Consider the following 57671-nt stretch of genomic DNA (forward strand, 5'->3'; position numbering starts at 1 on the left):
TTTGTCAAAAAAATTGAACTAGCTTGAGTTCAAAAATGATCGTCTTCTTCAGCCACCGAAGTAGCCTCCGAAAACACAACCACCTTCGTTCTCAAACAGAGGTCACTACCAAATTGTCAAAGATCAAATTGATGCTCTCGCACCTTCAAAAGCAATTTGCTTTTGTCCCTGTGAGCGATGTTTCCCTCTCAGGAAGAGACAAATAGTACCAGAAAGGATTCGGCTGTAAAGGGGCTACGCGTCTTACGGCGAAGAATTTTGTAAACAACGCGTTTTACTCGGGAAAACACAGGGTATTCGCGTTTCACATTTTTCCCATTTAGCCCATCGGCTAAGTAATTCGGACCTCGATTTACACGCTGTGAGATCGAAATTGGCGGCCAGAATCTGACATTTGAATGTCGCCCGTCCCGTGGTTGAGGTGTAACGATCTTGCGGGTTCGTTCGGATGCGGTAGGTCTGCTTCCGATTTGATATTCATTTCTGGGGGAACGCACCGGAATCTTCCCCCCGGTGAGCTTTATTGAAGATAGAGGCTGGATAAAAGATTGGCTGGAGACGATCAAACGGGGAAGTGATTTCAATGCAGAAAGTAATCGTTGCCTGCGTGGCACTCATTTGTTTTGCCGCACCGGTGCTGCTGACACTAGCCAGTTACACCAACGAACGCGTCCTGGAAGAAGACAACGTTCGCCCGCGTGATCTGCCAGGCAAAGTGTTGTTCTTTTCTGCCAACTGGTGCCCGGCTTGCCGTCACGCTGATCCGACCTATCAAGAACTACGAAATGCCGGATACCCTATCCGCAAAGTGGATGTCGATTCGAATCCGACACTTGCCCAAAAGTACGGTATCAGTTCCATCCCGCAGTTCGTTTACGTTGTCGACGGCCACGAGAAGAGTCGCATCTCGGGCGGAGCTTCCGCTAGTCGGCTGAAACGACTATATCGCGGCGGCTGGTAACCTGCTGAAAATCTTCTTCGTTCTCTGAAAATGCGTGAGGCGTCCCAAAGTGGGCCGCTGTATAATTATGCTCGTTGTTTCTAAGTCCTTGGCTGGACGCGAGTATGGGCGACGTAACACGAATTCTTTCGCAGATTGAAACCGGCGATCGGGCTGCTTCGGAAGACCTGTTGCCGCTGGTTTATGACGAACTTCGAAAACTGGCAGCGGCAAAACTCGCGCAAGAGCGACCTGGACAAACGCTGCAAGCAACTGCGCTGGTCCACGAAGCGTACGTACGGCTAACCAACGACCCAAGTCCCTCGTGGGACAACAAAGGGCACTTCTTCGCAGCCGCCGCCGAAGCTATGCGCCGGATTCTAGTTGAGCAAGCCCGTCGAAAAAGCCGTCTTAAACATGGCGGAAACTTGCATCGGGTTGAAATGCCTGAGGTCGCTGCCCCCGAAGGAGATTCATCGGAGCGGATTTTGGCGGTCGACTTGGCGTTAACTCGCTTGGATGCTGAAGACCCTCAAGCGGCTGAGATTGTCAAACTGCATTATTTCGCCGGGCTTTCCCTGGAAGAAGTCGGCAAAGTCCTGGGCATGTCGCGTGCAACCGCCTATCGACAATGGACTTATGCTCGGAGCTGGTTGAAATCCGAAGTCGAGTCGGACTCTTGACGGTATGGGGCTCCGGCTAATGCACCAATATCTTGGAGTTTTTTTCGATCGACGTGAGACGATTCAACCTTGGCGTCGCATGGATAGGTAGACCACCTAACGGGAAACCCAACCATGTCCAATCCGACTGCTGATGCCAAAGAACTGTTTCTTCAAGCCATCGAGCTTCCGACGGCGCAGGATCGAGCGTTCTACTTAGATGAAGCGTGTCAGGGGAATGCAGAGCTTCGTGCCCGCGTCGAGCGGCTCCTTCGTTCGCACGATGATCCTCGATCGTTTATGGCCCAACCCGCGATGGCCGATCTGGCAACTCAAACCGCCGATCAATCCGGCTGGGACAAGGACTCAGGGCTACACCTTCCGAGCGATTCGGAACTGATCGACCTCTTACAACCGTGTACCACACCTGAACGGATGGGACGGCTTGGCGTTTACGAAATCATCGAAGTGATTGGTCGCGGTGGTTTTGGTGTCGTGCTCAAAGCCTATGACACGAAGCTTCAACGCGTTGTCGCGATCAAACTGCTCTCCCCATCGCTTGCACACAATGCGAATGCAGTGAAACGCTTCCTGCGAGAAGCCCGCGCGGCAGCGGCCGTGAGTCACGAACATGTCGTCACCGTGTTCGCGGTCGAAGAAGCCAGCTCGCCTCCTTACCTCGTGATGGAGTGTATTGTCGGCAAATCGCTGCAACAGAAAATCGATCAGACCGGGCCGCTCGATCCTGCCGAGATCTTGCGGATCGGAATGCAGATCGCTGAGGGCCTTGCCGCGGCACATCGCCAAGGCTTAGTTCATCGCGACATCAAACCATCAAATATCTTGCTTGAGAACGGCGTAGAACGTGTCACCATCACGGATTTTGGATTAGCCCGGGCGATTGATGACGTCACGATGACCCAAACCGGACACGTGGCAGGCACGCCTGAGTACATGTCGCCCGAGCAGGCCATGGGAGGACGTCTCGATCATCGTAGCGATTTGTTTAGCCTCGGCAGTGTCCTTTACACGATGTGTACCGGCAGAACGGCATTTCGAGCCGACAGCACGATGGCCGTGCTCCGCCGAGTATGCGACGATACGCCGCGACCGATTGCGGATCTTTCCCCTTCAATACCCAAAGTTTTGGTCGCAACCATTGAAAAACTGATGGCTAAGCGTCCACAAGATCGATTCCAGTCGGCGACTGAGGTTTCCGAGTTATTGAGCGCCACGCTGACTTGGCTACAACAACCCGACGCCCATAAGCCTCCAAGCGTGCCAGCCACACCACCAGCGCCGAAGCGGACGTCCATTCCCTTGGTCGTCAGCTTGATCATCTGCGTAGCGTTGGCGATTCCCATCGCAGCGATCTTAATCTGGCAATGGCCGACACTTCAGCTGATCGCCAACAACCAGGCAGTCGTGGAGTTCTATCATGGAGACCCCGATACCGTGGTCGACATTTACCTTGAAGATCGATACCTCCATTCACAAGTGGGTGATGGCAATGTCTTTCTGGCACCCGGCAACTATCGTCTTGTGGTACAGCCAAAGCCCTATCAAGAGTTATCGGTCATCTGGCTACAAGATCGAACGTGGAGCCAAAGCCCCCCTCCCATTCATTTAGAAGGCCCATCGGAATCCCTGTTCGTTCGTAGCGGCCAACAGTGGCGGGCAACGATTCTCTTTGGCAATAAAGAAATTCCATTAACACCTTCGCCACCATCCACGCCAATCGCGGCGGCTCCATTCGACGCCGAAGAGGCGATTGAATTCCAGAAGACCTGGAGCGATCAACTACAGGTCCCTATCGATTACGAGAATCCGCAAGGGATCACGTTCCGCTTGATCCCACCTGGCTCATTTCTCATGGGAACAGATAGCGGAGAATCAAATGCAATGGTTCGCGAACTTGAAGTGGCCACAGCGGGCGAGTTCGAGAAATTTGCCGTACGTTCGAGCACACCTCAGCATGAGGTCGAGCTGAGTAAAGCGTTCTACCTGGCAACGCACGAGGTCACTTTGGCCCAGTTCAAAGCCTTTGTCGAAGAAACAGGCTACCAAAGCACCTCGGAAGGACGCACACCCAATCGCTTTACTTGGAAAGAAATGGATATCGGCCCAGAGTCGCAGGATCGTCCAGTCATCGGCGTCAGCTGGGAAGATGCCAAAGCTTACTGCCGCTGGCTGAGCAGCAAGCATCAAGGGACCTACGATCTTCCGACCGAGGCGCAATGGGAATTTGCCTGCCGTGCGGGAAGCGTTGGACGATGGTCCTTTGGAGACGATACGATTCTCATCAACGAGTACGCCGTTTGTGATCAACAAACCGACACACCGCCTGCAGTTGTCGGAACGAAGAAGGCAAACCCATTTGGTTTATTCGATATGCATGGCAACGCGGACGAGTGGTGCCTCGACTGGCACAGTTCAATCTTCTACGCGATGTCGCCGAAACTCGATCCAGTTCGACTAACAGCTGGTGAGGATCCCGCTTCCGGCCGCGTTGTCCGCGGAGGCAATTGGCTCGACCTACCGCTCTGGACCCGCTCGGCGACACGCAGCTACGACTTTCCAGGCCTTCCTGCACGACATCACGGCTTTCGTGTGGCGATCGTGGGAGACTTGTCGTTCACCCAAGGGAAGTCTGGTGCAGAAACAGCTAACGACCAGCCGAAGCAGGAGCCAGCGACCGAATCAGGCGAAACAGATTCCTAGTCGAGGTAAAAAACAAAACTGCTCCCGAACAATCCATACAAGAATCTTTAATTTTTCATGACACAGGTCTCACGCTGGCTGTTTTCGGCGGGTTAAGATGAATCGCGACGCAAACCATTCATTGCACCTCTTCGCGTGAGTACTCCCGCCATGCATGCTTTTCGGTATTGTTCGCTCGTCTGCGTTTTGTTGCTAATTACCACGACAATTCAGGGCGAAGAAGTAAAATCGACTCATCCGAACGTCTTGTTCATCGCAGTCGACGATTTGAACCACTGGGTCGGACATCTTCATCGAAACCCGCAAACGAAGACGCCCAACATCGACCGGCTGGCTGGCATGGGTGTTACGTTCACCAATGCTAATTGTGCGGCCCCGGCATGCAATCCTTCACGGGCGGCATTGATGTCTGGACTGCGTCCCAGCACGAGCGGCTGTTACGACAACGGCCAAGCGTGGAGCCCAGTCATTCCGAAAAAGCTGACGTTAACAACTCAGTTCCTCAACGCAGGATACAACGTTTACGGCGCTGGCAAGATCTATCACGCCAAGCAGCATCGCGATGGGGAGTGGACCGAGTACTTCCAAGAGCAACCAACCAAGTTAACCCTTGACCCATCGGCGAAGAATAACGGCGTCGGCGGAATCAAGTTTGGCCCGCTGTCGAACACCGAGAGCGACATGCCGGACTACAAAGTCGTGGATTACGCACTCGAGAAACTCGACGAAAAGCACGACAAACCTTTCTTCCTAGCGGTCGGTTTCGTTAAGCCACACATGCCGTGGAGTGTGCCGAAGAGTTACTTCGATCGCGTTCCACTCGATTCGATTCAATTGCCCCCGCATACGAAGAACGATTTGCAAGACGTTCCAGAAGCAGGCATTAAGATGGCCAAGCCCAACGGCGACCATGCATTGATGCTCAAGTCAGGTCGCTGGGACGAAGCCGTCCAAGCTTATCTGGCGACTATCCAATTCACCGATGATCAGATCGGTCGCTTGCTCGATGGCTTGCAACAGAGTGACTACCGAGACAACACGATCATCGTTCTCTGGGGCGATCATGGATGGCACCTAGGTGAAAAAGAACATTGGCGAAAATTCGCTCTATGGGAGGAAGCATGCCGTGCCCCATTGATCTGGGTTGCCCCTGGTGTTACCTCCGCGAACTCGGTTTGTGATCAACCAGTCGATTTCATGTCGATCTATCCGACACTGTGTGACTTGAGCGGGATTTCGATTCCGGACCACGTGGAAGGGCCAAGCATCGTTCCGCTATTGAAGGACAGCCAAGCGGCTTGGGAACCGCCTGCGCTGACGACGTTTCATCGCAATAACCACAGTTTCCGCAGTGAACAGTTTCGCTACATCCGTTACGCGGACGGTAGTGAAGAACTGTACGACCATGTCGAAGATCCTTACGAATGGACAAATCTAGCGAAGGATACGAAGTACGACGAGGTAAAGGCCAACTTTCAAAAGTACCTTCCGAAAAAGAACGTTCCCGAGCTTCCTAAAGGAACGGGTAACAAAAAAAGGCAGAAAAAGGCTGCGTAATTTTAGACAAGTACGCAATTGCCTCGCGCGGCCATGGCTTTTATGCTGAGTCTCACCAGATGACCTTCTTGAACTGCCTTTTTGCTTAGGAATGACTCGAATGCGTGGCGCGCTGGTCTTGTTCTCACTCTTTCTGTTCGCGACAACCGCCTCAGCAGAGCCGAATACGTTGGTCACCGAGGGCTATGACCAGAAGAAAATGGACGAGGCGATCGCCAAGGCCAAGAAATCGGTCGACAAGTTCATCAAAATCTTGGAAAGCGGCGAAGGTGAAGACTTCGCTGTTAAGGCTCCGATCAAGGATGGCGAGAAGGTCGAGCACTTTTGGATTACCAATATTAAATTCAAAGATGGCAAGTTCATCGGCCGAATTGGGAACGATCCTGGCATCGTCGAAAACGTAACCATCAATCAAAAATGGACGGTGGGCAAAGAGGACATCTCGGACTGGATGTTCATGCGTGACGACAAGATCCACGGCAATTTCACGATGCGACCGTTGCTAAAGACTTTGCCCGAAGCTCAGGCGAAGCAACTACGTGCCTTGCTGGCCGACCCATAATCCAGTCTTGCGAACGGCCCATCATGCTCCCTTGGACTTCCCTTCGCATTCCGCTAACCCAAGTTCGACAACATGAAATCAACTTCTTCCCATAGTCCGTTTTCCTCCCGCCGTGGCTTTCTGTCCGCCGCCGCTGCCTCGCTGATCCCGCTCAGCCAAGCTTGTGCCGCGGACGACACCAAGACAGATTTGCCAAGCGGAGCGCGTAAGACTTCGCCGATCGTTCTTTCCACTTATTCGCTATGGCGTTTCCACAACGACGATTTACGTGACTTCCATAAGTGCATCGACATTGCTGATGAGTATGGTTTTGATGGGGTGGAGCTACTGCTTTACCAAATCGAACAAAACGACATGCTCAGTCGTTCGCGGATGATGGGCTACAAGCGGCACTGCCTGAAGCTAGGTTTGCCATTGGTTGGCCTGTCGACGCACCAGGGTTTTGTCACGCCCGACAAAGAAAAACGACAAGCGAACATTGACCGAACGATTGGCCAAATCGAAATCGCCTACGAACTCGGCATCCCTGTGATGCGCGTTAACAGCGGCACCTGGGGAACGTCAGGCAGCTTCGACGAATTAATGGCCAACCGAGGCATTGAGAAGCCGCTGGAAGGGTACACCGATGAAGATGCCTTTCCATGGGTCATCGAAGCGTTGGAGAAGTGCCTACCCACCGCCGAGAAATGCGGCGTGGTGATGGCTCTTGAGAATCACTGGGGGTTAGGCCTCACGCCAGAAGGGCTACTGCGAATCGTCAACGCAGTCGATTCACCGTGGCTGCAAATTTGCACCGATACGGGGAATTTCCTCGAAGACCCATACGATCGCCTGGAGAAGATCGCGCCACAAACGATCTTCGTACAAGCGAAAACCTACTACGGTGGCGGCCAGTGGTACTCGCTCGATCTCGATTATCCGCGTATCGGCAAGATCTTGGCCGAGCACAACTATCGAGGCTACATTTCGCTCGAATTCGAGGGAATGGAAGACTACACGAAAGCTATTCCAGAGAGCTTGGCCCTGCTTCGCAATGCGTTTCCAAGATCGTACTCATAACGACTGCTTACTATCGTATTGAATGAAAAAAGGCCCAAAGCGAGATCGCTTTGGGCCTTTTTTAGTTTTCTCAGTTTCGGTAACCTCTGCCTCACTTAGCTATCCGTCTGTCTCGCAGACATTCGATATTCGTTGGGCGTCTGTCCTACCTCACGGCGGAAGAAGTTGACGAAGTTTGCTGGTTCGGGAAAGCCACAGAGCTCAGCCACCTTGGTTACGCTATGATCGGAGTTCACCAGCATCTGCTTCGCCTGGTGGACCCGCATCGCCCGAATCTTCTTTCCTGGCGTGATACCGTACTCTTGTTGGAAACGGCGATTAAGCGTGTTTCGCGAGACGCCCAAACGGCGAGCCAACTCGTCGACGTTGATTCCCTTGCATGCTTCTCGCTCGATGATCCGGTTCACCTGAGCAACGACAGTATCTTTCACGAGTTCGAAGCGGAACGATTCGCGTTCAATGAATTCTAGTCGCACATGCTCAACCAACGAGTGTTGATTTTCCGGCGACTCTAAACGCTGCAGAACCATCTGAAACGCCCGACGTCCGATCATCGCACCATGAATCTCAATGGTCGAGATCGAAGGAGACGAAACGCGCGAGACGGTGAAATTACCGAATCCCATCAGCGCCAAGTCTTGCGGAATGCGACTGCCCAAATCCCGTGCGACACGTGATAGCAGTGCTGCCAGATAGTCGTCGTCGCAGAACATGGCCGTCGGTTGCGGAAGGTTCTCGAGGAACGTGATCAGCTCCGCTTCTCGTGCGGGCTTGAACATACGTTGCCGCTCTTCACTCGGGAGCCCCGGAGCGATGAAGAACTGTGTTGACATGCCCGAACTGTTGAGGCGTTCGATCAAGGTATCGAGCCAGGCAACTTTGAACGGGTCGTTACCCAAGTTGTGAGAAACGATTGCCGCGTTCGGACGTCCCAATGAAAGAAACTTGTCAACGAGGTCGTCCTGTAACGCTTCCCAATCGAATGCCACGGAGGGAACTCCTTCGGCAATCCAATTGCTGCCACAGTTGATGACGGGAATCCCCATCTTCAAAAGTCGACGCACCCAGGGCGACCCGTTGTAGGCCCAAACAATCGCGGCATCAAACTCGAGCTCGCTGAAATCGAGATCGAAATCTGGCTGCGCATCATCGTACGGCCACTCCAAAAGGGTTATGTGCGGATAATCCGCGGCACCCATCGCAGCACCCGACGTAATCCGCGCGGATTGCTCATGCCCCCGGGGGAGAAATAAGGCGATCGTTTTAGTTACTAAGTTCGTGTGATCAATCATCCACAAGTGACCTGGAGTCACGCTGCCAGGAGTGAAACAAATTGAAAATCACAAAAAACGGAATTAGCAATGCTTTGTTCGACACCAAATAACAGAATGTCTTACGTGAAGCCATTCCATCATGCACCGTGGCAACACATTGCTAAAGCACGATTCCCGACGCTGGGGGGCGTTGTGAACGATGTCGCGCAATGTGGGGCCAAACATCATTCATATATCACAATCATGGAGTGGCACTTAAATGTCAATGACGAGAATGAGGGGATTTACCCTTGTAGAGCTATTGGTGGTGATCGCCATCATAGGCGTACTGATTGCGCTGCTTTTACCGGCAGTGCAGCAAGCACGGGAGGCCGCAAGACGAACACAATGTTCGAATAATTTGAAACAATTAGGCTTGGCGCTCCACAATTACCACGACACACACGATGCATTTCCTTCCCGATCGGCGGGTGCTGGCGCCTGTGATGCCTGGTGGAGCGGCGTGAGTGGCTCGATTCCATTGCTCCCCTTTATGGAACAACCCGCCCTCGCAGACCAATGGCAAGAACGTCTGGTCAGTGGCCAATACTGCTCGATCGATGCAGTGTTTCCAGCAACGCAAACCCAAGTCGAAGGGCTGCTTTGCCCATCGGACCCAGAATTCCGAAATGGTCGTAACCAAGCGATGACCAACTATGGTTTGTGCGTCGGTGACAACTGGCGTCAAACCTCCGGCGGCGATGCCAATGACATCCACCCCCGTGGGATGTTCGGCTACCGTTCGTGGTACAAGATGCGTGACGTTGTCGACGGTACGACCAATACAGTTGCTTTCGCGGAAATCATTCGCCCAACCGGCGATCGCAAGCGTGGTGATACTGCCATGGGCGTTGGCCCATCTTCGCCATCCGACTGCAACAACAGTTCGATTTGGCTGGGCAATCGTTACGCTAACGGTATCTCTGTGGCAGGTGGCGTCGACAAGCACGGTTCGAGCTACCACCCAGGTGGCGCGATCTGGACTTCCGTGACGACGATCATCGCTCCGAATGGTCCTTCGTGCAGCATGGAAAACAATTACTGGACCGAAGCGATCATGACCTCGAACAGCCGTCACCCTGGTGGTGTGGAAGTGCTGTTGGTCGATGGTTCGGTAAAGTTCATCAACGAAACTATCGACACCGGCGATCAAACTTCGTCGCCTACCGACAGCGGTCCTTCGCCTTATGGCGTCTGGGGTGCGATGGGTACTCGCGACGAAGGGGAGGTGATCAGTGGCGTTTAAGCAGAACAACTTGACGAGCGATTCGCGGTTTCGCCGAATGCTGGGCGTTGGAATGCTGCTGCTGACCAGCCTTGTTGCTGTCGGTTGTGGCCAGCAGCAGATCGACTCGGAAGTTCCGCTTCCACCAGATGGGGTCGAGATGCTTCGCAACTTCCTGACCCAGGTGGCCGATCCCGACAAACCGATGCCGCAGATGTTTGGTATCGAACCTGCTTTCGCGGACGCAATGCGACATGCCCCAGACCAAGTGGCACCGCTGAAGCCGATGTGCAGCCGCCTAAAATCGGCTGGTAGCGATAAGCAACGTCGTAAGATCGCCAGCGAGATGTTAGAGAAACTCCCTAAGACCTAACATCTTTTTACTGACAACAACCGGAATACCTCGCCCCGAAGTTAATGACGGGCGAGGTTTTTCACTTTCCCATAACCAGCTTCTATCCAAATACCAGTAACTCCGGAACACAAGCATGCAAGCCTACCCTGCCACTCGACGCGGCTTCACCCTTGTTGAACTGCTCGTCGTTATCGCCATCATCGGTGTGTTAATCGCCTTGCTGCTCCCCGCGGTTCAGCAAGCTCGCGAAGCGGCTCGACGAATCCAGTGCACCAACAACCTGAAGCAACTCGGGATTGCGATGCACAACTATCACGATACTTACGGAAATTTCCCCGCCGGACAGTTCAGCCAACAACAATTGGACGATCCAACGCACCAGCCGAATCGAATGACTTGGTTCACGTCGATTCTTCCCTTCGTCGAACAAAAGGCGATGTACGACTTGGTGAAGCCAAACATGGCAAGCTCCCCGGCGAATACCTGGAACGAAACCGTTCGCAAGACGGTCGTCGATGGATTCGTTTGCCCTTCCGATCCCAACGGCGGCAAGGTCGGTAACGACGGCTTCCAAGGCAATTACCTGGCCAACTCCGGCCACGTGATCATGGTACAAGCTTACGCCGACAAACCAGCAACCGATGGCTCGGGCATGAGCGGTCTGTTCTTTGTCAAATCGCACATCGGCCTGAAAGACATTACTGACGGCACGTCCAACACCTTGATGTTCGGCGAAATCCGTCAAAGTCCTCAGGTCAACTGCACCATTGGCAACTACTGGAACGGATGGGGCATGGAATCGATGTTCACCACCCTGTTCTGGATCAATACACCAGCTCCGGACTTTGTTCCTACCGGTGCCGATGCCAATAACCTGTGGCGAAACACCCAGGTTATTCCGCCATCCGGACCTGGCTCGCAAACGGCTTACTCCCTGCGAAGTGCTCACCCAGGCGGGGTGATGGTCACGCGAGCGGACGGGTCGGTTTCGTTCCTGCCAGAAACGATGAGTAATCAAACCTTGAAGGATTTGTCCAACCGCGGTGACGGTGCCGTGATTGCTCCTTTCTAAGGTTTTGCTTTGATCGTTAAATCGGATAATAAGGAAACGACCCCAATGGCACTTACCCAAATACGTCGGCTCGCAACCATTTCGTTGGCCTTGGCCGTCCTGGCAACCATCGGTTGCTCGCGCGGTCCCGAAGTATTCCCGATCAACGGGAAAGTAACGCTCGATGGTGCTCCGATCCAAGACGGGACCATCATGTTCCTCAGCTCGGAAGGAGCGAACGAAATGGCCAAAGGGAAGATCATTGAGGGAGCCTACTCCCTCGATTGCACCCCGGGAAATAAGACGGTCCAAATCGGCGGCTACACGTCGGAGAACAAAATCGTTCCTTGGCAATATCTCAGCCAAGATTCGAGTCTCTCGGCCAATGTTACCCAAGAAGCCGAACTGGACTTTGAATTAACCTCGAAACAGAAGCGACGTCGATAGTCGTTTTTGCATTCCCTTCAAGACAGCAATTACAATCCAACGCAAAGACGATGCTATGTCGACGTTGAACCTGATTCTCGGATGCTTATTCGGCTTGGCTGCGGTGCTTGGTGGTCCGGTCGGTGAATCATACGTGGAAGCGAAGTTTCAATCCGAACTTCGCGAGAAAGCGAAAATGACACCTGGCCGCATCAACCCAGACGGCAGCCAAGAGCAGGACAGTATGGAAATCAGCGCGATCGATCGTCAAGAGAGCGCAAAACGTTGGGAACGGTATCAAAAAGGGATTCAATCTGTTGCGATTTACTCCTTAGCCATGGTCGGGCTCGGCCTGATTCGCACGCCTGGCAAAGGACAACTACTAGGAGGAATCGGCTTTGGCCTGGGTACGCTTCTGTATGGAGGTGGACTCGCCTTAGGCGCCTACTTCAACATGCCAACGATCGGTGTGCTCGCACCTATTGGTGCGATGATCTTATTGGCTGGATGGGGTGGCTTGCTTTTGGCAGTACTACAAGGCCAAGGGGAAAAGTCGATACCAGCGGGAGCTACGGAATAGAGATGAGGCACGTGATCTGCCGAAGCTCCTAGAAAAAACGCCGCGTTTACCAGCGCGGCGTTTTTTCGTTCGAAGCAGCGGTTTGCTTGACAAACTATTCGAGTCCCATTTCAGACTCAGGGAACTGATAATCGCTTGGAAACTCGGGGAACATCTCCTGAACGGTCTGCTCATTGACACGTCGGCCTTCGATATACTTCCACTTCGTTTCTGATTTTTTCTTTTCACCAAACTGATAGCCGATGGCGCCAACTCGATTTCCGTCGATGGTCATAATCGTGAGAGTCGGAACTACGACAAAGTGGCTTTGAGCCGATTCCAGGAAGTGAGGCTCCTCCGTAAAGTCAAATTCTTCTAACTTCACGCCTGATTTTTGTAGCTTGGCCATCACTCCTTCCATTGCCTCGCGAATTAATTCCGGATCATCGACGATGCCCAAAACGTGGTCATGCGTAAAACTAACAATAGTGTCGACGTCTCCCTCGAAAGTAGCCGTCATGATCTGCCGCACATCTTGTTGAACTTGCTTCGCGTCTTTCCAATCGGCAGTCGTTTGCGTTTCACGTGTGGTAGACGCCGGTTTCGGGCTATCGAGGGTTTCAATTGGCTCACAGCCTACTCCTACGAACACCATCCCGAGCAACAACACGCTCAACTGAAAACGCATAGCAAATGCCTTCTCTTGAAACTCTTGATTAAGAACGAGACACCCAAAATGCAACGTCGGGCGTTGGGTTACATGATGAAAGAGACTTCGCGAACGACAATCTCCATACAATTGACTCATTTGCGATGGACCAATTCGCTTCGTCAATCGCTTATGTTAATCAGCAAATGTGGGCGAGGCCAGAAAAACGGAATTGGAATGCCTAACCGAAAGTGCACCCGTTACTAGAAATGGGCGTCCATGTAAAAAACGCCGCGTTTGGTGTCGATCCAAACTTGAATAAAGCCGCTGCGGAAGCACTCTCCCTCTTCGATTTCACCAGGATTGAACCAATGCTCTTGGTGCCGGCGAGAATTGCCCCACGGGGGAACGAATGTGAATCGCGACGAAGCACTTGGTTTCTCGATGGGAATGCCCGGTCCAAAACGAACTCGGTAGATGCGTTCCACTTTTGCCAGAGTTGCGTAGCAGTCTGTTACCGATGCATGGAAAGTCACGCGTGTATCGGCTCCCGTAAAGCCGTTTATCCTGTCGGACGCTTGGAGTCGTGTTGCGGAAGACGGCAGCTCGAACGGGCAACTGAGACGATTGAATACGGTTGGTAAGACGACGCCAAACACGATCGCCAAAAACACCCAAGCTATCAGTAGGTATCGCAAGACGCGTTCGTGCCTTTGGTCGGAAATCAGCAAATAGCCAAGTAATGCGGCAGGAACCCCCAAGACAACCGATAGCAAAGGGCTGTACGTATCTAGTTGGTAAACGGACCCCAGTAGGGCGATGAATACCCAGACGACCGCGCAGAATTTCCGAAGTGGGAATAGGCGTTTTCTTTTGTCCGTTTGGGCAACCGTTTCGTTCATCGCCGAAAAGTCTTTGGCTCAAAACATGCAATACATGTAGAAGACACCTCGATTGGTATCAAGCCACACAAAATCACTATCGCCACGGAAATATTCCCCATCCTCGATCTTCTGTGGATCAAACCACGGCGGCGCGTTTCCAATGTCGAAATCTGTACTCCATGGTCCCCTCATTGGATCACATCGAATTTCGCTCGAGTGGAACGCGATCGGTGGATCAAAATTTCGCTGGCACTTGCTCTTAAGGAAGTCAACGTAAGCCCGACATTTGTCAGCCGAGGCATGAAACTTCATGAATGTCTCATCGGCGAAGGTTTCATTCTGCACCTGTAGATACCAAGCAGAAGAAGTAACAGGAAAAGGACTATTAAGCCAGGGCCATGCAAATGTGGAAAACGATCCATACGCCAAGATTAGGACAATGCCACAATTAAGATTCCAGCCGCAGCTTTGACGTGCGATCAACTGATATCCGACGATCGCCCCAGGAATTCCGAATAGGAGACACGGAAAGGGATTGCCAGGCTCGCAAAAATTATAGGTGCCGAGTAGTGCACCAACTACCCAAATACAAGCTAATACTTTCGTTACGGTGAATTGCAACGGTATTGGCGTGATCAGCTTTGTCTCGTTATTCATGGCGAAAATCACCTTCGAGATGAAATTGGGCACGCCCGAATATCCTACTCCACCGTCACGCTCTTTGCCAAATTTCGCGGCTTGTCGACATCGCAGCCGCGTAAGAGTGCGATGTGATAGGCAATGAACTGCAGCGGTATTACCGAGACGATTGGCTGCAGGAACTCTTCCACCTTCGGAATCCGAATGACGTCGTCGGCGTACTTTTCGATTTCGTGATCGTCTTCATTTGCGATCGCAATCACAGGGCCACCACGAGCTTTGATCTCCTGCAGATTGCTCATCACTTTGTCGTAGACAACACCCTGAGGCATGATGAAAACGCTGGGCGTATTCTCGTCCACCAAGGCAATGGGACCATGCTTTAATTCGGCGGCTGGGTAACCCTCGGCGTGAATGTAGCTAATTTCCTTTAGCTTCAAGGCACCTTCCAAAGCGACCGGGAAGTTGAAATAACGTCCAAGGTACAGGAAGTTGTTGACCGCCTGATATTTCTCGGCAACCTTCTTGGCTTGTTCCCGTGTGTTAAGAGCCTGGCGAACGGCATCCGGTAATGCCTGCAGGGCTTGGATCATTCGATAACCTTGATCGAAACTCAAATGATTCAAGCGACCAAAGTACAGCCCCAGCATTGCCATGATGGCCAATTGAGATGTGAATGCCTTAGTCGATGCCACACCCACTTCCGGTCCCGCGTGTAAGTAGATGCCACCATCGGCCTCTTGCGCGATACTACTTCCCACGACATTGCAAATCGCCAGCGTTGGATGCCCCTTCCGCTTCATTTCACGCAAAGCTGCCAGGGTATCGGCTGTTTCACCACTTTGAGTAATACCGAACACCAACGTTCGTTGAGGAACAGGTGGATTGCGATATCGAAGTTCGGATGCGTACTCGACTTCCACTGGAATCCGAGCCATCTCCTCGATCATGTACTCGCCGACCATGGCCGCGTGCCAGCTCGTTCCACATGCGGTGAGTAAGATTCGATCGACACTCCTCAGCTCTTGGGGACTCAAATTTAAGCCACCAAATACGGCCGTGGCATTATCGAGGCTCAAACGTCCCCGCATTGCGTTTTCCAGCGATTGCGGCTGCTCGAAGATTTCCTTCAGCATGTAATGTTCGAATTCACCGAGCTCGACATCTCCCGAAGCAATCTCGAGCTTCTCGACACTGTGCGCGACCTCTCCCAAGTCACGATGAGCAATTTGCAGCGAGTCCGCCTTCAGCAAAGCAATCTGGTGGTCGGTCAGATAGACAATCTTCTCGGTGTAGCCGACCAGGGGCGATGCATCACTGGCCAGATAATGAGCATCCTCGGAGACACCGATTACCAAGGGACTTCCCAGCCTGGCTGCGATAATCAAATCGGGACGACTTCGGAATAGAATGCCAACGCCATAGGTTCCCTGAAGCTTGGCTAACACGGTCTGCACGAGCGCGACCAGTTCCTCGTCGGAAGGAGCTTGACATGAACCGATGGGCAATTGCTTTAGCGCATCTTCCAGCATATAGGCGATCACTTCCGTATCCGTATCCGACCGGAAGATATAGCCTTTCTGTTGCAGCCGCGTCTTAAGGGCGGCGTAATTCTCGATCACGCCGTTATGTACAACGACAACTTCGCCGCTGGGGCCGGCATGTGGGTGAGCATTGGCTTGCGTGGCAGGACCATGCGTTGCCCAACGCGTGTGACCAATTCCTGTGGAGCCGATTGGCATTTCAAGTGCCAGTTGATCGGCCAAAGCCGCAATCCGACCGGCTGACTTGACGATGTGGATATCGTCGTAGTTATCCATCGCCGCGATGCCGGCACTGTCGTATCCGCGATATTCAAGCCGCCGCAAACCTTCCAGCAAGAAGTCCGCTGCGCGCGAGTTACCAACGTATCCGACAATTCCACACATGGCTCGTTTCCTCAATCGATCGTCCGTCAGCCGAAAGTTCCGGGCGAAAGCGTAGCAAAACGCCGACGGGACACGAATATCGATTAACGCGCACGGCCTAAATTGGTCTTCTGATTTCGACCCTCGAAAGCGTATGCTGACGAGGCATTCGCGTCTGGAACTCGCGAAGTTACCCCAGAATGGATTCGACCTGCTGCTATGAAACCCGCACTCGCCCTCTCGCTGACAAGTCTTGTTGTGATTCCAGCACGACTTCAATCGTCCCGATTACCGCAAAAGCTTCTCTTGGCGGAAACCGGCAAGCCACTGATTCAGCATACTTACGAAGCGGCATGCATGGCTCGCGGAACCGATGGTGTGATCGTCGCGACCGATCACGATTCAATCTGCCAGGCCGTGCATACATTTGGCGGCGAAGCGGTCATGACCAGCGAAACGTGTGCTAGCGGGACCGATCGCGTTGCCGAAGTCGCCCGATCTCGGCCTGACGTGGATATCTTCATTAACGTTCAGGGAGACGAGCCGGAGATTTCAGCCGAGGCGATCGAAACGGTCCGACATCTTCTGGAAGCCAATCCCGATGTCTCGATGGCAACCTTGGCGACGCCGATTCGTTGCCTGGAAAAGTTGCGGGATCCCGCTTGCGTGAAAGTCGTTCGTGCTGAGAACGGTCGCGCCCTTTATTTCAGCCGCAGCCCGATCCCCCACGTTCGGGACGGATTCGAGGAACAACTCGCAGCGGAACCACCCGTTTTTTTCCAACATTTAGGCATCTATGCATATCGCCGGGACTTCCTGCTGAAACTGGCAACCGCCCCCCCTTCTCCCTTAGAGCAGTTGGAAAAGCTGGAGCAGCTTCGTGTTTTGGAAATGGGAGAGACAATTCTCGTCGGCTCAATTGCCGAACCAAGCATCGGAATCGACACGCCGAGCGACTATGCGGCGTTTGTCAGAAAGATGAGCAATTGCTAGGATAGTGTTTTCACGCTAGCGGTCCTTCTTTGGTTTCCCTTAGGTTCCGTTTAATCCCCGTTGGTCGGGCATTAAGTGACCCTAACGGCTAGGATATCAACATTCAAAGCCAGCCTGAGTTGGTAGCCGCAGCATGTCTCTATCTGCTTGGATGCACGCAAGGTCGAAGGGCCCCCGCAACTTCATGGCAAAACACATTTTCGTCACCGGCGGCGTTGTCAGTTCACTAGGAAAAGGGTTGACCAGCGCATCGGTCGGGATGCTGCTCGAACAGCGTGGTCTGAAGGTCAAGATGCAGAAGCTTGACCCCTACATCAACGTCGATCCCGGCACCATGAGCCCTTATCAGCATGGCGAAGTCTACGTGCTGGATGACGGTAGCGAAACCGACCTCGACCTGGGACACTACGAGCGTTTCACCAACAGTCCGCTCACCCGCGATTCCAATTACACGACCGGACAGATCTACATGTCCGTGATCAACAAGGAACGTCGTGGCGAATTCCTGGGCAAGACGGTTCAAGTCATTCCGCACATCACCGACGAAATCAAATCGGTGATTCGTAAGCTAGGGGATGACGATACCGATGTGATCATCACCGAAATCGGAGGAACCGTTGGCGACATCGAGAGTCAGCCGTTCCTGGAAGCGATTCGCCAATTTCCACAAACCGTCGGTCGCGAAAACTGCTTGTTCATTCACTTGACGCTGGTCCCTTACCTTAAGGCCGCTGGTGAACTGAAGACCAAGCCAACCCAGCACTCGGTGGGACAGTTGCGTGAAATCGGTATCCAGCCAGACATCCTGATCTGCCGAACCGAACGCAACCTCAGCCGTGACGATCGCGAGAAGATCGCCCTGTTCTGTAACGTACCGATCGAGGCCGTCATTGAGGAGAAGGACAAGGACTTCTCAATCTACGAAGTGCCGATCAGTCTACACGACAACCAACTCGACGACTTGATCGCAACCAAACTAGGTCTCCCTCAAGTTTCGGCGGTTGACCTGACGCCATGGCATGAAATTTTGCACACGCTGCGTTACCCCGATCACGAGATCAGCATCGCCGTTGTTGGAAAATACGCTGAGCACAAGGATGCCTATAAGTCGATTTACGAAGCGATTGATCATGCCGGCATTCATCACAAGTCGCAAATTCGCATCGGACGTATCCAGAGTGAAGCTCTCGAAACGGAGGGTGCGGAACGAATGCTTGCCGGCTTCGACGGCATCCTGGTACCAGGCGGATTCGGCGAACGTGGCATCGAGGGAAAGATCGATGCAATTCGCTATGCCCGCCAACGTGGAATTCCGTTTCTCGGAATCTGCCTTGGAATGCAGTGCGCTGCAATCGAGTTCGCACGGAATGTAGTGAACCTGGAAGGTGCTCACTCAACCGAGTTCGACAAGCATACGCCTCACCCGATTATCGGTTTGCTCGACGAGCAAAAGAACATCACCGACAAGGGGGGAACCATGCGACTTGGCACCCAACCATGTGCTTTGGCGGAAGGATCGAAGGCTCGCGAAGCTTACGGTGAGGATGAAATCTCTGAGCGTCATCGCCATCGCTACGAATTCAACAACGTTTACCGCGATCAGTTCCGCAGCAACGGGATGAGCTTTGCCGGCCTAAAACCAGACAAGTCGCTGGTCGAGATCTTGGAAATCGACGAGCATCCTTGGTTCGTGGCAGTTCAGTTCCACCCTGAATTTAAAAGCAAGCCAATCCAGGCTCACCCTCTGTTCGCTGGCTTCGTCGGCGCGGCAATCGCCCGTCGTCATCGCGACGCAAAAAAAAATGACGCTCAGCCCACGGAAAGCCCTTCGCAGCAGGCCGCGGACGCCTGACACTGATCTTGCTTGACCACTCCGGGGATTCCCACAAGTTTCCCCGGAGATTTTTTTTGCGCTATCATCCGACGTTCCGATCGACTGATCGAGTTCGCTTGCGATCGTTTTTCAAATGGGATACCGTGAATAGCGATTTAACGATCGGCTCTATTTAACTCACCCCATGCAAAAACAACATCCAGAACGATGAGCGAAGACCCCGAAAAGAAGATCGTCGTCGATAGCGACTGGAAAGAACAAGTTCGCCAAGAGAAGAAAAAGCTTCATGGCGAAGAATCTCCGGAATCTCAAACGGAGCCCACAAGCGAGCCGACTCCTCCCTCGCAACAACCGGAAGAGACCGCTTCGAGCCCAGGGGGCTACGCGTTACCCAAGCCTGACTTCACGTTTCTGATTTCGATGCTTGCAACCCAGGCGTTTTCTGCGTTGGGGCAGATCCCAGATCCGGCATCAGGGCAAACCCAAAAACATCCGGAAGTCGCCAAGCATATGATCGAGCTCCTCGCTGTGCTCGAAGAGAAGACCCAAGGCAACTTGGAAGCTCAGGAAAAGTTGGCTTTGGAAAACATCCTTCACGAACTGCGGATGGCTTACGTCGCAAATAAATAGAACACGCTCGGTTTGGCGCCCGGGGAAAAACCAAAGAAACGGCAATTGCCAACCGGAAGAGTTCAGCAACGCTCGCAATCACCGAAATAGGCGCGCGTAAAAAAAGCCCCGCGGTTGAGTGGACTATTCTCAACCGCGAGGCCGTTGCTCACATGGGGAATTAAAAAAGGTAGGCATCCATGCCTTAAAGGCCATCCCTGGTATCTTGTGACTGACCTGGTCGTTACGGAACAAAACAGGGTTAACGACGTTCGATCAATTCCCTAGCAAGCACGTGACTCCGTTCATATTGAAATGATTTGGTTTAGCCGCTGAGTTGATCCAATAGCGATCGGAACTCGGGCATCTTCTCTTCTAGATTCTGCAGCCAAGACTCGGGCTTCCAGATTTCGACGCAAACTGCGGCACCGACGATCAACACTTCGCCGCCGGCTTCTACGCCCAAGAATTCCCGAAATCCCTCCGGTATCAGCAATCTCCCTTTTCCAGCCAACGTAACGTTGCGTTGACGCGTGGAAAGCAACCGACCTAGCAACTGAACGTCGGCAATGCGGTTCTCCAGCTTGCCCGCGGCGATCTTGGCGTGAACCAGATTCACACCCGCATCGAGCTTGCCCTGCCACTGCGGTCCGTTCCATAAGCTGAGGCAACCTGGCCGTTCCTTGACGAGGATGAGGTCGTCCTCCTTGGGTGCAAGGAGGTCGGTTATTTGCGTGGGAATCGACAGCCGAAACCGGTCGTCCAGCGTGCGGCTGAATTCGCCCAGAATGAACTCGTCTGACCCCATCGGTATCCGTTTTCATTCAGGAAAACTCGCCAAACGCCGTTTTGGGTTAGTTTCCCACTTAATCGATAAGTTAAATCCACTTGTGGGTCGAATTCCCACGTCCAAGAGTTTACCCGACCGCGCGCTTTTGGCAACCATTCTTGAGTGAAAATTGGTAATTCTTTCCAGATATGCGGAATTCCCCGAGATTTACGCCCAAGCCTTTCAGAAACTGAACTGGAACCATTTCCGGGTATTGGGTAACTTTCCCACACGATGGCCTCGAAAGCCCGAGCGATAGGGAGATCGCACGGCGGGGCAAAAGGCATTTAGCGGTTGGAATACGCAACGTGACCATAGAAGACGCGAAAGACCCGGTCGTGATCACCGGAATCGGCTTGATCACGTCCGTTGGACAGGATCGGGAATCGACCTGGGCGTCGATTCAGCGCGGAACTTGCGGCATTCGCCGAATGACGGGCATCTCGCCGATTGAAGACAACCTTGTATTAGGCGCCCCGGTCGAAGTGCCGGATGGGTACGAGCCCCGCCTCAAGCTTCTTACGCTCAACGAGATTGCAGCGGCGGAAGCTTTGCAGGACTCCCAGGTAGACATGGGAAGTGTCGATCGAACTCGTTTCGGCTGTGCGGTTAGCGCCGGCATGGGAGATGCGCGTTCGATCTTCGATGTTGTCGATATCCCTGGTGGAAGCTGGCCCGTACCAGGCGGCTTGCCACACGAACAGTTCTTCCCCTGCACTCCTTCTTATCATGTTGCTCATAAGTTCCAGTTAGAGGGACCACGTCTCTCCCATTCCACGGCCTGTGCCAGTGGACTGGTCGAACTTGGCTGTGCAGTCCGTGCGATCCGGGATGGTCAGTGCGACATTGCCCTCGCTGGCAGTGCCGAAGCGATCGACCCCCTTTTCGTCGCCGGTTTCCGCAAGATGCGCGTCCTGTCAGATGATGCCGACCCTGTTCGAGCATGCCGCCCTTTCGACAAAACCCGCAATGGTTTCGTCATTGGGGAAGGCGCCGCAATGTTTGTGGTTGAACGCTTAAGTCACGCCCTAGCTCGAGGTGCGAAGATCTACGCTGAGGTGCTAGGATGCCGCATGCTGGCCGAAGCGCACCATGTAACGGGCATTGATATGACTAGTGACGCCTTGGAGCGTCTTCTACGAATCACCCTCAAGTCGAGCGACCTCGGTCCACGCGACATTGATTACGTCAACTGCCACGGTACCGGTACCCAGCAGAATGATGTGAATGAAGCTCGCGGCATCCGAGCGGCCTTCGGACCGTTCGCCAGCCGCCTTTGTGCAAGCAGTGTTAAATCAATGATCGGACACTTACTGAATGCGTCGGGAAGTGTCGAACTGGCAATGACCGCTCTCGCACTCCGCGATGGCTTTGTCCCACCGACCTCAAATCTTCGCAGCATCGACCCAGAAGTCGACATCGACTGCGTTCCTTTAGTAGGACGACAGCTCCGCATTCAGCACGCGTTGAAACTTTCTGTTGCCTTTGGCGGTCACTTGGTGGCAGTTGCCTTGCGACGCTGGAACGACTCCCAAAGCGGCTTCGCCTATCCGGAACTCCCGGAAGACATTCGCCGCGCGGCTTAGGGCTACCAGATATTTCCCCGAGCAGGTCAAATCAAGAAACAAAAAATGCCCACGCATGCGTGGGCATTTTCTATTTAACAATCCGATATAGACACTATCGGTAGGCTAACGGCGATTTGGGCGTTCGCTGGGCACGCAATTGGATGTGCAACTGCTCCATCGCGTAGCGGTTGTTTTGGATCTGGAATCGGATATTCGGCGGTAGTGCTTGAACACCGTCCCGTTTGACCACCGCTTGGATCTCCATCATCTGATCACGGAAAATTGGAATCTCTCGATCGGTTGTCCGCAAAATGCCCAGGTGAAGTACCAAGTAGGCAGGATCCTGCAGCACCAACTCGAACAAGTCGCCCTTCGGTCCGGACTGCTTCGAGCGGAATGCTAGAGCAAGAGCCTGACGTTGCACCTTCAGTACTTTCGGAGCCTCGACTTCCTCATTGATCAATAGCAGCCCCTCTTCCTTTAGTTTCTTACCAACTTCCAAGCTTCCCAGAAGCATGGAGAGCGGTACCGAGAAGATCAGGCCGACCAATACCGGCGATAGCCAGAACAGGAAGCTCGGAGCGGCAAAGAACAATACGGTTGCGGCGGTTACGCCAATCAGTGTGTGAGCCCAGTGCATCATCAACGCGTCGGTGAGAGAGACACCAGTGTCATCGCGTTGCTGAGCATTCCATTTCACCTTTTTACCTCGTAATGTTGCCAGCACGAACTGACTGTGCAAAAGCATCATGATCGGAGCAATCAGGATCGCTACGCCTGTTTCTAGCAACACCCCCAGCCAAGCTCGTTTGCGAATCGCTGGCGAGTCTTGCGGCTGAGGTCGAAGCATCAAAGCGAGAAGTCCATATGCCTTGGGTATCAAAAGCATCCCCATCGTGGCAGCGAACAAACCGCCAGCCAGCCAAGGATTAATCCCGGCGGCCGACGCGTCACCCCCCAAATATGCCGCCACCAACGACAACGTTAGAAACACCAACCACAGTGGCGACGAGAGATAGCTCATCACACCCATGCTCAAATGCAATCGACTTGCCGGGTGGAAGCCGTCCGCCAGCAACAAGCCCATGTGCTGCATGTTGCCTTGGCACCAACGTTGATCACGTTGAGCATAGTCCAACATGGTGGTGGGGCATTCTTCGTAACTGCCTTGTAAATCGTGAGCGAGACAGATTTTCCACCCCGCTCGGCGCATCAACGCGGCTTCCACAAAGTCGTGGCTTAAAATCTCACCACCTAATGGGCCGCTACCTGGCAGTACTGGCAAGTCGCAATGTTCCATGAATGGCTTGATGCGAATGATCGCATTATGTCCCCAGTAGTTGCCATCGCATTCAGACCAGAGAGCGAATCCCTCGAGGAATACGCGTCCGTAAACTTGAGCTGCAAACTGTTGGGTACGAGCAAAAAACGACTGACGATTGACCGGCGTTGGTGGAACCTGAAGGATACCGATCTTCGGATCATTCTCCATTCGGCGAACCATTTCAACGAGAGTCTCGCCGGACATGACACTGTCTGCATCGAGAACCGTCATGTAGGGATAGTGGTCACCCCATCGTTGGCAGAAGTCTGCAATGTTCCCGGCTTTGCGACTCGTGTTTTTCGCACGATGGCGATAGTAAACGCGGCACTGCTCGGGAAGATCAATCACTAGCTTCGCCCAAGCCCGTTCCTCTTCCAGCCACACATCGGGATTGGTCGTATCAGACAGAACGAACAAGTCGAACTTTTCCGCGGCACCAAGTGACTTCAGCGACAGCGCAACCGCTTTCAGGTTGGACATCACGCTTGAAGTGTCTTCGTTATAGATTGGCATTAAGATGGCACTACGTGGCAGGCCAGTCAGATAATTGGGATCGTCAGGCTCAACTGCTTCCTTCTGTTTCTTCGACATCAGGATCGAAGCCAGCCCCATCGTGGCTGTCCAAAAACTGAAGGCGATCCAGAAGAACAAGAGCACAAACAGACCGACTAATGGATACTGAAAAACGCCGGTCGCCGAGACCGTTTCCCAGTACGCAGCAGAAGCTGTAGCAGTGGTAAGCAGCGTCAAGAACGCCAAAAGTCCGCGGGTAACGTTAAAGCAATTAACGACCGAGCAATTCTCCGAAGCCGGGGACTCGGGCGATTCGGTTGCTCGCTTATTTGCAGGACGCATCAGGCCTATTGTTTCGGCAATTTGCTTTCCCCAACGAGGCAACAACGGAAGTTTTTGCTTCGTCATTTCCTTCGGCACTGACTGAGGAACGACCTGCTTTCGTTTTGTATGAGCCGAGGCCACAAAATGTTCCGGCAGCGAATCATCGCCCCATACCTGTGGATGTTGGTTTAACAATTCAGGAAGATGAGCGCCGATCACGCCTGGGGGAGTCGGTGAACTACCATCACCGTACTCCACTTCAATCGCCTGAACCCACTTGGCTAACTTCTTAACGGTTTGGCGGATCGCCATTTTTCGCAACCGTTTTCCGTTGGCCTTGGGATCATCCGCAATTGCTTCGAGCGAATGGTTAACTATTCGCTTGCTCTCGGAAGCTATGAAATCAGGATCGGTCAAACCGAGGTCCCGTAAGTAGTCAGCAACGACTGCTTTCGCTGCCCGAATATCCGTATCCGAGATCGTTGAATGCGAAGGAAGAGTCGGTAATACCGAGCCCATCGGGTTGGCGCCGAAAGTGTGCCCGTAAAGAGCACTGACGTCAGTGGTTGAACTTAAATGGGACATAGATATCTCCACGATTCAGAGAGTAGCTCGTCCTCGACCTTGAGGATGACCTCCATCTCCATGGCATAGGGTCCGTCCGGGATCAACTTGCACGAGACTTCCACCGTATTAAGCGCGGTCCGCCGGACGACGACCTCTTGCGCGCTGCCTCGCTGTACCTCAATTTGAGATAGCAACTGGCGTTCCGTTGGAAGCGTGGATAGGTTGTCGCCCTGAAAAACGACGGTGAGAGAGAGGGAGGATTTGTCCGAGCGTTCAACCCGGAAGTCAGTCACCTTTGCAAGCGAATGTTGCTTTGGTGCCTGGTGGAGGAATGCAATTTCATATTCCAGCTCAATCGGTTTATCGATTGCAACTGGCTGCTTGGCAACCCAGTAGGCGCCAATGTTATCAATCCCTTCATGATCGGACGGAAGTTCTAAAAGCTGTACGGTTCCGTCCCGCCATGGTTCGCTCGGCGTAATCCAAACACTCGGACGCAAGCTATATTTCGCCTCGTCGTCGTTGTAGCGAGCGGGGCTCCGCTCGGATTGCATTAGGCCGAAACCATGCAACTCTTTGGCATCGTAATTACTGAGCGATGGGAAGTCGAGACGGTTCAGCGAACGACGTATCCAACTATTTTCACCCGTTTGAATCAGCAAACTATCTGCGTCGTGTACCCTCGGACGTGGGTCGTTCTCAGGCCCCTCTTTTCCGAGTCCCCACATCCACATACTGGTCAGCGGAGCAAGTCCTACCTTCTCTGGCACTTTGCGGAAATGAAGTTTCGCATTGACGTCGATCGTCATCGTTTCATCCGGGTGAATCACAAACGCATACGCACCCGTCACGCTGGGACTTTCCATCAACGCCCAGACACGAAATTCCTTTGAATCAGCCTTCGGTTGCTCGACCCAGAATTCTCGAAATACTGGAAATTCTTCCGGCTTAGCCAAGCCAATGTCGACGGCTAAACCGCGAGAACTGGTTCCGTAAAATTGCCCCGGCGAAATTGCTCGAAAATAACTTGCCCCGAGAAATGAAGCGATCTCCAACGGATGTTTTGAGTTTGGAAACTTACCAATGACTTTGAGTCCGGCGTAACCCAGATCTTTGGGTGGCTTCAAGCCATCCAGTTCACCGCGATACTGAAACCGTGAAGGATCAAAGTCCAACCGCTGTGCCGCCTCAACGGAAGTGCTATCTGGCGGAAGAAGGTAAACCTGGACTTCATCCCGGTAAATGTATCCGCGATGAAATAGCTCCATCCAGAACGGCAGACCTTCCGGTTTCCAGATCGATTTCTCGTGTTCGAAGGCGATCAATCGATAGGTGTCATAGTTCAAGTCTTTCAATTGCTCGGGAAGTTCATGGGAAGCTTCGTAGGGCTTCGATGCGACATCAGCAGCTTTCGCCTGCATGGCTTGGAAAATCGGATCATCGTTCTCAGCGGCGATCACGGACGATTGGATGTCCACTGGCAGACCTTCGCTAGCGCAAACGGCGAACAGAGCGAGCACACATAACGTCCATCGGCGACGCTTTGCTTTCGAAATGGAACGCATCAAGGCGTCCAAATTGGTTGGAAGAGAGGACATCGAAAAGAACTCTTGAAGTGGTTTGGTTGCTACTGCGATTGCGCGCAATTCTACGCTCAGTTCGCATGCAGCGTGCCAAAATTTGATTTCCTTTTCGCTAACAGGGGCCATGCGGATGGCGCACCTCGGGAATGCGAATATGTGATCCCATAACATCCCATCAAGGGACGGTGACCGCGACAGGGTTACTAGCTGCAGGCTGACCAAACATTAGTCACCCACCCTATGTGGTTTCTAGACGATCTCTTTGACACGCAGATGACCGATGTTTTGTGCAGTATTTGCACAATCTAACGACCGCATCTACAAAGCCACATATGTAAATGGATCACACATCAGACCGATGGCATTTGCCAAGCCAATGCTTCTTGGGACGCGCTGAAAATCCGTTCAAACGATATTGGCAGCCAAGCAACCAAGTTGCACGCCTTGTGAATTCTTGCACTAATGCCCCCCCCTGCTCTCGAGCATCTCGAGTGATGTCACGTGCGATCTACGATCATGGCAGTAACGTATCGATAACTGCCAAGACTTAATCGATTTAATTGGTGTGATATCACACGGAATACGGGCCTGAGTCGTCTAGAATCGAAAGTTGGCGAGGGCTCCCCTCGTCATGATGACCTCGCTCGCCTTTATTGGCCCAAGAGTTGCGAATATGAGGAACAGTCGTTAATCGATTCCTTCATCGCACAAATGGACATGCCAATGATTCGCCCACAATCCTCTCCCATCAAACCCCAGCAGCATCGCATGTCGCATCAGACTGAAGATCGATTTTTGGATGACACGCTCTCGGGCCTACAGCGTGATCCCAAGCGTTTGCCGTGTAAGTACTTCTACGATCAACGCGGGTCGCAGCTGTTCGATTCGATCTGTCAAACCGACGACTACTACCTCACGCGAACAGAAACCCGCGTCATGCAACAGTACGCGAAAGAGATGGGGGAATGCCTCGGTGAGCAAGTTATGCTCGTCGAATTCGGGAGCGGCAGCAGTATTAAGACGCGCGACCTCTTAGATCATCTTCACGATCCAGCCGCCTACGTGCCCGTCGATATTTCCTACGAACACTTAATGAAGTCGGCCGGGGAAATTGCGAACGAATATCCACAAATTGAAATCTTGCCTGTTTGCGCCGATTTCACGGGGCCATTCCCGCTACCAGAATCATCCCAGAAACCGAATCACAATGCCGTTTATTTTCCTGGGTCAACCATCGGCAACTTTCAAGTGGGCGCTGCAAAACGTTTACTCGAGTCGATCGGACGCATGTGCGGTAAACAAGGTGGGTTATTGATTGGCGTCGACTTGCAGAAAGATCGGGATGTCCTCGAGAAAGCGTACAACGATGAAGAAGGAGTGACTGCCGAATTCAACTTGAATCTCCTCCATCGCATGCAGCGAGAACTGGACGCTTCGATTGATATCAGCGCTTTCGAGCATCATGCGTTTTATAACGAACAACTTGGACGGATCGAGATCTACTTAAGGAGTCGTGTCGATCAATCGATTGGTCTCGACGGACACGAGGTTGATCTCGTTGCAGGCGAATTGATTCACACCGAATACTCGCACAAATACACCATCGATGGATTCGCCACCATGGCGGCGGAAGTAGGCTGGACACTGCGAAAAGTTTGGACCGACCCGGATGCTTATTTCGCCGTCATGCACTTCGTTATCTTGTAATTGATCGCGTAATCCTCAAGCACGAGAGATCGAGTATGACTTCCGTACCTGCCGCCGACACGTCCCCCGCGGCGAGTTTGCTACCAAAGTATGAAGCCGTGCGGCAATTCACACAGAAGCTGTGCGAGCCGCTGGAAACGGAAGACTATGTAATTCAGTCGATGCCAGATGCCAGCCCCATTCGCTGGCACTTGGCACACACAACGTGGTTCTTCGAGACATTCGTGCTCAAACCGTTTGCCAAGCACTTCCAACCCTCGAATCCAGCTTTCGAGTATTTGTTCAATTCCTATTACAACGGAATTGGTGAGCAATTTCCCCGCGCCAAACGTGGCCTGTTAACTCGCCCTACGGTTGCTAAAGTCTTCGAGTATCGCCGAGCGGTCGACCGCAAGATTGAAACGTTGCTTGTCGAAGCTTCCAACGATCAAGCAGACGAGATTTCCACGTTGGTTGAATTGGGCCTGCATCATGAACAGCAGCATCAAGAATTGATGCTGACCGACCTCAAACACATGCTCGCTCAAAATCCGCTGTTTCCGGCCTATCATTCGGGTAAGGAAGTCTTTGCCAATGATTCAGCCAACGACTTAGCTTGGCATACGACCGACGGGGGCATCTACCAGATCGGCCATTCGAACGACCAGTTCGCTTACGATAACGAAACACCACGGCACGACGTGCTCTTGCATGATTTCCAACTCGCCGATCGCTTAACTACCAACGGCGAGTACCTCGAATTCATCGAAGCGGGCGGCTACCAACGCCCTGAGTTTTGGCTATCACTTGGGTGGAATACGATTCAAAACGATCAATGGGACAGCCCGTTGTATTGGTTGAAACGAGACGGCACTTGGTTTGAGTTCACGCTTGCTGGGCTACAGCCACTTGAACCGACGGCTCCGGTTACGCACGTCAGCTACTTTGAAGCAGACGCCTACGCACGTTGGAGAGGTAACCGCTTACCGCTTGAGACAGAATGGGAAGTCGCCAGTGAGTCGCTTCCGCTAGGCGGCAACTTTGTCGAATCTGGCTACCTTCACCCGACCCCAGCCCAAAGCGGCGAGGGACTGAAGCAGATGTTTGGCGATGCTTGGGAGTGGACGGCAAGTCCCTACACAGCCTACCCTGGCTATAAACCAGTCGAGGGTGCGATTGGCGAGTACAACGGCAAGTTCATGTGCAACCAACAGGTCCTGCGGGGCGGATCGTGTGCAACGTCCGCCAGTCATATCCGACGCACCTACCGCAACTTCTTTCCGGCGGATGCCCGTTGGCAATTCACCGGCATCCGCTTAGCTCGATAAACAGCAAGCGTTAGTAATCGATCAAGCTGAACGACTCGAATGGGGCGATACGCTGTTCCCCTTCGAGTGCCTTCAGGTGGATCAAGAAGCAGCAACCAACCACGTTGGCTCCAATCTTCTCGACCAGGTTGCAACAGGCCTTCATCGTGCCGCCGGTGGCCAGGAGGTCGTCTACCATCAATACGTTTTGACCTGGTTGAACGCCATCGATGTGGATCTCGAGGGTGTCGCTCCCATATTCCAGTTCATAGTGGAACGAGTGGGTATCGAATGGCAATTTGCCTGGCTTGCGAACCGGAACAAAGCCGCAATTTAATCGCAATGCGAGCGGAGCAGCGAAGATGAAACCGCGAGCTTCCGCAGCAACGATCGCGTCGATCTGTTTCCCTTCGTAGTGGGCGGCCATTTGATCGATGGCTTCATTGAACACGTGCGGATTGGCCAAAAGGGGCGTGATATCGCGAAATAGAATACCTGGCTTTGGGAAGTCTGGGACATCGCGGATGTACGCCTTGAGATCAATTTCCGACATGCTACTTTTCTCCGGCCGACTAAAAAACATCTGAAACGTGGATAGCTCCAGGTGCTGAATATACGGGGATTCGCGAGCCACGGAAAGAATGGGGCCTCAAACGCCCTCGCTTGGCTTACTCTCAAGCAACGACTGTTGCGGACTCGCTCACTGAGGAATAGCCACGAAGAGGTAAAAAACTCAAATAAAAAGAGAGCATCATCGGATGCTCTCTTCAGCGGTTTACCAATTGGATATTACGTGAAACACCACGTTAACGTGGGACGACCAGTTGAGGTGCGACACCCTGTGGAGAAATCACCTGAGGGCCCGCTGGCTGCGGCGTGACTGATTGCGGTGCGATGCTTCCCGGAGGGGGCGGCAAACGAATCTCGCCATTTTCTGCGGCCATCGCGGCTAGAGCATCGGTGTAGGTGATCAGCAAGCCATGCACATGCTGGAAGTCGGGACGCTGCGTTAGCGGGGCATAATTGGCGTTACCGGCAACCTGGTCGTAACGAGCAATGCACGTCTTCAAAGTTTGCGGATTCGGATGAGGTCCTTGCTCAAACACTTCCTTGGGAAGAGCCAAGTACCCTTTCCACTGATTGTCGAGCACGCTTCCTAGACGGTTTGAGGCTGCGGCTAACTCCATTCGCAGCTGATCGATACCGATCGCGTTCTGCGCTGGTGTCATGGCAGGATTCATTTCAACGGCCTCTTGGGGGACTTCATAGGTCGTTGTCTCCGGCTGAATCACGGCGTTGTCGGCATACTTGGCAATCGTTTGCAGCAACTGCACAGCTGAAGCCGGCAACACGGGCGTGTTCGTTGCTGGTTGGCCGGTTGGGGTGAGCCCAGTGCTCGCGTAGTAGTTGCGATTCGCCAAGGTATCGATCTGCAACGAACTTCCATCGACGGCCGCGCCAACAAACAAGCCACGACTGCGGCTGTACGAGTAGATCTCGCTTTGCAGCGATAGATCCGTTCCGGCCGATGCCTGACGACCAACCGGTCCAGCGGCTGCGGAGGCATCGACGCCGATGGTGAACTTGCCGGTGAGAAGGCCTTGGATACTCTTCTTCGTTTGAAAGACAAGGACGACATCGGTTGCTTGGATGCCAGCCTGCCAACCGACACTTCCGCCGGTCATGGTAACGAATTGCGGAGGCTGCCAGCCGCGATTTTCATTTCGCACGAGTACGACACCGCGTCCGTGTCGTACGCCAACCACAAAGCCACCCTTAATCATGTTCGGAATGATTACGACCCCTTCGGCTTTTTCAAGCAACGAGTGGGGAATCCCCTTCGCGGGAATCGCCATGATTTCGTTAAGCACTTCAGTGGACTGCGTAACCACCATGTCTTCCCGGCTGGTCTGAGCAAACGCGGAATGGCCGCTGAGCAGAGCAAGGACGACCGCCGCCAGGATAACGGATGACGTATGTGATTTTTTCATGGTTCTCCTCCGTGATCAGCCGCCGCCGCTAGCACTGCTGGCAGAGATGCGACAGCCAAGGTTTGCCCAATGTATCCCAATGGGGGAGAACCACAAACCTCGATTTCTCCTCCACGAGGCGATCTGCGTGATGTCTTCCTATTCTACGGCTACAACCTAAATTCGTTCAGACGGAAGATCACTCCGCTTTCTGTTTGGCCACGTAATTCTTCAGCTTCTCCTCGACGCCAGGAATGATCTTCGCGGCATTGCCATGGTAGATCTTCTGCAACACGTCGTCTGGCAACTTGATGCCATAGATGTACCAAAGCCCTTGCGGCGGCGGGACTTTTTCAGAGTAAGGAAAGTACTCGTCGAATGTTTCCAGAAACCGCCAGTAGTAGTGCAGACGCTGCTCAGGCCAAGGACCATCGGTGCCAAACAGGATTCGATCTTGATACTTCAGAAAGAACTCGCGGGCCGTGTACGGTTGGCGTCCGAGTTCCGAAATCCTTGAAGCAGGCTCGATATATAGGTTGGGGTACTTCTCTAGCCACTCAGATACTTGGGCTAGGTCCTCCGAGTTGTTGGCAAAGTGCGCCCCAATAAAAGTTGTTTCCGGGTGACGCTCAATCACGCGGTTGCGAGCGGCCAACAATTCTTCGCGAGATGGAAACTCTTCCCCGTAGAAACTCCAATCTGGATGCCGCGAAAGTTCTTCCCAACGTTCGTTCTTCTTGTCGATCGGCTGAAAGAAGGCAACCGGATCGGCCGTATGAATGATGACCGGCAGCCCCAACTCGCCGCATGCCTTCCAAATTGGATCCCACCGCGGGTCGTCGATTTTCAAAAACGATCCATCGGCATCTTTGTAGCCCAGTCCAAATTGCTTGAAGAGTTTCAGCCCGCTGGCTCCCTTCTTTTTCACCTCGGCCAACTCTAGCGCCATCCGTCGACCGAAATCTGGACGCTGACATGCCCACGTTTCTGGCTTATCAGGATCGCCGCTCCCTTGCCAATCGACGTTGGCATAAATCAGAAAGCGATCAGGATACTTCGTCCACAGGTATTTAGCATGCTCGTCGAACTCAGCCCCAAGACGTCCATCAAGACTTACGCAAATCGCGATATTATTGCGATCCATCACTCCTACGAAATCATCCAATTGCTCAGGCGAGTGCCGTAGGCGATAACGAAAGTGCGTATGATCATCGACAACCGGGAATTTGGCCCTCGTTAGTTTGGTTTGGTGAACCTTGAGCGTTGCCTTGGGTCGAAACTCTCCGATAGCTAATGGACGTCCGTTCTCGCCATCAAGTGGCTCGTCGGTCGTTTCCGCCTGAGCCAGTAAGGAGTACGGCATTCCCAAAAGCAAGAGTTGTGCGATGAAGAGAGCGAAAGGTAAAAGGGAAAAACGAGGCATGAATTATTCCTTAACTAGTCAACTTACGTCCCATGTGGTGGATAATCCAAGTGGGAAGTGTTGCTGACTTAAATTTCTCTAGCAGTCTATCGTGATTGGTCCGTCCGCCAATTCATCGTAAAATGTGACGATCGATCCCCCCTTCCTCCGAACGATGTCATGAGCCTGGAAGAAACTCAAAAACAATCGCCCGGGCAACTCAGTGCCGCCAAGCACCTTAGTCGCCCCAAGGGGACGCCTCCCTGCGAAATACCAAGTTACGACCTCGACTCTATGCTAGGTCGTGGGGCATATGGCGAAGTCTGGGTAGCCACCGCTCAAAATACGGGGCGGCGAGTCGCCATCAAAATCTACCATCACCGAGGGGCGTTGGACGAAAGCCTGGTTGCTGCGGAGGTCGAAAAACTCGTCTTCCTGTCTGCGGATCGTTATGTCGTTCAATTGCTCGAAGTTGGCTGGAATGCCGATCCTTCTTTTTATGTGATGGAATACCTTCCCAATGGATCGCTCGAGGATCGCCTCCGCCGCAGCGGTGCAATGCAGGTCGATGAAGCAATCGACATTTTTCAGGATGTCGTTATTGGACTGCTTCACGCCCATGGGAAGGGAATTTTTCACTGCGACTTAAAGCCTGCTAATATTCTACTCGACCAGGACGGAAAGGCCCGAATCGCCGATTTCGGCCAGTCACGACTTTCGCATGACCAACGTCCAGCATTAGGGACCATGTTTTTCATGGCCCCCGAACAAGCGGATGTTGAAGCCACTCCCGACGTTCACTGGGATGTTTACGCCCTCGGGGCGTTGCTTTATACGATGCTCGTCGGCGAGCCTCCGTTTCGCTCTTCTTCGAGTGTCGGAGAAATTGACTCTTCTAACGGGCTGCGTGATCGGCTGGAACGATATCGTGAAGTTATCATTAATTCCCCGCCTCCCGAAGCTCATAAGAAAATTCGAGGTGTTGATCGCGAACTGATTCAAATTGTCGATCGAGCCATTTCTGTCGATCCACGACATCGCTTTCACAACGTTCAAGAAGTCCTCGACGCGCTGAACGAACGTCAGCGGATGCGGTATCGACGCCCCCTAATCTTGTTAGGCGTCTTAGGACCGGCCATCTTGTTGACGATTGGCCTCTTTTTTGGTTGGACGAATTACCAGTTTGCCATGGATGCCTCGAAACAAGCGATGGTTGCCAAAGCGTACGAAAGTAACCAGTTTGCTGCCGAACTGGCCGCTACCAATGTTTCGCACGCGATCAATGCGCGATTTGAAGATGTCGAACGCTTAGCGCGGGACAAAGAGTTTATCGATCTCTTCCTTAAGACGATTCACGATCCAGAGCTCGAACCTCTCCTCGACAAGCTGCACGCCGAACGCGCCACCGGTAAGAACCAGACGCCCGAACGGATCGCGTTTCAGAACCATCCGGCCAGGAAAGCCATCCAACAGCGGATCCTCGACCAATTCAAACTTCCGTCCCAGGCCAACACGTCAAGTTGGTTTGTCATCGATTCAGACGGTTTTCAGATCGCCTCGTCTTACGATGCGAATTTGGCCATGACCCCGATCGGCGGCTACTTTGGCTATCGCACCTACTATCAGGGAGGCAGTGAAGATCTTTCACCAACTGCACCGACGCCTCCTCCGATTAAGACGACTCATCTCTCCGCCGTGTTTCGCAGTACCGCTTCCGGCACCTGGAAAGTAGCCATGTCGACACCGATGCGTCATGACGGAAAGCTTATCGGTGTGGTCGCGATGTCGGTGGACGTTGGAAAGTTTACTGGACTGGAACCCGCCGAACACCAGTTTGCCGTCTTAGTGGATGGACGCAATGCTCCAACACATGGTGTGATCTTGCAGCATCCGTTGTTTGACAAATTGCTTGAAAATCGTGAGATGGTCCCACTCCGTTTTTCGGAGGACCCCCAGTTTCGGGTACCCCTTTCGCAATTTGATGCCGGCACTCCCGTCGTGGGAAAAGATCCGCTAGGTCGTGACGAACTTGGCAAAGAGTACGATCGTGATTGGATTTTTGCCGCCCAAGGGGTCTCGATGCCAACACGACCAGACTCCACCGCGCCCGATCAAGAATCAACCGGTTTGGTCGTTGTCGTTCAGGAAGAACATTCGTTCGCGATCAAACCGATTTACGAACTCGGATTACAACTCACGCAACAAGGGATTCTTGCCGCCGCGTTGATTATTCTCGTAGTACTCATCCTGTGGTTCTTCGTGGTACGAGCTCTTCGTCGAGTTCCGGTCGGAGCGACTGGGAATGGCGATAGCAGCAGTATCATTCCTCCTCACGAACAGACCACGATCGCTTTTCCTACGCGTCGCGCCACCCCTAAATAAGTACGCCCTATGGCTGAACTGTTTGCCCGCGATACTCTCAGCTCGCAGCGATGGCGTCGGCGTCTGGTGCCGAACCAACCGTTTATCATCGGCCGGACCACGTTATCGTTTCCAGTGCTATGGGACAAGCAGATCTCGTCGAAGCATGCTCAGCTGACGTGGAATGGAAGTCAGCTTGAAGTAAGTCAATTCTCGGAAGCAATCAACCCAGTCTTCTTCGAATCCAAGCCGCAAACTTCATTTCTGGTTAATCCTGGTCAACACTTCGTCATCGGACACACCGAGTTCTTAGTCGAGAACACCGAGCCGACACTTCCACAGCCTCATCGCAGTCCCAAAACAGAAGTCACAATTCATCCGAGCGAGATTCGCAAAGCCTCGTTTCGCAAGACACCAGGGCGAATCGAATTGCTGACCGAGATGGTTTCGAAGATGACGTCGTGTAACGATCACGAACAACTTGTGACGATCACTTTACAGCAGCTTCTTGCAGGTATTGCCCATAGCAACGACGTCGTCCTGCTCGAACAGCGAACCAGAAAGAACAACGTTAGCTACGTCCCCATTGCTTGGGACAGTCGCGATGGTTATTCGACACCGGGCGGGTCTAGCCAAAGCTTGATTGAGCATGCCACCCAGTCCGAGATGTGCGTGCTGCATGTTTGGCCGAATGATCCCTTACCCCATGGAGACGATTTCACGCGGGTTGCCGGGCATGATTGGGCAATGTGCATTCCACTGAAGTTTCAGTTGAACTCGGCCGGTGCCCTATACCTGTCGGGACAACGGGCAGAGCTCGAGGGCAACCTAACCGAAGTTGAAATCCTGCAAGACGACATCAAGTTTGCCGAGCTGGTAGGTTCGACATTCGCTAATCTATCGAGAAATCTGGCATTGGAACGACGCCAGTCCCAATTGAATCAGTTCTTCACACCTGGCTTACTTGAAGGTGTCTCGACTGACCTGGAAAGTTATCTTTCTCCTAGGGAAGCCGATCTTATTGTATTGTTCTGCGACTTGCGGGGGTTCTCCGCAGCAACCGAAGAGCACTTTGATCAGCTAATTCCGTACCTGCAGCAAACCAGCGAAACCCTTTCCATCATCACTTCGGCGATCTTGGCTCAACAGGGCGTTATTGGCGATTTCCACGGTGACGCCGTAATGGGCTTCTGGGGATGGCCACACGACACCTTACAGAGACCGCTTGGCGCAATTCATACTGCCCAGAAAATTGTCCGAGCCCTCGCAGGGGACGACTTCCTTTGCAGCGATTCCCCTCCCTATGCCGGGATCGGAATTGCCGCCGGACGTGCCGTTGCCGGGATGATCGGTAGCCGCGATCAAGTCAAAGTCACGGCGTTCGGTCCGCCGGTAAATCTGGCCTCCCGAATCGAGGGACTCACTAAGCCGCTAGGCGTGCCACTACTTCTCGACGAGAACGCCACCAAGCGACTTCAGCAAGATCCGACGATGCCGCCTGACAGCTTCGTTCGCCTGGGCAACTATCGACTTGCGGGATTGCGCAAAGCGACGCAGATCTATACGATTAAATCAAGCGAAATTACGTGGCTTTCAAACTACGATAATGCATTGGTCCACTTCGAATCGGGACGCTGGACCGAGGCGAAGCAGCAACTTGAAAATGTCCCGTCTCAATTCGGCCCGCGGACCGCACTGCTCGCCGTGATGGCCCAGTACAAAGGCGAATGTCCAGACGTTTGGGACGGTGTTATCGAGCGGCGGACGAAATAGATCGATCTTTATCTGCTATCATCTCAGTCCAAAAACGCTTGAACTCTGCCGCGATGAAGAACGACCCCGTGACCACTAACACGTCCTCCGGTCCGCAAGCGGCGATCGCTTCGTGAAACGCGACCTTCGACTCCTCGATCGCGTGTAATTGAATCGGGCGTGCTGTTTCGATTTGCTCAGCTAACTTCAGCAGATAAACGGGATCAGTACAGCGTGGACTGAAACTGTACTTGGTCAGCCAAGCTTGCTCGAATGCTCCGAGCAGATGGCCTAGAACCGCCGCGTGATCTTTGTCGCCACTCGACGCAAACACCAAATGACGTCGACGTTCAGGGAAGTGTTCCTCAAGTACCTTCACCAACGCCTCCGCGGATGCATCGTTGTGAGCGGCATCGACGATGATCATCGGACGTTCACTGATACACTCGATGCGCGCCGGTAACGTGGTTTCAGCAAGCCCAGCCTGCACAGCTTCTTCCGAAATCGAATAATCCATCCCTCGAAGTAGTTCAATCGAAGCGATGGCCAGCCCGGCATTGGTCGCCTGATGAGTCCCCTTGATACCAATCGTGTATTGACGTGCCGTGTTCTCTTCCCATTCGAAGGCAAATGTCTGCTGAAAGCGATGCCCTTCGGAAGTCCGGCTACTAGATCGCTCGCTGGGCAAGCTATGAAAGTCACGACCAAGCTGCCAGAGAGGAGCCAGGTTCTGCTGCGCGACCTCTGCAATGACTTGCTGCGCTTCGACCGCGGTGACACCACTTACAACTGGAATTTCAGGCTTGATGATTCCCGCCTTTTCGCCAGCAATCTGCGCTAAGGTATCACCCAGCAGCGCCATGTGATCGCGACTAATGCTGGTAATCAAACAGAGCAGCGGATGACAAACGTTCGTCGAATCGAGACGTCCGCCCAGGCCAACCTCAAAAACAGCGAAGTCGACATTTTGTTCCGCAAATAAGAGAAATCCCATCGCGGTCGTGAGTTCGAAGAATGTCAGTCGATCGTCATCACCGGCGACTTCGTCCATCTGGCGAACAACCGGGATCAACCTATCGACTAATTCGACGATTTCACTATCCGAACAACTTTCCCCGTTAAGCCAGAATCGCTCCTCAAGCCGCTCTAAATGCGGTGAGGTGAATTTACCGACTTGGTAGCCGGCTTTCCATAAAATGTTAGCCAGAAATGCGGATGTCGACCCCTTACCTTTGGTCCCAGTGACATGGACGACTTTCAGCTTCCGCTCAGGATTTCCTAAGGCATCCATGAGGGTCTGCATTCGGTCTAGCTTGAAGCTACGCGAACGGTAGGGAATGTCAGTAGTTCGCTCGTAATTGATTCGCTGGAAGAGGTAGTCCAACGCTTCTTGATAACGAGTCGACTCAGTAAGACTTTGTCCGGCTTCCAACGATGTGGCTTTCCCAAGGATTCAAGCAGGTAGCGAAGCAGAATGAACAGCCACTATCTTAACGAAAAAGCTTAGAGGCAAAATGTGCAGATACCACAGCTCTCAACTGTTCCCCCAGCGGTCGCCAGAATCTGGGATGAGGCAAGAATAAAAAAAGGCCGGTTTGCTGCGGGAAGCAAACCGGCCGGATCAGGAGACGGACGTTTTTAACGGGATTTTCACTTCGTTGGACAGACGAAGTGAAAATTGGAGGTTGCACGAATGTTCGGGGGAACATTAGTAACGAGCTTGTCTCTTCGTTATGCACGAGCCGTGCCAATTCCCTGACAATTCACCTCGAATCAATCGTAAACCACTAACACAAAAAGACTTACAAGCTACACAGATGTAATGATTCGGGAATTGCTAGCAGAAGCTATTGTAATGTTTGCAATTTGTACAAACGACAATTGAAGTTCCTACTGCTTTCACCACAGCTTGCCGGTCGAACCGCTTACCTGACGAAATGTCGGCTTACAACTTGTTCCGCTCGACGACCTCACCCCCGAAGCGAGTGGCAATTGCCCGGTAAACGTAGAGGTCAACGGTTTCTGTCACCTTGCTCACGCTTCCATCCATGAAAGTCACATTGACCACGCCAGGGTGAAAGCTGCGTGCGGTAACAGCGGCCATGCAAGGATTGTCCGCAACATCGGATTCACCTTCCGGATTGTTGACGAAGTCTGCCGGCTGCAAACGCCCGTCGATATTGAAGATCGTATTTGGCGTAAAGAATGCTGTGTAACCGGTTTGAAGCACATTGCCAGAAACCCATTGCGTGTGCCCATAGTTCGAGGAACTGGAACTGACGTTCGTATTGATCACGCCGGCCATATCTGCCAGGGCTGGAATCCCAGATGAACTGTCGTAGGTTCGGGAACCACTGCTAAAGAGTGTGAACGAGTTGACCTCAGACATGCCCATCGTGTTGCTCGTCCCATCGGTTTGGAACTCGGCAATTCGGGTGTAACGATTGGGCCCAAACGCACCATCGCCGCTGTTACTGCCGTTGTAGACGAAGAAAGTTCCATGACAGAGGGCGTAGTTTGATGGGAAATAGTCAGGAATCCCATCCCCGGTTGCATCAACCGCACGCAAATTCACTTCTGAAGGACACTTAAACATGTCCAGCTCGATCGCCGGCAAGGGAGTGCCGGAACGCAACACGTTGCCAGCCGCGCCGTCCGATTGGTAGACAGAATAGGGCGTTCCCCAATCGATAGCCGCCTCAAGATTCGCTTGTTCGATAAAAGGCAACAGCCGGGCCAAGCCCGACCATCCCCCCCGGCTATCCCAGGAGGGTGGAAACGCATCGTATGTGCCGTGATAACTGTGCGCAGCAAGCCCTAACTGTTTGAGACTGTTGGTGCACTGCATACGCCGAGCGGCTTCTCGCGCTTGCTGAACTGCGGGCAACAGCAAACCGACCAACACGCCAATGATGGCGATAACAACTAACAACTCGACGAGTGTGAAGCCCTCGCGACGTTTCATACGTGACGACCTCTAGAAAATGGGGCGATACGACCTTATGCCTCCCTCTCGGGTGGGTAATTGAATGATACCCGCATCCTGGTTGTAAACCGAGGGATTTTGCAACAATTTTCGAGGTAATTTCCATCGCTCGATCGTGCATGAGCTTCCAGACGTGGACCTCGCAAGTGAGATCTGCCAAAGCACTACCCTTTTGGGGATCCGTGAGGCTGAGATCTTGACTTTAGTTCCCGAGTTGAAGCGCTGTGCAAAGATCAGTCGTAATGAGCCCACGCGGCAGAATCCCCCATCCAGGCGGAAAATACGGAAAATGCCGAGGAAGTTCGCGTGAAGTCGTTGCGGCATTGGACTTTGGTTCCTTGTCACTAGATGGCCGCGCATTTATAGTCGAACTTTTCCCTTATGCGTTCTCTCATTCACCGGTGAAGTAGAAAAAGCTGTCGCCGCTAGCCGAACCAAGCTGGCTGAGCTACGTAGACAGGGGGTATCTGGACGTTAGCTGTTTTTCAGCCGACGTTCACTAATCATTTACTCCTCCTATATTTTCTTCCTTCACATAATCCACCACCGTGGCTTGAAACAGGTTCCATGGCATCGGTAGAAACTCAACCGCAATCGACCGCTCCCTCGTCCAACAACGAAGTCATCATCGAAACGCGCAATCTGACGAAGATTTATCGCGATTTCTGGGGCCGCCAGAAGGTGCGAGCGCTGAAAGCACTCGACCTGGAGGTTCGCCGAGGTGAGATCTTTGGTCTTCTTGGGCCCAACGGTTCTGGCAAATCGACCACAATGAAACTGCTTCTGGGGCTCTTGTTCCCCACCAGCGGTCAGGCATTGGTCTTCGGTCAAGATCCGTCCAGCATCGCCACCAAGGAACGCATCGGGTATCTGCCGGAAGAGTCGTATCTCTACCGCTTTCTGGACGCCCGCGAAACGCTCAACTTCTACGGTCAACTTTTCAACATGCCGGCTGATGTTCGCCATCGCCGAGTGAATGAACTGATCGAGATGGTTGGCTTGAAATGGGCCGAACGCCGTCAGTTGAAAGAGTACTCCAAAGGTATGACCCGTCGTATCGGCCTGGCACAGGCTTTGATCAACGACCCGGAATTGATCTTTCTGGACGAACCAACCACCGGTTTGGACCCAATCGGTATCCGCGAAATGAAGGACTTGATCCTGAGGCTTCGCGACGAAGGTAAAACCGTTCTGGTTACCAGCCACCAACTTGCCGACCTGCAAGACGTGGCCGATCGAATCGCGATTTTGCACCAAGGTGAACTGAAAGAATTGGGTCGCGTGGATGCCTTGCTGAAGGTGAGTGAAGAAACCCAGATTCGTGCGAAAGGGGTCAGCGAGCAAGCCAAGGCCGAAATCATGGCTATTCTCGAACGAGAACACGCCGAGAATATCTCGGTCGAGAATCCCACAACGACCTTGGAAGAACTGTTCCTCAATATCGTTCGCGAGAGCGAGGCCCGACCTGGCCGCCGAGCCGGTTCGGATCAGTCCTAAGCACCACGTCGCCTTTGGCCTCTCCCTTCTTTCCACGCGAATATCACGAGTAAGAAACAGTCACCATGGGGATTGAAGATAATATCCAGTCATTGAGCCAGTGGCTTCTTCCCATTCCTGGCCAGCAACTGGGGGGACTTCTAACCTTCTTGATTGCCCTGGTCATTCTGATCGTTTGCGGATTGATCTTCGGGTTTGCGGTTTCCGTTTTTCGTAACGGCCCATTCGAAGCCTTCTACGCCGTTTTCGGTACCGCCGTGAAGGCTGTGCCCGAAATGTTGTCGATTTCGCCACGACGTGTCTGGGCAATGACTTGGCTGGCAATTCAAGAAGCGATCCGGAAGAAGGTGCTGATTATCTTCGCAATCTTCCTTCTGGTTTTGCTGGTTGCTGGTTGGTACATCAATCCGAGCGCTGAGCAGCCCGTTCGCCTATATCTGACATTTGTGCTGACGTTCCCCAAGTGGCTGGTGCTTCTGCTGGTCATTGGTTTGAGCGTTTTCAGCTTGCCCGACGATATCAAAAGCCGCACGATCTACACCATTTTCACCAAGCCAGTGCTTCCGAGTGAAATCTTCTTGGGGCGTTTATTTGGCTTCGTGGCGGTGGGAACAGGCGTGCTGGTGGTGATGGCCGTGTTGTCCTATGTATTTCTCATGCAGGGGCTACAGCACACGCATTACATCAATGCAAACGACTTAGTCGCTGGCGAGAACGGCACTCTGATCGGCGAAACGACTGAATCGGAAGGGCACAAGCACACCGTGACCATCTACCCCGAAGGGGATGGTGAAACTGATCGTGTGCACGAACACCGCCACTCGATCGTAACCAACGAAGGTGCTGGACCAGAAGAAAAGTATGTTGTCCAAGGTCCGTCCGATATGTTCCAGGCCCGCGTCCGCCATATCGGTTCGGTTCGCTTCTTGGATCGTTCCGGGAAGAACACCTCGGAAAAAGGTATCAATGTCGGTAAGGAATGGGAATACTTCAGCTACATCGAAGGAGGGACCTTCGGCGCAGCAGTCTTCACATTTGAAGACATCAACGAATCGATGCTCAACAGCGAAGGCCAGTTGCCGGTCGAATTCAACATCAGCGTTTTCCGAACCTACAAAGGTACAATCACCGAAGGTATTCGAGGTAACTACTACTTTAAGAATCCCGAGACCGGTGCCCGCAGCATTGCGATTCCATTCACGGCGAAGGAAGAATCGGATCTGCAGTACATTCCTCGCACGCTGTCCAACTTTAAGTCCGATCCTTCGCAGCCAACACTCGACCTGTTGGACGATCTGACGACCGAAGACAACGGACGTTTGGAGCTGTGGATTCAGTGTGTCGAACCGGGGCAGTACTACGGTGTGGCTCAAAACACGGTTTACATCCTGGAAGACAATCGCAGCTTCATGATGAACTATATCAAGTGCTACATCGGCATTTGGTTCCAGGTCGTTCTGGTCATTACCTTCGGGCTCGTGTTCAGCACGTTCCTGAATGGCCCCGTCGCATTGCTCGGTTCGTTCCTAGCCCTTGGCTACGGTAGCATCGCCACAGCTGTCCGCGGATTGGCAAGAAATGTGATCTTCGGCGAAAACACCGGTTGGTACGGTGGTGGCCCGGCGGAAGCGATGGTCCGCCTATTCCAACAGAAGAACATCATGACCGAATTAGGTGACTACACCTGGGTGAAGGTCATACAATCCATCGATATGGCGTTTGCCTTCATGATCTATGCGTTTGTCAACATGTTGCCTGACTACAGCATGTTCGACACGATGGGCTTCGTCGTTGATGGCTACAACATTCCGACGGCCGTGGTCTTAGAGCAGCTGGTCACCGTGATCGGCTTCTTGGTCGCCCTGGTCGGAGTGGGTTACTTCTTTCTGAAATCGAAAGAAATCGCATCATGAACAAGAACAAATCTTTTCAGCATAAGATTATCTATGGCGGTTGCATGATCGTGCTGTTGATCGCGATCTCGCTGATCAGCCGGCCTGCCACCACTGCCGAAGACAATCCTGGCGGTATGCTCGCTCAGATGCGGAAGGAATATCACATTTCCGATGCCGAGCTGGGCAAAGTTGACCCGGCCAGTGAGGCCATGCGATTGTCCTTGCTAGGACTCGACGGTGTGGCGATCACCTTCCTCTGGAACAATCTCAACGAGTACCAGAAGACCGAGCAGTACACCTTAATGGAAGCGACCGCTCGCACCATCTCTTACTTGAATCCCCACCTTCTGAAGGTTTGGGAATTCCAGTCTTGGAACATGTCGTACAACGTTTCGCGTGAGTTCGATAACTACAAGCACCGTTACTTGTGGGTCAAACGGGGTATCGAGTACCACATGGATGGTACCGAGTACAACTACAACGAACCGCGCATGATGAATTCGATCGCGCACTTCTTCGGCAACAAATTTGGTATTGCCGACGAAAAGGTCGAGTATCGAGAACTGTTCCCAACCGATCGTCTGTTCCACGCCAAAATCCAGGAACATCTCGATCGCAGCGGTGCCGATGTCGTCCAAGATGCATCCGGCGTCGTAGAAGGCAATCCCGACAACTGGCTTGTTGCTCGCCTATGGGACCTGTGGGCAACCGACACGCTCGACAACGAACGTGGTAGCATCGGCGCCATGTCACCGACCATCTTCTATCAGTATCCTGCGAAGCGTCTGATGAATTTCGGTGAGGCGATCGAGAAAGAAGGCCATATCTCCGAAAAAGCGAAGTCGGCTTGGGGCCAAGCGTATAACGAGTGGATCGAATACGGCGATCATGAAATGCCATCGACGTACGGTATTCCGATTAAGCTGAATGACGCAGATCGACTCAACAAGGAAATCGCTGTAGATCAAAAAGAGTTCGACGACAATTACGGCAAATACGTCGACGTGATCTACCAAGAGAAGTTCTCGAAGTTACCCGAGGAGACTCAAGGGGCAATTGAAACCGATCCAGACAAGCGATCCGACGAGCAAAAGAGCTTGGCTTACGAAGCGGAGCGAACACTGAAAGTGTCGGAATTCGAGGTCGTCAAATACATGCGTGACAATGACATCGAAGGAACGCTGGAAGCGTCGAAACTGGCCAACAAGCTCGATCAAGAGAAGTTCCTACGGGGCGTGATTGATCGCCAAAAGGATATCGTCGCATTCAACTATTGGCGAACCCGGGCTGAATCGGAAATGACCGATCGAAACCTCGAAGCACGCCAGTTGGTGTTTGATGCTCACGAAGCTTACAAGGACGCCAACCTTGTGAAGTCGCGTGAACTGTACGAGAAGGCTTGGGAACAATGGGAGGCAATCTACAAAGATTACCCTGCCCTGCGAGAAGACTCCTCCGCGGATGTCTTGGCCGATTCGATCAAAGAGTATCGTTCGCTTCTGAACCAGTTTGACGAAGATATCTCGCCTAACTTCCCGCTCTTGGACATCCTGAAGAACAACACGGATGACTTCACGGAGCCAACTTGGAACCCGGAAGACGAAGCTGCGAAAGAAGTTCCCGTCGAAAAACCATCCGGTAAAGAGGGCGAGACCGCCGAGAAGAAAGAAGAGACCAAACCGGACGAGAAGCCTGCGGATGAACCGATGAAAGGCGAGGCAGAGGCACCCGAGCCAATGACCTCAGAGGTCGACAAGACCGAGCCGATGAAGGAGGATCCCAAGAGCGAGGGCCCGATGGAAACCAAGTCGGAAGAGGCTAAGCCAACAGAAGACATGCCAGAGGACAAGGCCGAGACATCCTTGGAAGAGTCGGCCGAACCGAAGGAATCCGAAGAACCTGCCGAAGAAAAATCGGACTCGTAGGATTACCGAAGTGGAAACGGTTGAAAACGAATCGCCAGAGGCTCGATCGAATACCGATCGAGCCTTTTTCATTTACCAACGGATCGTTAGTCTTTTCCTGCCGGTTCTCATCGGCGTGACCTATCCCATTTGGTTTCCACAGTCCCAATTCCCCGCCGTGCCGGTATGGCACTTTCTCAGCCCCGTTCCCGGACTAGTCGATGCCGTCTTGGCTGGGTTGCTGCTCGCAATCTCGGTGACACTTCTAATCACCGGGCCGCGAGTCAAACCGGCATCCATGCTGTGGCTTTCGCTCGCCGTCCTGCTCTCTGTATCGTTCCTGTTGAACCAACATCGCTTTCAGCCTTGGGCGTATCAGTTCGCGTTATTGGCGACCTTTTTTGCGTTGGCACCAGCTTCCATTGCACGTCGATTGGCGAGTTGGTTGGCCCTGAGCGTCTACTTCTATTCGGCACTTTCCAAGCTGAACCCATCGTTCATTTCGGAGCTTGGTGCGGACTTCCTGTCGACCATCGCAACCTTTGGTGGCTTAACTCTCGACGCCGGGCATCAGGAACACTGGAAGTGGTTGGCACTTGTATTCCCGGCATTCGAACTGCTGGCTTTCGTGCTCTTGTTGAGTCCGGTAACACGGAAGCTGGGGGTTATCGCGGCTTGCACGATGCATATTGGTCTACTGATGGTATTGGGGCCGCTTGGGTTGAATCACAGTTGGGGCGTGCTGCTGTGGAACGTTTTCTTTATAGTTCAGGCAATTCTTTTGTTCTGGTTTCCCGCACCTCCCCCAGAGACCAGTCCCGTCGACTGGAAGGCCCGTAGCGCTCAGGGCATTTGCTGGATCGCCCTCTTATTTCCGACACTGGAAGTCATTGGGATTGGCGATCCTTGGCCTGCGTGGGGACTGTACGCGTCCCACGTCGGGAGAACCCATTGCTTTATCGTTCGTCACGCGGCTAAATCACTGCCGGAAGATCTACGCTCTTACGTCGATACTGAGTCGTCGAACGACCTTTTCATCCCCATCGACCTCGGGCGTTGGTCCATCGAAACGACTGGTGCCCCGATCTATCCCGGCGAGCGATTTTCGTTCGCCGTCGGCCGTTCATTCGTGATGAAGACAGAGATGGAGAACATGACGTTGTTCGTCGTCGAATCTCCGGCCGGACGAATCCAAGACGATCGCGACACGTCCAAGATCTCCGGGGAAGTATTGGCAGGCGAAAGCAATCAGCGGTTCTGGTTAAATACGCTTCCGCGTGACTACTACCTCAAAGATTAGGGCCGAACGCCAGCGAACAAGACGACAGAGCCGATCTGCTCTGTCTGCACGTCAGCGAGCGATTCAGATAAGACCTCTTGCATCCGGTCGAGCGTGTCGTTGAGGTTACCAAAGATGCCTTTTCGGTTGTATTTCTCCATTGCCAAACGTCCCCACCATCCCATCGGCTGAGGCTGTCCCAGAATGGTTGCACCGAATAGTCGGCCACCTGGGATCACGCTGGCCACGCAGTGCTGAAGGACGCGTCGTCTAAACGGGATGGCTCCAGGTAAACAGTGCAGCACGTACATCAGCGAAAGGGATTCATACGGATCAAACCGCTCCGCGAACGATTCCGCCAGATTTGCCTGGAACACTTCGGGCTTCAGTTCGGCAACTCGCGAAGCCGCCGCTTCCAAGCAATTCGGATTCGCATCAAGCAAACCTAACCGGCACCCAGGCACAAGCTTCGTCGATTGCTTGAGAAAATAGCCCGTCCCCACACCAACATCGAGATGATTGGAAGATACGTGTCGATCAAACCACTGCTTCAGATTCTCTGTCGGACAATTCCAAAGCCAGCGATTGGAAAATCGGTGGACAATGGTGTCATACCAAGACAAAGTTCGGCGGCTATAAACCTGGTAGCCTGGCTCTGGATCGGGAGAGTCAAATTGGGAAACAGTCATCGACGAAAAACATAGGTTGGAGCATAACGAACAAGACGCGTTTCTATTGTAACGCATCAGGCATTAAGGAAGCCGGAGGACCGTAGACGGATTGTTTACGGTACAACCCGGTTGTGTCAGATAGGTCGTAGCGATTGTATCGACCGACTTCGATTTCACCCGGCAATTCGCTATGTGGTTTACCTCACGGCGCCTCGTCCTAAAGGAGTTATCGCAACCTATGGTTTTCCCATAGGTCTGTAGTATCTGACTCCATTAGCAGGGCATTTGTGGAAAGTTCACAGCAACTAGCCGAGTCTGCATCAACACGTCGGTGGGGTGCCTGGGGAATCGTCGCCGGAACAATGCTGGCGGTCGCGATCGCTGTCAGTCCCAACGGTGCCGATCCCGATTTATGGGGTCATGTGCAGTACGGACGCGATGCACTTCGCGATGGCTTGGCTCGAACAACCACCTACAGCTACACGGCTGAAGGATATCGCTGGATCAACCACGAGAATCTAAGCGAGTTGGCCTTGGCATTTGGTGTCGACACGATCGGTCCGACGGGTTTGTTGATACTGAAAACCTTGCTCGGTCTTTTGCTTTGTGCCATCCCGTTTTGGAAGGCAAAGGACTTTGCCCGCAACCCTTTGCCGGTGGTCATGGTTTCCTTGCTCGTCGCGGTCAATCTGACGAATCACTGGAATGTCCGACCGCAGCTATTCAGCTTTGGCTTTTTCGCATTGCTGATTTTGCTGATCGAATTCGCTTTCACGGGTTGGCAGGGACACTGGAACCTGCCTTGGCTCCCTACACTGCGGCGAGGTGAATCTGCGGACGCGTTAAGTTGGAATCATCGCTGGATGCGTCTGATGTGGCTATGCGTTCCCCTGTTCTTCTTATGGACAAACAGCCACGGCGGTTTTATGGCTGGCCTTGGTGTGCTGGCGGTTTACTTATTTTGCCGGATGTTTGAAGCCGCCACCATGCGAGGATGGGCCTCGGCTGGTATGCAGCGTCGCTTGGCATTGATGCTGGTCGTCTCGGTGTTGGCAACGCTCGTCAATCCTTACAGCTGGGAACTACATCAATGGATGTTTGAGGCCCTAGGAGTGCCCCGACCAGAGATCACCGAGTGGCATCCACTTTACTCATTCGACATATTCAGCATCGCATTCCTGTCGATGGTCGGCATTGGCATTTTGGCTTTGACTTTCTCAACGAAGCCACTCGATTTCACGCAACTCGTTGTTCTCGCCCTGGTGACCGCGCAGGCTTCGCTGCATCAACGGCATGCTCCTTTCTTAGCAATGCTTGTCGCTTTCTGGTGCACACCGCACGTCGTTTCTGCCTGGAACCGCGTGGCCCAGCGCAACGAGTCCTCGGAAAAGAGTCCACACCCAGCATTAGTCTGGGGAGTAGTTGGCATAGCGGCTTTGTTTTTTGCGGCTCCATTGTGGGAACGCCTGAGCGTGATGCGAGTCGATCGCGATACGTATCCGGTTTCCGCGATTGAATTCCTCAATCAATACAACCTACATGGCAAGACGGTCGTTTCCTACAACTGGGCTCAGTACTTCATCGCCGCGCGATGTGGTGAAGGCCAATCCAAAGTGCAATTTGACGGACGATTTCGGACTTGTTACCCCCAGGCCATCGTCGATCGTCATTTCGATTTCATCCTGGGCGATGCCGACGGCATGCGTTACCGCCAATTAGCCAGCCCGGTCGATCCAACAGTCGCCCTGAGTGAACGCGATCCGAAGTTAGTACTACTAGATCGAGGCCAGCCTCATAGCGAAGCAGTAATGCAGCAGACGACCGATTGGACACTGCTTTATCAAGACAGCCTGGCACAAGTATGGGGGCGAAGCGAACTGTTCAACGATCCCCAATCTCCTGAATACCTCGCCCCCAAACAGCGTTCGATTTCGGACGCGAAACGTCAGAACGGCTACGTAGCCTGGCCCGCGATCCCAACGCCCCAAGCTAATGCCACCCCATCATCGCACTTGGCTCACACCTCGAGCCCTTCCCCGTAAGAGAAACTGCCATGACTGCCACTTTGCTCGAACAGCCCCAATCCAATCACGCACAAGCCTGGGAACCAACGGTCGATCACTCTACCGATTCATTTGATTTGGTTCCTTGGGAGTTCCGCCTAGCCGAAACACAGGAGTTTGCCGACGAACTAACCGCTGAGCAGTCGGATCGCCAGTGCGGACTCGATTACGCCCTGCCGCATGAGTTCAAGCTTTCGGTGATCGTTCCGGTTTACAACGAAGAAGACACCATCGCGACCATTGTGAGTCGGCTGATGCAGCTTCCATTCCGCACCGAGATCGTCATTGTGGAAGATGGCAGTACCGACGGCACGCGAGACGTTTTGACGCGTCTCGCTCACTTTTGTGATCTGAAGATTCTCTACCACCAACGCAACCAAGGCAAAGGAGCGGCAATCCGCACGGCGATTCCCAACGTGACCGGTGACATCGTGGTGATCCAGGATGCGGACTTCGAATATGACCCCAAGGACCTGATTCAGGTGATCCGTCCTCTGGTCAACGGAGATGCCGATGTTTCATACGGTTCGCGTTACTTAGGCAATCATTCGCAAGTCAAAAAGTCATCCTTCCTCCATCGTTTGGGCAATCAAGTTTTGACCTGCCTATCGAACTGTGTCACAGGACTTCATCTGACCGACATGGAAACCTGCTACAAGGCTTTTCCACGCTCAATTATCCAGCGAATTACGATTCAGCAGAATCGCTTTGGCTTCGAGCCGGAGATCACTGCCAAACTGGCCAAGCGGCGATACCGCTTCCAGGAATGCCCCATCCATTACCATGCTCGTAACTGGTCGGAAGGTAAGGAAATCGGCTGGAAAGACGCGATCTCGACCCTGTGGTGCATCTTCCGCTACCGATTCATCGACTAAACCTGATTGGTTGAGGCCGGGAACAGATAACAATCCCGGCCTTGCTGGTCCGAAATTCCGCCTATCCCCTGCCAATTTCCTTTCACGCGGTTGCTTTTAGCCCAATCGGGCGGTTTTTCATGCTCGAAAAAGGGCTGATTCGGTTGAACCCTAGCCCCTCAAAGCCTATCCTTATAGTTTGGACCGTTGTCCCCTGACTCCTTCTATGGCTATAGGGCCTTTTGCGAGGGGAATTAAGGGTGGCTGACTATCCGCATTGGTTCGCGGAAGGGCCCGGTCCGAAAAGGATTATGTTTCTATCACCGGAGAGAATCTGTGAGTACTTCGACTGAAAAAGCTTCGAGTAACCAAGTCATGCTGGGCGCCGACATTATGATCGAATCGCTGGTACGACATGGTGTAGAAGTACTCTTCGCCTATCCCGGCGGTTGCAGCATGCCGCTGCACCAAGCATTGACCCGTTACAAAGACAAGATCCGTACAATCTTACCCCGTCATGAGCAGGGTGGTTGTTTTGCCGCGCAGGGCTTGGCTCGTAGTACTGGCAAAGTTGGTGCCGTGATGGCAACAAGCGGTCCCGGTGCGACAAACTTGGTAACGGCGATTGCCGATGCCAAGCTCGATAGCATTCCTTTGGTCGCGATCAGCGCCCAGGTTCCCCGAGCCGTCATCGGCTCGGATGCGTTTCAAGAAACGCCGATCGTGGAAGTTTGTCGTGGTATCACCAAGCATCATTACTTGGTGACCGATATTCATGACCTGACTCGGATCATGAAAGAAGCGTTCCACATTGCCACAACCGGTCGTCCTGGCCCTGTGTTGATTGATATTCCGAAGGACGTTCAGTTGGAACAATGCGTTCCCGATTGGGACTGCAAAATGAACCTGCCGGGCTACAACATCCAGCCCCGCGTTGCAGCTCCCGAGCAAATTCGTCAAGTGGCAGCCGCCATCAAACGGGCTAAGCGTCCCGTCATTTATGCTGGAGGTGGAATCATCACCTCCGAAGCTTCTGCCGAGCTTCGCGAATTGGTCGAAAAGACCGGAATTCCGATCACGATGACCGTGATGGGCCTGGGAGCTTACCCCAACGCCGATCCGCTGTCGCTCGACATGCTCGGTATGCACGGCACCGTCTACTCAAACGTGGCGGTTAGTGAGTGCGACTTGCTGATTGGTCTGGGTGTTCGTTTCGACGACCGCGTGACTGGCAAGCTGTCGGAATTCGCTAAAGACGCCAAGATCGTCCATATCGATATCGATCCGAGCGAGCTAAATAAGAACAAGCAAGCTCACATTCCCATCGTCAGCGACTTGAAGCCTGCCCTCAAGATGCTGAACGAAGTGGTGGAAGCCCCTGAGGATATCTCGGATTGGGTCAAGCATTGCCAGAAGCTGAAGAAGGACGATCCGTTATCCTACAACAAGGACTTCGACGGTATCCTCCAACAGCATGCGATCGCTGAACTTTCGCGCATTACGCAAGATCGAGAAACCATCATTTCCGTGGGCGTCGGTCAGCACCAAATGTGGGCTGCTCAGTTCTATCAGTTCAAGAATCCTCGCACTTGGCTTTCCAGCAGTGGCTTGGGAACGATGGGCTTCGGCCTGCCGGCTGCGATGGGTGCTCAAGCCGCTAATCCCGATGCATTGTGTATCGACATTGAAGGGGACGGCAGTTTCCTGATGAACATTCAGGAACTGGCAACTTGCTACTGCGAAAAGCTGCCTGTGAAGGTGTTACTGGTCAACAACCAGCACCTGGGTATGGTGGTTCAATGGGAAGATCGCTTCATGTCCGGCAACCGGGCACACACTTACCTGGGCCCGATCCATCATGATGAATGGGAAGGTAAGGGAAGCGACATCTACCCGGCGGAACGCTACCCTGACTTCGTCCAAATCGCCAAGGGCTTCGGCTGTGGCGGAGCGACGATCAGCAAAAAGAGCGAGTTACTTCCCGCGCTAGAAGAAATGATCGCTTACGACGGCCCGTACGTCCTGGACGTCGCCGTTCCTTACCAGGAACACGTGCTGCCCATGATCCCAAGCGGTATGACCGTGAAAGACATGATCAAGTCGTAACGGCGACCTGACAACTGACAATCAATTAACGGGGAACGAGAAATCGTTCCCCGTTTTTGTTTGGCACGCCGACCTGAAAGGAGATACGATGCAAGGTCGATCTAGAACTCGGAGCCAAACGATGACGCCTTCCGAAGCTGCCGAACTTATCGCGACCTGGGAAATCATCGCGAACGCAGAGCGAGAGCCTGAAGTCATGCTTCGCGAGACCAACTTGGATGAAGCAATCGTTCGACTGAATCGACTCATTCTCTGTGGCGTTGCTGATGCGTTCTATCCGCTGGGTTATGCGTATTACTGCCATCCACAATACGTCGTCACGGATAGCATTCCCAATAGGCAGTGTTACCAGGCCCTCAAGAAGTCGGTGCAACTCAAGATTGAACCGGTGCTATCTCGGCTCTATTTGGCGTACGATCGCTTCGATCATCAGGTCTATGACGAAGCCCTAGTCTGGCTAGAGCATCTTACGACATCCCACTTCGCTGAAGACATTCGGACTCGCTTTTGCGAACTGCGGCTTTGCTGTCAAATCCAACGGAAAGGGATCATAAACTCGCTTGACCAGATCGAAGAGTTTGCCGCATATGTTCGGTCGCTTCCCGGTTGGGATCCCTGCCCTCGGTTGCTGCTTAAAGTTCTGGCGACTGGTTTGCCACACGAAAACGTGACTCTGAAAATGGAACGCGTGCTCGAATTACTTGATGCTGCGTATCCGATGATGTCCGAACGTGTGTTCCGGAATCTTGCGTGTCACACACCTGCAAAGTAACGGATTGCCAGTTTACCAACAGATCTCGACGCCGCTTCAACCGCGTCAATCGCCACAATCGTTGCCTATTGCCCGCCTCATCCCAACGGTCGTGCTGCCGTGCCTTTCTGGCATAACCCGTACATTCTGTGCCAAGCGGACCGTTTCGCCATGTGGCAAAGAAACTGATAGCACATGGACGATAGCAATGGTGTGACAGCGTGAAAATATTTCCCCCGCCACGATCCGAAAGCACAGAAGCAACATGGCCACGAAGACCAAACGGAGCGAAACGGAGTTCGATGATTTCGAATCCGTGCAAAGTCCGCTCGAAACCTACCTGCGTGAAATCAATGAAACGGCCCTCTTGTCCGCCAAAGAGGAACGTGAACTTGCCCAGGCCATTGGCAATGGAGACGTCGCAGCGCGCGATCGAATGGTTCGTGCGAACTTACGATTGGTCGTGAACATCGCTCGCGGCTATACCGGCAAAGGGCTGGGACTGCAAGACCTGATCGAAGAAGGCAACCTTGGACTCTTGCGTGCGGTCGAAGGCTTTGATCCTGCGATGGGGACTCGTTTCAGTACCTATGCCAGTTATTGGATTAAACAGTCGATCAAACGAGCGCTGATCAATTGTGCTAAGACGATTCGCATTCCAGCTTACATGGTCGAGTTGCTCTCGAAGTGGCGTCGAGCAACTAACCGTTTGACGGAAGAACTGGGTCGAACCCCGACTCCGGAAGAAATCGCTCGCGTGCTCGGCTTACAGAAGAAGAAGCTGCCGATCATCAAGAAGGCGATCCGCATCTACAACAGCACTCCGCAAACGGACCAAACGGACAACGGCTGGTCGCTGGGCGAGATGGTAACCGACGAACGGCTGAAGAATCCGGAAGAGGAACTGGTCGAACACGATGACCTGAAGCACGTTCGCGAGATGCTCAAAACGATGGACGGACGTGAGTCGACCGTTTTGAAGATGCGATTTGGCCTGCACGGGGAAGAGCCTCACACGCTGAAGGAAATCGGCGAAAAGCTGGGCCTCACCCGCGAACGCGTCCGCCAGATCGAGACGGAAGCGTTGAACCGTTTAGCCGAAGGACTTCAAGATCCTCGCGAGCGAATGCTGGAAGGTCCTATCCGTCGACGTGGCGTGCGAAAATAAGCTTGGCACGCAATATGGGCAGACTTCGTTTACCAGAGAGAGAGGGACTCGATTCGGGGCCCTCTTTCTTTTTATTTAGAAAACCAACTTGCCAATGATAGTGTATTGAGTACACTATTAAAATGAACTTCATCAAACTTTGGCTCATTCACCCGAATGAGAAGATGTGCCAGGCATTTCGCAGCCGTTTTGCGAGTTTGCCTGAGGTGCGAGTCATCCAAGCTCGCATGGAAGAACTTGAGCCCCACGACTGCTTTGTCACCGCGGCTAACTCATTTGGAATCATGACCGCTGGCATCGACGCGGCGGTAATCGGTTACTTCGGAGAAGAACTCATGCAGCGAGTTCAACTCCGCATTATGAACGACTATCTCGGCGAACAGCCGGTCGGTTCGGCGTTTCTGATCGAAACCCATCACACGGCCATCCCCTATCTCTGCCATGCTCCAACCATGCGGGTGCCTGGCGGGATCGACGGCACCGACAAGGTCTACATGGCAACCTGGGCAGCTCTGCTGGCCGTCTATCAGCACAACGTAAGTAACCAGCGTAAGATCGAGACGGTCGCCTTTCCTGCGTTCGGTGCTGGCTTTGGGGGCGTAGCGTATGATGAAGCCGCTCGCCAGATGGCGGCGGCCTATGATCACTTCCTCAATCCGCCGCATCGACTCGATTGGGACTGGGTAGCACGGCGCCAAAAAGCAATCTGCTACGACGGTAAACGCCAAGTAGTCCGAGGTTAATTCCGCGCGCCTTGAATGGTGAGAACTAACCGACGATTGCTAGCACGATCACGGTGTTCGCAAAGATAGATTCCTTGCCATGTCCCGAGATTCAGCTGGCCATCGGTAATCGGAATCGTCACGCTGCTGCCGAGCATCGCCGCTTTAATATGCGCCGGCATATCGTCTGGCCCTTCCATCGTGTGGACGTACGGAAAGCTTTCCGGAGCTATTTTCGAGAATGCCATCTCCAAATCGGTCTGTACATCGGGATCGGCATTCTCGTTGATACTGAGACTGGCGGACGTGTGCTGAATAAAAACGTGCAATAGACCAACATGGAACTCCCCTAATTCGGGCAACTCTGAGAGCACCTCGCGAGTGATTAAATGAAACCCGCGGCGCCGCGCGCGGACACTTATTTCCTTCTGGATCCAGTTCATTCAAGCTCCTAATTGAGGAGAATATCTTCAAAAAACAGGGTGTAACAAAAATTTTTCCGCAAGGGGGCTTGCTTGCTGATTGCCATAAATTGGCCAATCGTTGAGAACTTAGCGATCGGCAAAGTGAACCCTTAGTAGCAATTAAATCTCCATTAAGGTGAGGCTAAGGTTGCTTGCCGCCCAGGGGTTTGGTTGGTGGACAATTATTGCTCTGCTGCAGATCCCTCATTAGGCGGAAAGCCTTAACTGGTTTAGGCTTAGCCATCCTATCTGCCTTGCGGTAACACGCAGAAAATTGTATTGACACGTTAAGAGATCGATAAATAATCGTGTGCTTGATCAGAACTGGTAAGGATCACCAGGGAAGATCAGCGGCCTGGATCTTAGGACAACTCGACCGACCCAAGAAATCATACATTTTTAATGGTCGAGTTGGAGGCCGTCAGCATAGCAAGCCGAGAACTGTTTGGTCTGGAGCCTATAGTTCATACGGTAGACAACAAGTACCAACCTGACGTTATGTGTCACTTGTGGTCCTGTGCTGTCTAACGAGCGAATGGATCTTGCTCTCGATACCCCACAAAGGTTGGCAGATATCGGTAACCGGTCTGCTTGCCGTATCGCGAAATGAACATGTCGGCCATGTCGGCCGTACCAGAATCACGCCCCGTGCATATGCTGTTGAAAGTAGGTAGTTGGAAAAGATGCAGAAGATTAAGAACGTTTTCGATGCCATTCTGAAATTCGGACACGACGAGGATTTCGTTCCGGATGCTGGCGACGAGTTTGTTCCCACCGATGCCCCTGCTGGTTCCGAAGCGAAAATCGAAGTGCTTCGCCGCCGCGTCGAACAAGGGCTTCCGCTGTGGCACGACGAAGATCGTTGCGACTACACCGGTCTGACTGGTGCGATTCGTCCTCGCGAGTGATTTTCTCGAAGTGACGAATCTCGATGATACAACGTGAGTGAGGGGTGGCATACTACCCCTCATTTTTTATGCGCTATATACGATTCGATCGATCCGGTCGAATCGACCGCACACCGTAGGATGGCTACCGACGCCTCGGGCGAACCTGCCATCATATGGTTCGCCTGACGTCCTTCCAGGGAAGATGGCGTTCGCCTGGGAAGACGTAGCCATCCTACGAGATCGTTTGTCACGCTTGCCCCTCAGCGTGATCAGGCCGCAATTCTCAGCGTTTTCGCGGCCAACTGGTCCACCTCTGCCGTGAAGACCAGTGTTATGCGTTCCTCTTCTTCCGCCTCGATTTGATCGTGCGTGTCGAGTTCGTCCCGAAGAATGAGCAGGTTCGAGGGCGCCTGAATACCCAAGCGAACCTTATCGGCTCCGACCTTGACCACGGTTATCAAGATCTCGTCGCCAAGCCGAAGTTTCTCACCTTCCTTGCGGGAAAGCACTAGCATATCAATAAACCTCCATGTTTATGCGGTATTCAGGTATGAGAATGATCCAGAGTCTATTCAACCGACTCGGCCGTTCCATCGACCGAGGTTGCCGCGTTGGTTATGCGGCCACTTGCAGCGCTGAGGCACTCGACAGTTGCGTTCGCAGGAACCGTTCGCCACTAGCTCCATAAAACAAAATCGTGTTCGTGTCGGTCTCCCAGATGGCCGTGCATTTGACGCTGCGAGGTCCATGCAAGCAGAAGTAGATCCCGCACGGATCTTGTGCTCGCACGATTACACGCTCGGTCATGGGGAATACGCCCGGCTCAAGCTGCTCTTTGTCACATAGAATCTGGTAAATGTACTGCCGAAGGTGTTCCAACTGCGTGAAACACGGGGATTCAGCGGTCATGGGTTGGGGATGCTCCGTATAACTCCGACTCATCGTCGATCGCCACCGATGATGGGTCGTTTAGATAAACTGGGTTAAGTGTTTGCAAGATTAGGTATCGGCAGCCAAGGCGGCAAAGTTTGACATAGATAGGCTAGGAAACATAGGAAAAATCTACTCAGTGCGCAAACAAAAAGCTCGACGGGGAAAACCCGGCCGAGCTTTGCTTAAAGTCTAAGAAAATCACGAGTTTTCTCGTGCTTGCATCCCTACTTTTTCACTTTTTCGTAGCGAGCGAAAGCTGCTGGGATGTCCGCATCTTCTGTGGTGCCTTCATGAATGAGAACGCGATAGCGTAGGTTCATCTCCTTGCCTGGCTCGATCGTGTGATCGCCAGCCGGC

General features: G+C 53.0%; 48 protein-coding genes (1 of these 48 running past the window's edge). 30 read left to right on the top strand and 18 right to left on the bottom strand.

Annotated elements, in window-relative coordinates; all coding sequences use genetic code 11:
* Positions 1 to 583 precede the first annotated feature (583 nt).
* The 6 genes from C5Y83_RS22035 to C5Y83_RS22060 all read left to right on the top strand — a co-directional run bounded on the left by C5Y83_RS22035 (position 584) and on the right by C5Y83_RS22060 (position 7501).
* Complete coding sequence (locus C5Y83_RS22035) at positions 584 to 961, top strand: thioredoxin family protein (protein WP_105331965.1); 378 nt, start codon at positions 584 to 586, stop codon at positions 959 to 961.
* Between the two features lie 104 nt (positions 962 to 1065).
* Complete coding sequence (locus C5Y83_RS22040) at positions 1066 to 1623, top strand: sigma-70 family RNA polymerase sigma factor (RefSeq protein WP_105331966.1); 558 nt, start codon at positions 1066 to 1068, stop codon at positions 1621 to 1623.
* A 114-nt stretch (positions 1624 to 1737) separates the two neighbouring features.
* Entirely contained in the window at positions 1738 to 4323 is a 2586-nt protein-coding gene (locus C5Y83_RS29490; protein WP_158262461.1) for a bifunctional serine/threonine-protein kinase/formylglycine-generating enzyme family protein, read from the top strand.
* A gap of 150 nt (positions 4324 to 4473) precedes the next feature.
* On the top strand, positions 4474 to 5880 hold the full coding sequence (locus tag C5Y83_RS22050; RefSeq protein ID WP_105331967.1) for a sulfatase: 1407 nt from the start codon (positions 4474 to 4476) through the stop codon (positions 5878 to 5880).
* 100 nt (positions 5881 to 5980) lie between these two features.
* Positions 5981 to 6442, top strand: a complete 462-nt coding sequence (locus C5Y83_RS22055; protein WP_199195112.1) for a YegJ family protein — start codon at positions 5981 to 5983, stop codon at positions 6440 to 6442.
* A gap of 72 nt (positions 6443 to 6514) precedes the next feature.
* On the top strand, positions 6515 to 7501 hold the full coding sequence (locus C5Y83_RS22060) for a sugar phosphate isomerase/epimerase family protein (RefSeq protein WP_105331968.1): 987 nt from the start codon (positions 6515 to 6517) through the stop codon (positions 7499 to 7501).
* Positions 7502 to 7596: 95 nt separating this feature from the next.
* Here C5Y83_RS22060 and C5Y83_RS22065 read toward each other — a convergent pair whose 3' ends face one another.
* Complete coding sequence (locus tag C5Y83_RS22065; protein WP_105331969.1) at positions 7597 to 8793, bottom strand: helix-turn-helix domain-containing protein; 1197 nt, start codon at positions 8791 to 8793, stop codon at positions 7597 to 7599.
* Between the two features lie 397 nt (positions 8794 to 9190).
* On the opposite strand from C5Y83_RS22065, the gene C5Y83_RS22070 reads away from it, so the two are divergent.
* From C5Y83_RS22070 to C5Y83_RS22090, 5 genes are all read left to right on the top strand, one after another.
* A complete protein-coding gene (locus C5Y83_RS22070) occupies positions 9191 to 10060 on the top strand; it encodes a DUF1559 domain-containing protein (protein WP_233207330.1) in 870 nt (289 codons plus the stop codon).
* Positions 10050 to 10412 carry a hypothetical protein gene (locus tag C5Y83_RS22075; protein WP_105331971.1) on the top strand — a complete coding sequence of 121 codons (363 nt, stop codon included), beginning with the start codon at positions 10050 to 10052 and terminating at the stop codon, positions 10410 to 10412. The genes C5Y83_RS22070 and C5Y83_RS22075 overlap by 11 nt, the downstream gene beginning before the upstream one ends.
* 115 nt (positions 10413 to 10527) lie before the next feature.
* Positions 10528 to 11466 carry a DUF1559 domain-containing protein gene (locus C5Y83_RS22080; RefSeq protein WP_105331972.1) on the top strand — a complete coding sequence of 313 codons (939 nt, stop codon included), beginning with the start codon at positions 10528 to 10530 and terminating at the stop codon, positions 11464 to 11466.
* Between the two features lie 45 nt (positions 11467 to 11511).
* A complete protein-coding gene (locus C5Y83_RS22085; RefSeq protein ID WP_105331973.1) occupies positions 11512 to 11892 on the top strand; it encodes a hypothetical protein in 381 nt (126 codons plus the stop codon).
* A gap of 55 nt (positions 11893 to 11947) precedes the next feature.
* Positions 11948 to 12451, top strand: a complete 504-nt coding sequence (locus tag C5Y83_RS22090) for a hypothetical protein (RefSeq protein ID WP_105331974.1) — start codon at positions 11948 to 11950, stop codon at positions 12449 to 12451.
* 94 nt (positions 12452 to 12545) lie between these two features.
* On the opposite strand, the gene C5Y83_RS22095 is transcribed toward C5Y83_RS22090, so the two are convergent.
* From C5Y83_RS22095 to glmS, 4 genes are all read right to left on the bottom strand, one after another.
* Positions 12546 to 13118, bottom strand: a complete 573-nt coding sequence (locus tag C5Y83_RS22095; protein ID WP_146117873.1) for a hypothetical protein — start codon at positions 13116 to 13118, stop codon at positions 12546 to 12548.
* A 224-nt stretch (positions 13119 to 13342) separates the two neighbouring features.
* The gene (locus C5Y83_RS22100) at positions 13343 to 13981 is read right to left on the bottom strand and encodes a hypothetical protein (RefSeq protein ID WP_105331976.1); all 639 of its coding nucleotides are present in this window, start codon (positions 13979 to 13981) and stop codon (positions 13343 to 13345) included.
* An 18-nt stretch (positions 13982 to 13999) separates the two neighbouring features.
* Positions 14000 to 14620, bottom strand: a complete 621-nt coding sequence (locus C5Y83_RS22105) for a hypothetical protein (RefSeq protein ID WP_146117874.1) — start codon at positions 14618 to 14620, stop codon at positions 14000 to 14002.
* 44 nt (positions 14621 to 14664) lie between these two features.
* A complete protein-coding gene (glmS, locus tag C5Y83_RS22110; RefSeq protein ID WP_105331978.1) occupies positions 14665 to 16530 on the bottom strand; it encodes a glutamine--fructose-6-phosphate transaminase (isomerizing) in 1866 nt (621 codons plus the stop codon).
* A 198-nt stretch (positions 16531 to 16728) separates the two neighbouring features.
* Here glmS and kdsB point away from each other — a divergent pair, with 198 nt between their 5' ends.
* From kdsB to C5Y83_RS22125, 3 genes are all read left to right on the top strand, one after another.
* On the top strand, positions 16729 to 17502 hold the full coding sequence (gene kdsB / locus C5Y83_RS22115; protein WP_409994599.1) for a 3-deoxy-manno-octulosonate cytidylyltransferase: 774 nt from the start codon (positions 16729 to 16731) through the stop codon (positions 17500 to 17502).
* A 184-nt stretch (positions 17503 to 17686) separates the two neighbouring features.
* Positions 17687 to 19354: a CTP synthase gene (locus C5Y83_RS22120; protein ID WP_105331979.1), complete on the top strand. Its 1668-nt coding sequence runs from the start codon at positions 17687 to 17689 to the stop codon at positions 19352 to 19354.
* Positions 19355 to 19543: 189 nt separating this feature from the next.
* Positions 19544 to 19966: a DUF1844 domain-containing protein gene (locus tag C5Y83_RS22125; RefSeq protein WP_105331980.1), complete on the top strand. Its 423-nt coding sequence runs from the start codon at positions 19544 to 19546 to the stop codon at positions 19964 to 19966.
* Positions 19967 to 20270: 304 nt separating this feature from the next.
* Here the strand turns inward: C5Y83_RS22125 and C5Y83_RS22130 are convergent, their stop codons facing one another.
* The gene (locus tag C5Y83_RS22130; RefSeq protein WP_105331981.1) at positions 20271 to 20753 is read right to left on the bottom strand and encodes a division/cell wall cluster transcriptional repressor MraZ; all 483 of its coding nucleotides are present in this window, start codon (positions 20751 to 20753) and stop codon (positions 20271 to 20273) included.
* Between the two features lie 329 nt (positions 20754 to 21082).
* Here C5Y83_RS22130 and C5Y83_RS22135 point away from each other — a divergent pair, with 329 nt between their 5' ends.
* On the top strand, positions 21083 to 22360 hold the full coding sequence (locus tag C5Y83_RS22135) for a beta-ketoacyl-[acyl-carrier-protein] synthase family protein (RefSeq protein ID WP_105331982.1): 1278 nt from the start codon (positions 21083 to 21085) through the stop codon (positions 22358 to 22360).
* A 94-nt stretch (positions 22361 to 22454) separates the two neighbouring features.
* Here the strand turns inward: C5Y83_RS22135 and mdoH are convergent, their stop codons facing one another.
* Positions 22455 to 25088: a glucans biosynthesis glucosyltransferase MdoH gene (gene mdoH, locus C5Y83_RS22140; RefSeq protein ID WP_105331983.1), complete on the bottom strand. Its 2634-nt coding sequence runs from the start codon at positions 25086 to 25088 to the stop codon at positions 22455 to 22457.
* Complete coding sequence (locus tag C5Y83_RS22145) at positions 25076 to 26635, bottom strand: glucan biosynthesis protein (RefSeq protein WP_158262462.1); 1560 nt, start codon at positions 26633 to 26635, stop codon at positions 25076 to 25078. The genes mdoH and C5Y83_RS22145 overlap by 13 nt, the downstream gene beginning before the upstream one ends.
* 786 nt (positions 26636 to 27421) lie before the next feature.
* On the opposite strand from C5Y83_RS22145, the gene egtD reads away from it, so the two are divergent.
* Both egtD and egtB read left to right on the top strand, forming a co-directional pair.
* The gene (egtD, locus tag C5Y83_RS22150) at positions 27422 to 28360 is read left to right on the top strand and encodes an L-histidine N(alpha)-methyltransferase (RefSeq protein WP_105332096.1); all 939 of its coding nucleotides are present in this window, start codon (positions 27422 to 27424) and stop codon (positions 28358 to 28360) included.
* Between the two features lie 35 nt (positions 28361 to 28395).
* Positions 28396 to 29667 (top strand): ergothioneine biosynthesis protein EgtB, encoded by a 1272-nt coding sequence (egtB, locus tag C5Y83_RS22155; protein ID WP_105331985.1) that lies wholly within the window; start codon positions 28396 to 28398, stop codon positions 29665 to 29667.
* 10 nt (positions 29668 to 29677) lie between these two features.
* Here egtB and C5Y83_RS22160 read toward each other — a convergent pair whose 3' ends face one another.
* From C5Y83_RS22160 to C5Y83_RS22170, 3 genes are all read right to left on the bottom strand, one after another.
* On the bottom strand, positions 29678 to 30190 hold the full coding sequence (locus C5Y83_RS22160) for an adenine phosphoribosyltransferase (protein WP_199195114.1): 513 nt from the start codon (positions 30188 to 30190) through the stop codon (positions 29678 to 29680).
* Between the two features lie 262 nt (positions 30191 to 30452).
* Positions 30453 to 31637, bottom strand: coding sequence for a lipid-binding SYLF domain-containing protein (locus C5Y83_RS22165; RefSeq protein ID WP_105331987.1), 1185 nt, complete (start codon positions 31635 to 31637; stop codon positions 30453 to 30455).
* A gap of 178 nt (positions 31638 to 31815) precedes the next feature.
* Positions 31816 to 32979 carry an amidohydrolase family protein gene (locus C5Y83_RS22170; RefSeq protein ID WP_233207331.1) on the bottom strand — a complete coding sequence of 388 codons (1164 nt, stop codon included), beginning with the start codon at positions 32977 to 32979 and terminating at the stop codon, positions 31816 to 31818.
* A 219-nt stretch (positions 32980 to 33198) separates the two neighbouring features.
* Here C5Y83_RS22170 and C5Y83_RS22175 point away from each other — a divergent pair, with 219 nt between their 5' ends.
* Together C5Y83_RS22175 and C5Y83_RS22180 are read left to right on the top strand one after the other, a co-directional pair.
* A complete protein-coding gene (locus tag C5Y83_RS22175) occupies positions 33199 to 35400 on the top strand; it encodes a protein kinase domain-containing protein (protein ID WP_105331989.1) in 2202 nt (733 codons plus the stop codon).
* Between the two features lie 9 nt (positions 35401 to 35409).
* A complete protein-coding gene (locus C5Y83_RS22180; RefSeq protein ID WP_105331990.1) occupies positions 35410 to 37152 on the top strand; it encodes an adenylate/guanylate cyclase domain-containing protein in 1743 nt (580 codons plus the stop codon).
* Here the strand turns inward: C5Y83_RS22180 and C5Y83_RS22185 are convergent.
* Both C5Y83_RS22185 and C5Y83_RS22190 read right to left on the bottom strand, forming a co-directional pair.
* A complete protein-coding gene (locus C5Y83_RS22185) occupies positions 37130 to 38563 on the bottom strand; it encodes a bifunctional folylpolyglutamate synthase/dihydrofolate synthase (protein WP_105331991.1) in 1434 nt (477 codons plus the stop codon). The two genes, C5Y83_RS22180 and C5Y83_RS22185, sit on opposite strands and share 23 nt — an antisense overlap.
* 513 nt (positions 38564 to 39076) lie before the next feature.
* Complete coding sequence (locus C5Y83_RS22190) at positions 39077 to 40096, bottom strand: DUF1559 domain-containing protein (RefSeq protein ID WP_105331992.1); 1020 nt, start codon at positions 40094 to 40096, stop codon at positions 39077 to 39079.
* A gap of 588 nt (positions 40097 to 40684) precedes the next feature.
* Here C5Y83_RS22190 and C5Y83_RS22195 point away from each other — a divergent pair.
* The 4 genes from C5Y83_RS22195 (at position 40685) to C5Y83_RS22210 (ending at position 46713) form a co-directional block, all read left to right on the top strand.
* Positions 40685 to 41614, top strand: a complete 930-nt coding sequence (locus tag C5Y83_RS22195; protein WP_105331993.1) for an ABC transporter ATP-binding protein — start codon at positions 40685 to 40687, stop codon at positions 41612 to 41614.
* A gap of 65 nt (positions 41615 to 41679) precedes the next feature.
* Complete coding sequence (locus C5Y83_RS22200; RefSeq protein ID WP_105331994.1) at positions 41680 to 43527, top strand: ABC transporter permease; 1848 nt, start codon at positions 41680 to 41682, stop codon at positions 43525 to 43527.
* The gene (locus C5Y83_RS22205) at positions 43524 to 45434 is read left to right on the top strand and encodes a hypothetical protein (RefSeq protein ID WP_105331995.1); all 1911 of its coding nucleotides are present in this window, start codon (positions 43524 to 43526) and stop codon (positions 45432 to 45434) included. The genes C5Y83_RS22200 and C5Y83_RS22205 overlap by 4 nt, the downstream gene beginning before the upstream one ends.
* A 10-nt stretch (positions 45435 to 45444) precedes the next feature.
* Entirely contained in the window at positions 45445 to 46713 is a 1269-nt protein-coding gene (locus C5Y83_RS22210; protein WP_105331996.1) for a hypothetical protein, read from the top strand.
* Here the strand turns inward: C5Y83_RS22210 and C5Y83_RS22215 are convergent.
* Positions 46710 to 47381 carry a class I SAM-dependent methyltransferase gene (locus tag C5Y83_RS22215; protein WP_105331997.1) on the bottom strand — a complete coding sequence of 224 codons (672 nt, stop codon included), beginning with the start codon at positions 47379 to 47381 and terminating at the stop codon, positions 46710 to 46712. The two genes, C5Y83_RS22210 and C5Y83_RS22215, sit on opposite strands and share 4 nt — an antisense overlap.
* Positions 47382 to 47650: 269 nt before the next feature.
* Here C5Y83_RS22215 and C5Y83_RS22220 point away from each other — a divergent pair, with 269 nt between their 5' ends.
* The 6 genes from C5Y83_RS22220 to C5Y83_RS22245 all read left to right on the top strand — a co-directional run bounded on the left by C5Y83_RS22220 (position 47651) and on the right by C5Y83_RS22245 (position 55048).
* Positions 47651 to 49405, top strand: coding sequence for a hypothetical protein (locus tag C5Y83_RS22220; RefSeq protein WP_146117875.1), 1755 nt, complete (start codon positions 47651 to 47653; stop codon positions 49403 to 49405).
* Between the two features lie 11 nt (positions 49406 to 49416).
* The gene (locus C5Y83_RS22225) at positions 49417 to 50301 is read left to right on the top strand and encodes a glycosyltransferase family 2 protein (RefSeq protein WP_105331999.1); all 885 of its coding nucleotides are present in this window, start codon (positions 49417 to 49419) and stop codon (positions 50299 to 50301) included.
* Positions 50302 to 50655: 354 nt separating this feature from the next.
* The gene (gene ilvB, locus C5Y83_RS22230; protein WP_105332000.1) at positions 50656 to 52386 is read left to right on the top strand and encodes a biosynthetic-type acetolactate synthase large subunit; all 1731 of its coding nucleotides are present in this window, start codon (positions 50656 to 50658) and stop codon (positions 52384 to 52386) included.
* A gap of 121 nt (positions 52387 to 52507) precedes the next feature.
* Complete coding sequence (locus C5Y83_RS22235) at positions 52508 to 53158, top strand: hypothetical protein (protein WP_105332001.1); 651 nt, start codon at positions 52508 to 52510, stop codon at positions 53156 to 53158.
* A 244-nt stretch (positions 53159 to 53402) separates the two neighbouring features.
* Positions 53403 to 54305 carry an RNA polymerase sigma factor RpoD/SigA gene (locus C5Y83_RS22240; RefSeq protein WP_105332002.1) on the top strand — a complete coding sequence of 301 codons (903 nt, stop codon included), beginning with the start codon at positions 53403 to 53405 and terminating at the stop codon, positions 54303 to 54305.
* A gap of 122 nt (positions 54306 to 54427) precedes the next feature.
* Positions 54428 to 55048 (top strand): macro domain-containing protein, encoded by a 621-nt coding sequence (locus C5Y83_RS22245; RefSeq protein ID WP_105332003.1) that lies wholly within the window; start codon positions 54428 to 54430, stop codon positions 55046 to 55048.
* Here C5Y83_RS22245 and C5Y83_RS22250 read toward each other — a convergent pair.
* A complete protein-coding gene (locus tag C5Y83_RS22250; RefSeq protein WP_105332004.1) occupies positions 55045 to 55470 on the bottom strand; it encodes a secondary thiamine-phosphate synthase enzyme YjbQ in 426 nt (141 codons plus the stop codon). The genes C5Y83_RS22245 and C5Y83_RS22250 overlap by 4 nt on opposite strands.
* A 704-nt stretch (positions 55471 to 56174) precedes the next feature.
* Here C5Y83_RS22250 and C5Y83_RS22255 point away from each other — a divergent pair.
* Complete coding sequence (locus tag C5Y83_RS22255; protein ID WP_105332005.1) at positions 56175 to 56399, top strand: hypothetical protein; 225 nt, start codon at positions 56175 to 56177, stop codon at positions 56397 to 56399.
* 251 nt (positions 56400 to 56650) lie between these two features.
* Here C5Y83_RS22255 and C5Y83_RS22260 read toward each other — a convergent pair whose 3' ends face one another.
* The 3 genes from C5Y83_RS22260 to C5Y83_RS22270 all read right to left on the bottom strand — a co-directional run.
* Positions 56651 to 56896: a carbon storage regulator gene (locus C5Y83_RS22260; protein ID WP_105332006.1), complete on the bottom strand. Its 246-nt coding sequence runs from the start codon at positions 56894 to 56896 to the stop codon at positions 56651 to 56653.
* A 100-nt stretch (positions 56897 to 56996) separates the two neighbouring features.
* Positions 56997 to 57290 (bottom strand): hypothetical protein, encoded by a 294-nt coding sequence (locus C5Y83_RS22265; protein ID WP_105332007.1) that lies wholly within the window; start codon positions 57288 to 57290, stop codon positions 56997 to 56999.
* Between the two features lie 248 nt (positions 57291 to 57538).
* On the bottom strand, positions 57539 to 57671 hold the 3' portion of the coding sequence (locus C5Y83_RS22270; RefSeq protein ID WP_158262463.1) for a PmoA family protein. Its footprint extends 806 nt past the window's final position; only the last 133 of its 939 coding nucleotides appear in the window; the start codon falls outside the window, past its right edge — the gene reads right to left on this strand; the stop codon is at positions 57539 to 57541.

The organism is Blastopirellula marina, from assembly GCF_002967765.1.
GTDB lineage: Bacteria > Planctomycetota > Planctomycetia > Pirellulales > Pirellulaceae > Bremerella > Bremerella marina_A.

What these genes read in the sequence shown, in the direction of transcription:
- C5Y83_RS22035 (WP_105331965.1), top strand. Translation starts at nt 584, where the DNA reads ATGCAGAAAGTAATCGTTGCCTGCGTGGCACTCATTTGTTTTGCCGCA.
- C5Y83_RS22040 (WP_105331966.1), top strand. Translation starts at nt 1,066, where the DNA reads ATGGGCGACGTAACACGAATTCTTTCGCAGATTGAAACCGGCGATCGG.
- C5Y83_RS29490 (WP_158262461.1), top strand. Translation starts at nt 1,738, where the DNA reads ATGTCCAATCCGACTGCTGATGCCAAAGAACTGTTTCTTCAAGCCATC.
- C5Y83_RS22050 (WP_105331967.1), top strand. Translation starts at nt 4,474, where the DNA reads ATGCATGCTTTTCGGTATTGTTCGCTCGTCTGCGTTTTGTTGCTAATT.
- C5Y83_RS22055 (WP_199195112.1), top strand. Translation starts at nt 5,981, where the DNA reads ATGCGTGGCGCGCTGGTCTTGTTCTCACTCTTTCTGTTCGCGACAACC.
- C5Y83_RS22060 (WP_105331968.1), top strand. Translation starts at nt 6,515, where the DNA reads ATGAAATCAACTTCTTCCCATAGTCCGTTTTCCTCCCGCCGTGGCTTT.
- C5Y83_RS22065 (WP_105331969.1), bottom strand. Translation starts at nt 8,793, where the DNA reads ATGATTGATCACACGAACTTAGTAACTAAAACGATCGCCTTATTTCTC.
- C5Y83_RS22080 (WP_105331972.1), top strand. Translation starts at nt 10,528, where the DNA reads ATGCAAGCCTACCCTGCCACTCGACGCGGCTTCACCCTTGTTGAACTG.
- C5Y83_RS22085 (WP_105331973.1), top strand. Translation starts at nt 11,512, where the DNA reads ATGGCACTTACCCAAATACGTCGGCTCGCAACCATTTCGTTGGCCTTG.
- C5Y83_RS22090 (WP_105331974.1), top strand. Translation starts at nt 11,948, where the DNA reads ATGTCGACGTTGAACCTGATTCTCGGATGCTTATTCGGCTTGGCTGCG.
- C5Y83_RS22095 (WP_146117873.1), bottom strand. Translation starts at nt 13,118, where the DNA reads ATGCGTTTTCAGTTGAGCGTGTTGTTGCTCGGGATGGTGTTCGTAGGA.
- C5Y83_RS22100 (WP_105331976.1), bottom strand. Translation starts at nt 13,981, where the DNA reads ATGAACGAAACGGTTGCCCAAACGGACAAAAGAAAACGCCTATTCCCA.
- C5Y83_RS22105 (WP_146117874.1), bottom strand. Translation starts at nt 14,620, where the DNA reads ATGAATAACGAGACAAAGCTGATCACGCCAATACCGTTGCAATTCACC.
- glmS (WP_105331978.1), bottom strand. Translation starts at nt 16,530, where the DNA reads ATGTGTGGAATTGTCGGATACGTTGGTAACTCGCGCGCAGCGGACTTC.
- kdsB (WP_409994599.1), top strand. Translation starts at nt 16,729, where the DNA reads ATGAAACCCGCACTCGCCCTCTCGCTGACAAGTCTTGTTGTGATTCCA.
- C5Y83_RS22120 (WP_105331979.1), top strand. Translation starts at nt 17,687, where the DNA reads ATGGCAAAACACATTTTCGTCACCGGCGGCGTTGTCAGTTCACTAGGA.
- C5Y83_RS22125 (WP_105331980.1), top strand. Translation starts at nt 19,544, where the DNA reads ATGAGCGAAGACCCCGAAAAGAAGATCGTCGTCGATAGCGACTGGAAA.
- C5Y83_RS22130 (WP_105331981.1), bottom strand. Translation starts at nt 20,753, where the DNA reads ATGGGGTCAGACGAGTTCATTCTGGGCGAATTCAGCCGCACGCTGGAC.
- mdoH (WP_105331983.1), bottom strand. Translation starts at nt 25,088, where the DNA reads ATGTCCCATTTAAGTTCAACCACTGACGTCAGTGCTCTTTACGGGCAC.
- C5Y83_RS22145 (WP_158262462.1), bottom strand. Translation starts at nt 26,635, where the DNA reads ATGCGTTCCATTTCGAAAGCAAAGCGTCGCCGATGGACGTTATGTGTG.
- egtD (WP_105332096.1), top strand. Translation starts at nt 27,422, where the DNA reads ATGTCGCATCAGACTGAAGATCGATTTTTGGATGACACGCTCTCGGGC.
- egtB (WP_105331985.1), top strand. Translation starts at nt 28,396, where the DNA reads ATGACTTCCGTACCTGCCGCCGACACGTCCCCCGCGGCGAGTTTGCTA.
- C5Y83_RS22165 (WP_105331987.1), bottom strand. Translation starts at nt 31,637, where the DNA reads ATGAAAAAATCACATACGTCATCCGTTATCCTGGCGGCGGTCGTCCTT.
- C5Y83_RS22170 (WP_233207331.1), bottom strand. Translation starts at nt 32,979, where the DNA reads ATGCCGTACTCCTTACTGGCTCAGGCGGAAACGACCGACGAGCCACTT.
- C5Y83_RS22175 (WP_105331989.1), top strand. Translation starts at nt 33,199, where the DNA reads ATGAGCCTGGAAGAAACTCAAAAACAATCGCCCGGGCAACTCAGTGCC.
- C5Y83_RS22180 (WP_105331990.1), top strand. Translation starts at nt 35,410, where the DNA reads ATGGCTGAACTGTTTGCCCGCGATACTCTCAGCTCGCAGCGATGGCGT.
- C5Y83_RS22190 (WP_105331992.1), bottom strand. Translation starts at nt 40,096, where the DNA reads ATGAAACGTCGCGAGGGCTTCACACTCGTCGAGTTGTTAGTTGTTATC.
- C5Y83_RS22195 (WP_105331993.1), top strand. Translation starts at nt 40,685, where the DNA reads ATGGCATCGGTAGAAACTCAACCGCAATCGACCGCTCCCTCGTCCAAC.
- C5Y83_RS22200 (WP_105331994.1), top strand. Translation starts at nt 41,680, where the DNA reads ATGGGGATTGAAGATAATATCCAGTCATTGAGCCAGTGGCTTCTTCCC.
- C5Y83_RS22205 (WP_105331995.1), top strand. Translation starts at nt 43,524, where the DNA reads ATGAACAAGAACAAATCTTTTCAGCATAAGATTATCTATGGCGGTTGC.
- C5Y83_RS22215 (WP_105331997.1), bottom strand. Translation starts at nt 47,381, where the DNA reads ATGACTGTTTCCCAATTTGACTCTCCCGATCCAGAGCCAGGCTACCAG.
- C5Y83_RS22225 (WP_105331999.1), top strand. Translation starts at nt 49,417, where the DNA reads ATGACTGCCACTTTGCTCGAACAGCCCCAATCCAATCACGCACAAGCC.
- ilvB (WP_105332000.1), top strand. Translation starts at nt 50,656, where the DNA reads ATGCTGGGCGCCGACATTATGATCGAATCGCTGGTACGACATGGTGTA.
- C5Y83_RS22235 (WP_105332001.1), top strand. Translation starts at nt 52,508, where the DNA reads ATGACGCCTTCCGAAGCTGCCGAACTTATCGCGACCTGGGAAATCATC.
- C5Y83_RS22240 (WP_105332002.1), top strand. Translation starts at nt 53,403, where the DNA reads ATGGCCACGAAGACCAAACGGAGCGAAACGGAGTTCGATGATTTCGAA.
- C5Y83_RS22245 (WP_105332003.1), top strand. Translation starts at nt 54,428, where the DNA reads ATGAACTTCATCAAACTTTGGCTCATTCACCCGAATGAGAAGATGTGC.
- C5Y83_RS22250 (WP_105332004.1), bottom strand. Translation starts at nt 55,470, where the DNA reads ATGAACTGGATCCAGAAGGAAATAAGTGTCCGCGCGCGGCGCCGCGGG.
- C5Y83_RS22255 (WP_105332005.1), top strand. Translation starts at nt 56,175, where the DNA reads ATGCAGAAGATTAAGAACGTTTTCGATGCCATTCTGAAATTCGGACAC.
- C5Y83_RS22260 (WP_105332006.1), bottom strand. Translation starts at nt 56,896, where the DNA reads ATGCTAGTGCTTTCCCGCAAGGAAGGTGAGAAACTTCGGCTTGGCGAC.
- C5Y83_RS22265 (WP_105332007.1), bottom strand. Translation starts at nt 57,290, where the DNA reads ATGACCGCTGAATCCCCGTGTTTCACGCAGTTGGAACACCTTCGGCAG.